The organism is Rhodococcus sp. PD04 (assembly GCF_035918275.1).
Classification (GTDB): domain Bacteria; phylum Actinomycetota; class Actinomycetes; order Mycobacteriales; family Mycobacteriaceae; genus Rhodococcus; species Rhodococcus rhodochrous.
Map to the genome: position 1 here is coordinate 345,705 of NZ_CP142143.1, position 56,714 is coordinate 402,418.

At 68.6% G+C, this 56,714-nt stretch carries 51 protein-coding genes, 1 tRNA gene and 1 other RNA gene (1 of these 53 only partly in view); 24 read left to right on the plus strand and 29 right to left on the minus strand.

What is annotated here, in order from left to right:
• Positions 1–259, plus strand: partial view of an ABC transporter substrate-binding protein gene (locus tag U9J23_RS01565; RefSeq protein ID WP_326601036.1) — the 3' portion only. 839 nt of this gene lie to the left of the window's left edge; 259 of the gene's 1,098 nt are visible here — the last part of the coding sequence; its start codon lies beyond the left edge, outside the window; the stop codon is at positions 257–259.
• 81 nt (positions 260–340) lie between these two features.
• On the opposite strand, the gene U9J23_RS01570 is transcribed toward U9J23_RS01565, so the two are convergent.
• Positions 341–1,222, minus strand: a complete 882-nt coding sequence (locus tag U9J23_RS01570; RefSeq protein ID WP_326601038.1) for a LysR family transcriptional regulator ArgP — start codon at positions 1,220–1,222, stop codon at positions 341–343.
• Between the two features lie 72 nt (positions 1,223–1,294).
• On the opposite strand from U9J23_RS01570, the gene U9J23_RS01575 reads away from it, so the two are divergent.
• Entirely contained in the window at positions 1,295–1,897 is a 603-nt protein-coding gene (locus U9J23_RS01575) for a LysE/ArgO family amino acid transporter (RefSeq protein ID WP_059383192.1), read from the plus strand.
• 5 nt (positions 1,898–1,902) lie between these two features.
• Here the strand turns inward: U9J23_RS01575 and U9J23_RS01580 are convergent, their stop codons facing one another.
• Together U9J23_RS01580 and U9J23_RS01585 are read right to left on the minus strand one after the other, a co-directional pair.
• Positions 1,903–2,769: a cation diffusion facilitator family transporter gene (locus tag U9J23_RS01580; protein ID WP_179161820.1), complete on the minus strand. Its 867-nt coding sequence runs from the start codon at positions 2,767–2,769 to the stop codon at positions 1,903–1,905.
• A 35-nt stretch (positions 2,770–2,804) separates the two neighbouring features.
• Positions 2,805–3,224: a pyridoxamine 5'-phosphate oxidase family protein gene (locus U9J23_RS01585; RefSeq protein ID WP_085469896.1), complete on the minus strand. Its 420-nt coding sequence runs from the start codon at positions 3,222–3,224 to the stop codon at positions 2,805–2,807.
• 148 nt (positions 3,225–3,372) lie between these two features.
• Between U9J23_RS01585 and U9J23_RS01590 the strand changes: the two genes are divergently transcribed.
• The 3 genes from U9J23_RS01590 (at position 3,373) to tgt (ending at position 8,771) form a co-directional block, all read left to right on the plus strand.
• Positions 3,373–6,114, plus strand: a complete 2,742-nt coding sequence (locus U9J23_RS01590) for a calcium-translocating P-type ATPase, PMCA-type (RefSeq protein ID WP_326601041.1) — start codon at positions 3,373–3,375, stop codon at positions 6,112–6,114.
• A 162-nt stretch (positions 6,115–6,276) separates the two neighbouring features.
• Positions 6,277–7,515 (plus strand): MFS transporter, encoded by a 1,239-nt coding sequence (locus tag U9J23_RS01595; protein ID WP_059383190.1) that lies wholly within the window; start codon positions 6,277–6,279, stop codon positions 7,513–7,515.
• The gene (tgt, locus tag U9J23_RS01600; RefSeq protein WP_174479644.1) at positions 7,512–8,771 is read left to right on the plus strand and encodes a tRNA guanosine(34) transglycosylase Tgt; all 1,260 of its coding nucleotides are present in this window, start codon (positions 7,512–7,514) and stop codon (positions 8,769–8,771) included. Before U9J23_RS01595 ends, tgt begins: the two co-directional genes overlap by 4 nt.
• Before the next feature lie 74 nt (positions 8,772–8,845).
• On the opposite strand, the gene U9J23_RS01605 is transcribed toward tgt, so the two are convergent.
• From U9J23_RS01605 to U9J23_RS01625, 5 genes are all read right to left on the minus strand, one after another.
• Complete coding sequence (locus U9J23_RS01605; protein WP_059383189.1) at positions 8,846–9,577, minus strand: queuosine precursor transporter; 732 nt, start codon at positions 9,575–9,577, stop codon at positions 8,846–8,848.
• A 125-nt stretch (positions 9,578–9,702) separates the two neighbouring features.
• Positions 9,703–10,473, minus strand: coding sequence for an RDD family protein (locus U9J23_RS01610; protein ID WP_085469868.1), 771 nt, complete (start codon positions 10,471–10,473; stop codon positions 9,703–9,705).
• 108 nt (positions 10,474–10,581) lie between these two features.
• Positions 10,582–11,526 carry a hypothetical protein gene (locus tag U9J23_RS01615; RefSeq protein WP_059383187.1) on the minus strand — a complete coding sequence of 315 codons (945 nt, stop codon included), beginning with the start codon at positions 11,524–11,526 and terminating at the stop codon, positions 10,582–10,584.
• An 86-nt stretch (positions 11,527–11,612) separates the two neighbouring features.
• Positions 11,613–12,545 carry a tRNA glutamyl-Q(34) synthetase GluQRS gene (gene gluQRS, locus U9J23_RS01620; RefSeq protein WP_085469867.1) on the minus strand — a complete coding sequence of 311 codons (933 nt, stop codon included), beginning with the start codon at positions 12,543–12,545 and terminating at the stop codon, positions 11,613–11,615.
• 9 nt (positions 12,546–12,554) lie between these two features.
• Complete coding sequence (locus U9J23_RS01625; protein ID WP_085469866.1) at positions 12,555–13,454, minus strand: LysR family transcriptional regulator; 900 nt, start codon at positions 13,452–13,454, stop codon at positions 12,555–12,557.
• Positions 13,455–13,577: 123 nt separating this feature from the next.
• On the opposite strand from U9J23_RS01625, the gene U9J23_RS01630 reads away from it, so the two are divergent.
• Both U9J23_RS01630 and U9J23_RS01635 read left to right on the plus strand, forming a co-directional pair.
• Positions 13,578–14,966 (plus strand): MFS transporter, encoded by a 1,389-nt coding sequence (locus U9J23_RS01630; RefSeq protein ID WP_106200751.1) that lies wholly within the window; start codon positions 13,578–13,580, stop codon positions 14,964–14,966.
• Positions 14,963–15,700 (plus strand): 3-hydroxybutyrate dehydrogenase, encoded by a 738-nt coding sequence (locus tag U9J23_RS01635; RefSeq protein WP_059383183.1) that lies wholly within the window; start codon positions 14,963–14,965, stop codon positions 15,698–15,700. Before U9J23_RS01630 ends, U9J23_RS01635 begins: the two co-directional genes overlap by 4 nt.
• Before the next feature lie 54 nt (positions 15,701–15,754).
• Here the strand turns inward: U9J23_RS01635 and U9J23_RS01640 are convergent, their stop codons facing one another.
• Both U9J23_RS01640 and U9J23_RS01645 read right to left on the minus strand, forming a co-directional pair.
• A complete protein-coding gene (locus U9J23_RS01640; protein ID WP_059383182.1) occupies positions 15,755–16,339 on the minus strand; it encodes a TetR/AcrR family transcriptional regulator in 585 nt (194 codons plus the stop codon).
• Positions 16,340–16,392: 53 nt separating this feature from the next.
• On the minus strand, positions 16,393–17,058 hold the full coding sequence (locus U9J23_RS01645; protein ID WP_059383181.1) for a YoaK family protein: 666 nt from the start codon (positions 17,056–17,058) through the stop codon (positions 16,393–16,395).
• Positions 17,059–17,197: 139 nt separating this feature from the next.
• Here U9J23_RS01645 and U9J23_RS01650 point away from each other — a divergent pair, with 139 nt between their 5' ends.
• Positions 17,198–18,268 (plus strand): GmrSD restriction endonuclease domain-containing protein, encoded by a 1,071-nt coding sequence (locus U9J23_RS01650; protein WP_326601048.1) that lies wholly within the window; start codon positions 17,198–17,200, stop codon positions 18,266–18,268.
• 91 nt (positions 18,269–18,359) lie between these two features.
• Here U9J23_RS01650 and U9J23_RS01655 read toward each other — a convergent pair whose 3' ends face one another.
• Together U9J23_RS01655 and U9J23_RS01660 are read right to left on the minus strand one after the other, a co-directional pair.
• Positions 18,360–18,623, minus strand: a complete 264-nt coding sequence (locus U9J23_RS01655) for a hypothetical protein (protein WP_059383179.1) — start codon at positions 18,621–18,623, stop codon at positions 18,360–18,362.
• 85 nt (positions 18,624–18,708) lie between these two features.
• Positions 18,709–18,796: transfer RNA gene (locus U9J23_RS01660), tRNA-Ser, on the minus strand.
• A gap of 117 nt (positions 18,797–18,913) precedes the next feature.
• Here U9J23_RS01660 and ffs point away from each other — a divergent pair.
• From ffs to U9J23_RS01685, 5 genes are all read left to right on the plus strand, one after another.
• Positions 18,914–19,008: signal recognition particle sRNA small type (gene ffs / locus U9J23_RS01665), an RNA gene on the plus strand.
• A gap of 47 nt (positions 19,009–19,055) precedes the next feature.
• Positions 19,056–20,348, plus strand: coding sequence for an aminotransferase class I/II-fold pyridoxal phosphate-dependent enzyme (locus U9J23_RS01670; protein WP_085469864.1), 1,293 nt, complete (start codon positions 19,056–19,058; stop codon positions 20,346–20,348).
• A gap of 390 nt (positions 20,349–20,738) precedes the next feature.
• On the plus strand, positions 20,739–22,088 hold the full coding sequence (locus tag U9J23_RS01675; protein WP_226950103.1) for a hypothetical protein: 1,350 nt from the start codon (positions 20,739–20,741) through the stop codon (positions 22,086–22,088).
• 22 nt (positions 22,089–22,110) lie between these two features.
• On the plus strand, positions 22,111–22,683 hold the full coding sequence (locus U9J23_RS01680; RefSeq protein ID WP_085469894.1) for an HhH-GPD-type base excision DNA repair protein: 573 nt from the start codon (positions 22,111–22,113) through the stop codon (positions 22,681–22,683).
• The gene (locus U9J23_RS01685) at positions 22,680–23,456 is read left to right on the plus strand and encodes a trypsin-like peptidase domain-containing protein (RefSeq protein ID WP_085469862.1); all 777 of its coding nucleotides are present in this window, start codon (positions 22,680–22,682) and stop codon (positions 23,454–23,456) included. Before U9J23_RS01680 ends, U9J23_RS01685 begins: the two co-directional genes overlap by 4 nt.
• 21 nt (positions 23,457–23,477) lie before the next feature.
• Here U9J23_RS01685 and U9J23_RS01690 read toward each other — a convergent pair whose 3' ends face one another.
• The 3 genes from U9J23_RS01690 to U9J23_RS01700 are packed head-to-tail and all read right to left on the minus strand — an operon-like array spanning position 23,478 to position 26,386.
• Positions 23,478–24,584 carry an LLM class flavin-dependent oxidoreductase gene (locus U9J23_RS01690; protein ID WP_160876124.1) on the minus strand — a complete coding sequence of 369 codons (1,107 nt, stop codon included), beginning with the start codon at positions 24,582–24,584 and terminating at the stop codon, positions 23,478–23,480.
• Positions 24,584–25,429, minus strand: coding sequence for a hydroxyethylthiazole kinase (gene thiM, locus U9J23_RS01695; RefSeq protein WP_059383149.1), 846 nt, complete (start codon positions 25,427–25,429; stop codon positions 24,584–24,586). The genes U9J23_RS01690 and thiM overlap by 1 nt, the downstream gene beginning before the upstream one ends.
• Positions 25,430–25,489: 60 nt before the next feature.
• Positions 25,490–26,386: a sulfurtransferase gene (locus U9J23_RS01700; protein WP_059383148.1), complete on the minus strand. Its 897-nt coding sequence runs from the start codon at positions 26,384–26,386 to the stop codon at positions 25,490–25,492.
• Positions 26,387–26,510: 124 nt separating this feature from the next.
• Here U9J23_RS01700 and U9J23_RS01705 point away from each other — a divergent pair, with 124 nt between their 5' ends.
• Positions 26,511–27,200 (plus strand): GntR family transcriptional regulator, encoded by a 690-nt coding sequence (locus U9J23_RS01705; RefSeq protein ID WP_016691017.1) that lies wholly within the window; start codon positions 26,511–26,513, stop codon positions 27,198–27,200.
• A gap of 4 nt (positions 27,201–27,204) precedes the next feature.
• Here U9J23_RS01705 and U9J23_RS01710 read toward each other — a convergent pair whose 3' ends face one another.
• The gene (locus U9J23_RS01710) at positions 27,205–27,852 is read right to left on the minus strand and encodes a PadR family transcriptional regulator (protein ID WP_059383147.1); all 648 of its coding nucleotides are present in this window, start codon (positions 27,850–27,852) and stop codon (positions 27,205–27,207) included.
• A 131-nt stretch (positions 27,853–27,983) separates the two neighbouring features.
• Between U9J23_RS01710 and U9J23_RS01715 the strand changes: the two genes are divergently transcribed.
• Entirely contained in the window at positions 27,984–30,236 is a 2,253-nt protein-coding gene (locus U9J23_RS01715; RefSeq protein ID WP_326601061.1) for a DNA polymerase III subunit gamma and tau, read from the plus strand.
• 71 nt (positions 30,237–30,307) lie between these two features.
• Entirely contained in the window at positions 30,308–30,886 is a 579-nt protein-coding gene (locus U9J23_RS01720) for a DUF2231 domain-containing protein (protein WP_059383146.1), read from the plus strand.
• Between the two features lie 99 nt (positions 30,887–30,985).
• Here the strand turns inward: U9J23_RS01720 and U9J23_RS01725 are convergent, their stop codons facing one another.
• From U9J23_RS01725 to U9J23_RS01760, 8 genes are all read right to left on the minus strand, one after another.
• Positions 30,986–31,417 carry a RidA family protein gene (locus U9J23_RS01725; protein ID WP_229579895.1) on the minus strand — a complete coding sequence of 144 codons (432 nt, stop codon included), beginning with the start codon at positions 31,415–31,417 and terminating at the stop codon, positions 30,986–30,988.
• Positions 31,407–33,005, minus strand: a complete 1,599-nt coding sequence (locus U9J23_RS01730) for a gamma-glutamyltransferase family protein (RefSeq protein ID WP_326601064.1) — start codon at positions 33,003–33,005, stop codon at positions 31,407–31,409. Before U9J23_RS01730 ends, U9J23_RS01725 begins: the two co-directional genes overlap by 11 nt.
• Positions 33,002–33,358: a Rieske (2Fe-2S) protein gene (locus U9J23_RS01735; RefSeq protein WP_006552493.1), complete on the minus strand. Its 357-nt coding sequence runs from the start codon at positions 33,356–33,358 to the stop codon at positions 33,002–33,004. Before U9J23_RS01735 ends, U9J23_RS01730 begins: the two co-directional genes overlap by 4 nt.
• A 39-nt stretch (positions 33,359–33,397) precedes the next feature.
• Complete coding sequence (locus U9J23_RS01740) at positions 33,398–34,852, minus strand: aldehyde dehydrogenase family protein (RefSeq protein ID WP_059383143.1); 1,455 nt, start codon at positions 34,850–34,852, stop codon at positions 33,398–33,400.
• Entirely contained in the window at positions 34,849–36,075 is a 1,227-nt protein-coding gene (locus tag U9J23_RS01745) for an NAD(P)/FAD-dependent oxidoreductase (RefSeq protein ID WP_085469855.1), read from the minus strand. The genes U9J23_RS01740 and U9J23_RS01745 overlap by 4 nt, the downstream gene beginning before the upstream one ends.
• Positions 36,072–36,473, minus strand: a complete 402-nt coding sequence (locus tag U9J23_RS01750; protein WP_370684066.1) for a Rieske (2Fe-2S) protein — start codon at positions 36,471–36,473, stop codon at positions 36,072–36,074. Before U9J23_RS01750 ends, U9J23_RS01745 begins: the two co-directional genes overlap by 4 nt.
• Positions 36,474–36,542: 69 nt before the next feature.
• Positions 36,543–37,262: a TenA family transcriptional regulator gene (locus tag U9J23_RS01755; protein ID WP_059383140.1), complete on the minus strand. Its 720-nt coding sequence runs from the start codon at positions 37,260–37,262 to the stop codon at positions 36,543–36,545.
• Positions 37,263–37,303: 41 nt separating this feature from the next.
• Positions 37,304–37,753, minus strand: coding sequence for a GlcG/HbpS family heme-binding protein (locus U9J23_RS01760; protein ID WP_006552488.1), 450 nt, complete (start codon positions 37,751–37,753; stop codon positions 37,304–37,306).
• A 327-nt stretch (positions 37,754–38,080) separates the two neighbouring features.
• On the opposite strand from U9J23_RS01760, the gene U9J23_RS01765 reads away from it, so the two are divergent.
• Positions 38,081–39,733: a PucR family transcriptional regulator gene (locus tag U9J23_RS01765; protein WP_059383139.1), complete on the plus strand. Its 1,653-nt coding sequence runs from the start codon at positions 38,081–38,083 to the stop codon at positions 39,731–39,733.
• Here the strand turns inward: U9J23_RS01765 and U9J23_RS01770 are convergent.
• Positions 39,720–41,192 (minus strand): MFS transporter, encoded by a 1,473-nt coding sequence (locus U9J23_RS01770; RefSeq protein WP_160876114.1) that lies wholly within the window; start codon positions 41,190–41,192, stop codon positions 39,720–39,722. The two genes, U9J23_RS01765 and U9J23_RS01770, sit on opposite strands and share 14 nt — an antisense overlap.
• A 327-nt stretch (positions 41,193–41,519) precedes the next feature.
• On the opposite strand from U9J23_RS01770, the gene U9J23_RS01775 reads away from it, so the two are divergent.
• Positions 41,520–43,097 carry a hypothetical protein gene (locus U9J23_RS01775; protein WP_059383138.1) on the plus strand — a complete coding sequence of 526 codons (1,578 nt, stop codon included), beginning with the start codon at positions 41,520–41,522 and terminating at the stop codon, positions 43,095–43,097.
• A gap of 40 nt (positions 43,098–43,137) precedes the next feature.
• Here U9J23_RS01775 and U9J23_RS01780 read toward each other — a convergent pair whose 3' ends face one another.
• Entirely contained in the window at positions 43,138–44,736 is a 1,599-nt protein-coding gene (locus tag U9J23_RS01780; protein ID WP_145707536.1) for an FUSC family protein, read from the minus strand.
• Between the two features lie 609 nt (positions 44,737–45,345).
• Here U9J23_RS01780 and U9J23_RS01785 point away from each other — a divergent pair.
• The 3 genes from U9J23_RS01785 (at position 45,346) to U9J23_RS01795 (ending at position 48,699) form a co-directional block, all read left to right on the plus strand.
• Complete coding sequence (locus U9J23_RS01785; protein WP_059383136.1) at positions 45,346–46,041, plus strand: hypothetical protein; 696 nt, start codon at positions 45,346–45,348, stop codon at positions 46,039–46,041.
• A gap of 70 nt (positions 46,042–46,111) precedes the next feature.
• The gene (locus tag U9J23_RS01790; RefSeq protein WP_229579894.1) at positions 46,112–48,052 is read left to right on the plus strand and encodes a sensor histidine kinase; all 1,941 of its coding nucleotides are present in this window, start codon (positions 46,112–46,114) and stop codon (positions 48,050–48,052) included.
• The gene (locus U9J23_RS01795; protein ID WP_272268925.1) at positions 48,049–48,699 is read left to right on the plus strand and encodes a response regulator; all 651 of its coding nucleotides are present in this window, start codon (positions 48,049–48,051) and stop codon (positions 48,697–48,699) included. Before U9J23_RS01790 ends, U9J23_RS01795 begins: the two co-directional genes overlap by 4 nt.
• 30 nt (positions 48,700–48,729) lie before the next feature.
• On the opposite strand, the gene U9J23_RS01800 is transcribed toward U9J23_RS01795, so the two are convergent.
• Positions 48,730–49,446 carry a GntR family transcriptional regulator gene (locus U9J23_RS01800; protein ID WP_106200741.1) on the minus strand — a complete coding sequence of 239 codons (717 nt, stop codon included), beginning with the start codon at positions 49,444–49,446 and terminating at the stop codon, positions 48,730–48,732.
• Positions 49,447–49,785: 339 nt separating this feature from the next.
• Between U9J23_RS01800 and U9J23_RS01805 the strand changes: the two genes are divergently transcribed.
• Positions 49,786–51,000 carry an acetyl-CoA C-acetyltransferase gene (locus U9J23_RS01805; protein ID WP_016695648.1) on the plus strand — a complete coding sequence of 405 codons (1,215 nt, stop codon included), beginning with the start codon at positions 49,786–49,788 and terminating at the stop codon, positions 50,998–51,000.
• A gap of 23 nt (positions 51,001–51,023) precedes the next feature.
• On the plus strand, positions 51,024–53,171 hold the full coding sequence (locus tag U9J23_RS01810) for a 3-hydroxyacyl-CoA dehydrogenase NAD-binding domain-containing protein (RefSeq protein ID WP_080968306.1): 2,148 nt from the start codon (positions 51,024–51,026) through the stop codon (positions 53,169–53,171).
• A gap of 92 nt (positions 53,172–53,263) precedes the next feature.
• Here the strand turns inward: U9J23_RS01810 and U9J23_RS01815 are convergent, their stop codons facing one another.
• Both U9J23_RS01815 and U9J23_RS01820 read right to left on the minus strand, forming a co-directional pair.
• The gene (locus U9J23_RS01815) at positions 53,264–54,571 is read right to left on the minus strand and encodes a class I SAM-dependent methyltransferase (RefSeq protein ID WP_085469848.1); all 1,308 of its coding nucleotides are present in this window, start codon (positions 54,569–54,571) and stop codon (positions 53,264–53,266) included.
• Positions 54,568–56,028 carry an FAD-binding oxidoreductase gene (locus U9J23_RS01820; RefSeq protein ID WP_059383131.1) on the minus strand — a complete coding sequence of 487 codons (1,461 nt, stop codon included), beginning with the start codon at positions 56,026–56,028 and terminating at the stop codon, positions 54,568–54,570. Before U9J23_RS01820 ends, U9J23_RS01815 begins: the two co-directional genes overlap by 4 nt.
• A gap of 148 nt (positions 56,029–56,176) precedes the next feature.
• On the opposite strand from U9J23_RS01820, the gene U9J23_RS01825 reads away from it, so the two are divergent.
• Positions 56,177–56,611, plus strand: a complete 435-nt coding sequence (locus tag U9J23_RS01825) for an SRPBCC family protein (RefSeq protein ID WP_059383209.1) — start codon at positions 56,177–56,179, stop codon at positions 56,609–56,611.
• The last annotated feature ends 103 nt before the right edge of the window (positions 56,612–56,714 follow it).

Below are 56,714 nucleotides of genomic sequence, written 5' to 3' on the forward strand. Positions count from 1 at the left end.
CTACTACCTGGGCAAGACCGCCGCCGCCAAGAACGCGGAAGCGGCCGAGGTGTTCATGAACTACAACTTCTCGCAGCGTGGCCAGGAGCTGTTCACCGAACTGGGCGACTACAGCGTGCGCCCCGACGTCGCACCGCCGACCGCGCTCGGCCGTGAACTCCCGCCGATCGACTCCGACAAGGTCTGGCGTATGCCGCTGACCGAGGTGGAGCGTCAGGCCGAGTACTCGCAGCACTGGGCAGAGGCGTTCAACTACTGATCCGCATCACCACCAGCGGGGCCCGAACCGGAGCGATCCGGTTCGGGCCCTGCTCGTTCCGGGAGATCGGGTGCCGGGAGATCAGTGCAGCACTTCGCGCGCGGTGCGACGGACCGCATCGGTCAGCGCGTCGAGCACGGGGGAGTCCAGCCGCCACCGCTGCCAGTACAGCGGCACGGCGATCGGGTCGTCCGGGGCCAGGCTCACGAGATCGGTCGTGTCGGTGACCATCGCATCGGGGAGCATGGCCCAGCCCAGCCCCAGCCTCGCGGCCTCGACGAACTCGAGGGCGCCCGGAACATAGTTGCGCGGCGGATCGAGCCGTCGCCGGGTCCGCTTGCGAACGAAGCGATCCTGCATGTCGTCCTTGCGGTCGAAGGTGAGCATCGGGGCCTCCCGCAGTTCGGTGGGGGCCATGCCCTCGGGGAACCAACGTTCGGCGAAGTCCACGCTCGCCATCGCGTGATAGCGCATGGCGCCGAGCTTCTCGGACGTGCAGCCCTGCACGGGTTCGGGGACGGAGGTGACCGCCGCCATGACGGTGCCGTCGCGCAACAGATCCGTGGAGTGGAACTCGTCCTCGCGGTGCAGTTCGAACAGTGCGCGATAGCGCACGGGCATCCGGGCCAAGGCGCGCAGCATCCAGGTGGACATCGAGTCGGCGTTGACGACGAGCGGGATCGTGGCGTAGCTCCCGGTGTCGGCGCCGAGGCCGAGTTCCTCGGAGGTGTCCTGTTCCAGGCGTGCGACCTGCCGAGCGAGTCGCATCACCACCTCGCCGGCCGCGGTCGCGCTGACGGGCCGGGTGCGTCGCAGCAGCACCTGACCGACGTGTTGCTCGAGCGACTTGATGCGCTGGCTCACCGCGGACGGTGTGACACGAAGAACAGCCGCCGCACCCTCGAAAGTGCCCTCGTCCAATACCGTTGCAAAAGTGCGAAGTTGAGCAAAGTCGAGATCCACATTAAGAAACTCTAATGCAGGTACAGCAAAATCAACTGTTCTTATCCGGATGGGATTCCTAGCGTCGATGCCATGTCACTCGTCGCCGCCGGATTCGTCACAGGTCTGTCCCTCATCGTCGCCATCGGTGCGCAGAACGCCTTCGTGCTGCGCATGGCCATCGCGCGACGATTCGTGCTGCCTGTGATCGCGATCTGCGTGATCTCCGACGCCGTGCTCATCACCGCCGGCATCGCCGGGATCGCGACGATCCTCGACCGTGCACCCGGCGCGATCGACGTGATCCGTTGGGCGGGTGCCGCTTTCCTCATCTGCTACGGACTGTTCGCGGCACGTCGCGCGTTGAAGCCGTCCGCGCTGTCCGCCGCGCCGGGCGGTGCCGTGACCATCGGCGCGGCCCTGCTGACCTGCCTGGCGCTGACCTGGCTCAACCCGCACACCTATCTCGACACCGTGCTCATGCTCGGTTCGGTGGCCAACCACTACGGCAATCCCGGCCGGTGGTGGTTCGGTGCCGGGGCGATCACCGCGAGCGTCGTGTGGTTCGCCGCCCTCGGATACGGCGCCCGCTACCTGCGCGCCTGGTTCGCCAAGCCGTCCTCGTGGCGCATCCTCGACGGCGGCGTCGCGGTCCTGATGCTCGGCCTCGGTGCCGGACTGGTCGCCTCGGCCTGATCACCTCATCTGCGTCCCGTGGGGGCGCGATCCGGCTCGAGGTGGCTGAACACCATGACTCCGGGCAGCGCCTCGGCGAGATCGGCCTCGATGCGGTCGAGCAGGTCGTGGCCGGCCCGCACCGTCCAGTCGCCCGGCACCCGCACGACGAGGTAGACGAAGCGTTGACGTCCTGATTCGCGGGTGCGTGGCGGCAGGATCGTCACCACCCCCGGTTCCCGATAGCGGTCGAGCACGGCGGTCACCGCCGTCACGTCCTCCTGGGGAAGAACCGCGTCGAGCATGCCGACGACCGCCTGCCGCACGAGCCCGAAACCGATCCGCAGGATGTTCAGGGCGACGAGGATCGCCACGATCGGGTCGAGCACGTCCCACCCGGACAGTGCGACCAGCGCGACGCCGACGAGCACGCCCGCCGACGTCCACACGTCCGTCAGCAGGTGTTTCCCGTCGGCGACCAGCGTGATCGACCGGTGTGCGCGGCCCTGCCGGATGAGCAGCAGACCGACCACGAGATTGAGTGCCGACGATGCGGCCGACAGCACGAGACCGAGTCCGACCTCGATCACCGGCTGCGGGGAGATCAGTCGTTCGACCGAGGTCCACAGGATCACCGTCGCGGCGGCGAAGACCATGGTGCCCTCGACCGCGGCGGAGAGGTACTCGGCCTTCCCGTGCCCGAAGTCGTGGTTCGCGTCGGCCGGTTTCGCGGCGAGTCGCAGCGCCGCGAGACCGACGAGCGCCGCGACGAGGTTGACCCCGGATTCGAGCGCGTCCGACAGCAGACCCACCGACCCGGTGATCCACGCCGCGGATGCCTTCAGCAGCATCGTTGCGAGCGCGGTCGCCACCGACAGCAGCATGAACCGCATCAACAGGCGGTGCTGCTGCGCAGAGGGCGTCACCGTCAGCGCTTGACGAGCTTCAGCCGCATCCCGGTGAGGTCGGTGGCCGTCAGCGCGACGTAGTCGTACTTCGGGGTGGGAACCCACGGCGACAGTCCGAGGGCGTCGATCCTCGCCGCGTCGTCGAAGCTCCGCAGGATCCGGGCGTGCCCGTGCAGCACGACGCTCCACGCGGAGTCCTCGCTGATCTCGTCCACCTCGAACGCGACCTGCGGATGCACCGCCAGCTCGGAGAGCTTGCTGCCCTCACCGCTGCGGAAGTACACCGTGCGGTCGTCGGTGACGTAGTTGACGGGATAGATCTCCGGTCGATCGCCGACGACGGTGACGAGGCGGCCCACCTTGCCCGTCGCGAGCAGGTCCCAGCACTGGTCCTCGTCGAGTGGGACGACAGGATCGTCGGTGTTCGGGTTGTCGCTCATCGCGTTCACTCCTCCGGTTCCGCTGCCGTATCCAGCACATCACGAACCGGCTTCCGGCGCAGTGGAACGCTCCGCCGGTTACGGTGAAACCGGCCGTCAGGACCGCATTCGCCCGATCCGCCGAGAACCGCCCGAACGAGGAGTGCCGATGTCCGCACAGGCTCCCGCGACCACCTCGAGTTGGCACACCCGCGCCGCGACCGACGTCGCCGAGGCGTTCGAGGTCGATCCGCAACGAGGACTGAGCGCGGACGAGGTCGAACGACGCCGCGGCGAGTACGGTCCGAACCTGCTCGACGAGGCGAAGAAGGTGCCGACCTGGCGGCGCGTGCTGTCGCTGCTCGCCGACAGGATGACCCTCGTTCTGGTCGTCGCGGCGGTGGTCAGCGCCACCGTCTCCCGCGAGTGGGAGACCCCCATCGTCATCTTCGCGGTCATCGCGCTCAACACCGTGCTGAACTACGTGCAGGAATCCCGGGCCGAGAGCAGCCTCGCGGCGCTGAAGAAGATGTCGGTGTCCACCAGCCGGGTGCTCCGCGACGGTCGCGGGACGGAGGTGCCCCGCGCCGAACTCGTCCCCGGAGACGTGGTGCTCCTCGAGGCCGGCGACACCGTCCCGGCCGACGGCCGGCTCGTCACTGCGGTCCGGCTGCAGGTCGCCGAGGCCGCCCTCACCGGTGAATCCCAGCCCGTCGACAAACGGGTCGACGTCGTCGACGATCCCGACGCGCCGCTCGGCGACCGCACCGACATGCTGTTCATGAACACCGAGGTCACCCGCGGCCGTGCCGCGATGATCGTCACCGGCACGGGCATGCGCACCGAGATGGGGGCGATCGCAACCCTTCTCGGATCTGCCGGTGTCGAACAGACGCCGCTGCAACGGCGCATCGGCCAGCTCGCCCAGACCCTGACGATCATCGCGATCGTGACGGTGACGCTGGTGTTCGTCCTCGGCCTGCTGCGGGGACAGACCTGGTCGGATCTTCTCGTCACCGCGGTATCGCTGGCGGTCGCCACCATCCCCGAAGGGCTCACGGCCGTCGTCGCCTTCACCCTCGCGATGGGCGCCTCACGCCTCGCGGCCCGCGGTGCGATCGTCAAACGACTCGCGGCGGTCGAGACGCTCGGCAGCACCACCCACATCTGCACCGACAAGACCGGCACCCTCACCCTCAACGAGATGACGGTGCAGCGACTGCTCGTCGCGGGCCGTGCCTTCCGCGTCACCGGAACCGGGTACGGAACCGACGGCAAGATCCTCGTCGGCGACGGCCTGCCCGCACCGGACTTCACGGACGCACTGCTCGGGATGGGACTGTGCAACGACGCGACCGTGCGCAACGGAGTGCTGGTCGGCGATCCCACCGAGGGCGCCCTCGTGGTGCTCGCCGAGAAGGGCGGCATCGACGTCGAGGGCGCGCGGGCCGCGCTGAACCGCATCGCGGAGGTGCCGTTCGACTCGGATTACAAGTACATGGCCACCTTCCACACCCTGCCGAACGGCGGATACCGCTGTTTCGTGAAGGGCGCACCGGGTGTGCTTCTCGACCGTGCCACGACGATCGCCGGCCCCGACGGTCCGATTCCGCTCGACGACGACGGTCGCGCGAGGATCCACCGGGCCGTGGAGGCGCTCGCGTCGGAAGGTCTGCGAACCCTCATGATCGCCGGTCGCGACCTCGACGCCGTTCCCCGCGGCGACACCGATGCCCTGCAGGAGAAGGTGGCCGACCTGACGATCCACGCGATCGTCGGCATCGTCGACCCGCCGCGGACCGAAGCCGAGGATGCGATCGCCGTCGCCCACGAGGCGGGCATCGCGGTGCACATGATCACCGGCGACCATCTGGTGACGGCCTCCGCGATCGCCGAGGAACTCGGAATCCGCGGGTCGGCTGCCTCCGGTGCCGATCTCGACAAACTCACCGACGACGAACTGCGCCGGAGAGCAAAGGAATTCGGTGTCCTCGCCCGCGTGGCGCCCGAACACAAGATCAGGTTCGTCGAAGCGCTGCAGGCCGACGGGCAGATCGTCGCGATGACGGGCGACGGCGTCAACGACGCTCCCGCGCTCGAACAGTCCGACATCGGTGTGGCCATGGGCATCACGGGAACCGACGTCTCCAAGGGCGCCGCGGACATGATCCTCACCGACGACAACTTCGCGACCATCGTCGCCGCCGTGGCCGAGGGACGCGGAATCTACGACAACATCGTCAAATTCGTGAAGTTCCAGCTCACCACGGCGTGGGGCTTCGTCCTGATCTTCCTGACGGCCGGTGTGCTCGGACTCGCGGGCGGGGCGCCCTTCAGCGCACTGCAGATCCTGTGGGTGAACATCATCATGGACGGACCGCCGGCGCTCGCCCTCGGTGTCGACCCGACCGCCCCCGACGCGATGAGGCGACGACCGCGGCCCGCGAACGAGGCCCTGCTCGAACGCTCCCGGGTCCAGCGCATCCTCGGCCTCGGCATCGTGATGACGGTGGGCACGATCGCGGTCCTGCACTTCGGGCCGGAACTGTTCCCCGACAGCGCATCCGACCCACTGTTCGCCACCACCCTCGCGTTCACGACATTCGTCTTCTACCAGGTGTTCAACCTGTTCAACGTGCGCTCGGATCTCGGATCGGTGTTCTCGGCGCAGACGTTCACCAACCACACCATCTGGATCGCGATCGGCGCCGTCGTCGTCCTGCAGATCTGCGTCGTCCAACTCGGCGCCCTGCAGGGAATCATGGACACCACCTCGCTCACCTCCGAACAGTGGCTGCTCGCGATCGCCGTCGGCTCGTCGGTGCTGTGGGTGGACGAGATCGGCAAGTTCGTCGCCAGGAGGATCGAGGCACGCAGGGCCGAGCGGGCGGATACGACCTTCCTCACCTGACGATCGAGAGATGGCGGAACTCACGTCGCCGCGGGGAGAAGTGCGAGGCCGGACTGCCCCAGAATGGAGGCTGCCCCCGCGTCGCTCCCCGAGCGCGCCCGCGTCCCGGCCCGCACGACCTCCGGCTCCGGGACCATCGACAGATCGAAGGTTTCCGCACCGATGACCACCACGGCTTCCGGCCGCCCACTCGACGATCCTGCCCACACCGACTCCGGACATCCCGCGCGCACGCTGGTGATGTGGGCGCTCGCCCTCGGCGGGTTCGGCATCGGAACCACCGAGTTCGTCGCGATGGGATTACTCCCCGAGATCGCGACGAGCATCGGGGTCTCCGAACCCACCGCGGGTCACGTCGTCTCCGCCTACGCGGCCGGTGTCGTCGTCGGTGCCCCGCTCATCGCGACGATCGCCGCCCGCGTGCCGCGCAAGACACTGCTGGTCGCGCTGATGGTCGCGTTCACCCTCGGGAACGCCGCCACGGTGCTGGCCCCGAACTACGGTCTGCTCGTCGTCTCCCGGTTCGTCGCCGGCCTGCCGCACGGCGCGTACTTCGGGGTCGCCGCACTGGTCGCGGCGCATCTCGCCGGACCCGGCCGCCGCGCGCGGGCGGTGTCGCTGGTGATGATGGGGCTGTCGGTGGCGAACGTCGTCGGGGTGCCCGCCGCCTCGTGGCTCGGCATGGCGCTGGGCTGGCGCGCGGCGTTCGTGCTGGTCGCGGCGATCGGAATCGCGACCGTTGTAGCCCTCACCGCCTGGGTGCCGACACTGTCGATACCGACGACCAGCGTGCGGGTCGAACTCGGGGCGCTGAAGAGCAGCACCGTCTGGCTCACGCTCGCCGTGGCCGTCATCGGCTTCGGTGGTGTGTTCGCGGTGTACACCTACATCAGCACCACGCTGACCGACGTCGCCGGAGTGTCGCGATCGCTCGTGCCGGTCGCGCTGATGCTCTTCGGTGTGGGCATGGTCGTCGGCAACGCGATCGGTGGTCGTGTCGCCGATCGCGGTGTGATCCCCGGCGTCTACGCGTCGATCACCTCGCTCGCGGTGCTGCTCGCGCTGTTCGTTGCCGCGGCCCACAACCCGTGGACCGCCTTCGTGATGGTCTTCGGCCTGGGTGTCGGATGCGCCGCCGTCGGTCCGGCACTGCAGGTGCGGTTGATGGATGTCGCCGAGGACGCCCAGACGCTCGCGGCATCGCTGCACCACGCCGCGTTCAACCTCGCCAACGCGTTCGGCGCGTGGATCGGCGGGGTGGTGATCGCGGCCGGTTTCGGTTACACCGCGCCCGCCGCGGTCGGCGTGCTGCTGGCGCTGGCCGGTGTCGCCGTGTTCGCGATCTCCGTCCGCCGCCGTGAGAAGGCCGCACATTCCCGACGTGATTGGATACGGAAGTGACCGATTCCAGCATTCCGACCCCGCCCGACCCCTTCTTCACGGTCGGAGCGCGTCTCGACAACGGACTCGGCCGCACGGGCACGATCCACACCCCGCACGGAGACATCCGCACCCCGGCCTTCGTCCCGGTGGGCACGAAGGCGACGGTCAAGGCCGTGCTGCCGGAGACGATGGCCGAACTCGGCTCGCAGGCGCTGCTCGCCAACGCCTACCACCTCTACCTGCAGCCCGGCTCCGACATCGTCGACGAGGCCGGCGGGCTCGGGAAGTTCATGAACTGGCCCGGCCCGACCTTCACCGACAGCGGCGGTTTCCAGGTCATGTCGCTCGGGGCCGGGTTCAAGAAGGTCATCGCGATGGAGTCCGTCGGCGTCCAGAACGACGACGTCATCGCCAAGGGCAAGGAACGGCTCGCCCACGTCGACGACGACGGGGTGACCTTCAAGTCGCATCTCGACGGGTCGCGGCACCGGTTCACCCCCGAGGTGTCGATGCGCATCCAGCACGAGCTCGGCGCCGACATCATGTTCGCCTTCGACGAGCTCACGACCCTCATGAACACCCGCGGTTACCAGGAACGCTCCCTCGAGCGCACCCAGGCGTGGGCGGTGCGGTGCATCGCCGAGCACGAGAAGCTCACCGCCGAACGTGCCCACCGCCCCTACCAGGCGTTGTTCGGGGTCGTGCAGGGCGCTCAGTACGAGGACCTGCGACGACAGGCCTGTCGGGGCCTCGAGTCCATCGTCGGCGAGACCGGACGCGGGTTCGACGGCTACGGCATCGGCGGTGCGCTCGAGAAGCACAATCTCGGCACGATCGTGCGGTGGTGCACCGAGGAGCTGCCCGAACACAAGCCGCGTCACCTGCTGGGCATCAGCGAACCCGACGACATCTTCGTCGCGGTCGAGCACGGCGTCGACACCTTCGACTGCGTCAATCCGTCGCGGGTCGCGCGCAACGCCGCGATCTACCACCCGGACGGCCGGTTCAACATCAACACGAGCCGCCACCGGCGCGACTTCACGCCGATCGACGAGAACTGCGACTGCTACACCTGCCGGAACTACACGCGCGCGTACATCCACCACCTGTTCAAGGCGAAGGAGATGCTCGCCTCGACGTTGTGCACGATCCACAACGAGCGGTTCACGGTGCGGCTCGTCGACGACATCCGGGCGAACATGGAGAACGGCACCCTCGCCGAGTTCAAGGCCGAGACGCTCGGCCGCTTCTACGCGAGCCGGCGTCAGGCCTGAGTCGTCCGGCGTGAGCCGTCACGCGGGTGTCGTCGGGCGTGAGCCGTCACGCGGGTGACGTCGGGCGTGAGCCGTCACGCGTAGGAGGGTTCGCGCTTCTTGACGTACGCGATCACGCGGTAGGTCACCGGGAGCACGACGATCTCCACCAGCGTCTTCCAGAGGAATCCGACAATCACGAAGTTGACGAAGTCGCCCCAGGTCGTGATGCCGATGACCCCGGCGGCGATCGAGCAGAAGATGAGGGTGTCAGCGAACTCGCCGACGACGGTCGACCCGATCAGCCGCGCCCACAGGTACTTCTCCCGGGTGCGTTCCTTGATGCGGACGAGCACGTACGAGTTGAGCAGCTGCCCGACCGCGTAGCCGGCGAGGCCGGCGATCAGCATCCGGGGCACCACACCGAGCACGTTCTCGAAGGACTCCTGACCTTCGTAGAAGTCGGCCGGGGGTAGCTGCTGCGTGATCCAGAAGCACAGCGCGGACAGCGCGACCGCCCCGAAACCGTAGAGAACGGCCCGGCGGGTGGCCGCGAAGCCGTACACCTCGCTAAGCACGTCGCCGAGGATGTACGCGAGGGGGAAGAGGAAGAATCCGCCGTCGGTGATGATCGGCAGGATCTGCAGCGGACCGACGGCGAACTCGGAGTCGGTGAAGAAGGCGATGCCCTTCGTCGCGGAGATGTTGGAGATCATCAGCACCGCGGTGAACAGCACGACGATCCCCGTGTACGGGCTGCGGCCCACGCGCGCGAATGCCGCGTGGTCGAAGAGGGCGGGGGAGGTGTTCGGTCCGTGCTCGGTCACTCGGACATCCAAGCATCACCACACGGCGATCACGAAGTTGCCGACGGTCTGTACGTGCGCGAACACCCCATATACGACGAACGGGTCCCGTCCTGACGAGAACGGGACCCGGAACGCGCGGGAGATCAGGACTTGCGTACCTGGGTGCCGCCGGCGAACTTGTCGTGGAAGCCCTGCTTGTTGCCGTCCTGCTCGATGGTGACCGCGATACCGATGTACGCGGCGAGCGACAGCAGACCGGCGAGGAAACCCAGCAGCGGGATGCCGGTGAGGATCTGCAGCGCGACGAAGGCGTTGCGCTTGGCGGCCTGCTCGATGGTGGGGTTACCACCGGCAGGGCCGGCGACCGACAGGCCGAGGAGCTTCTTGCCGATGGTCGCGCCCCGAGCGGACTCCATGTACGTCCAGTAGCCGAATGCGACGACACCGCTGACGACCGTCATGAAGAAGTCCACGAAGCCGCTTCCACCGCTCGCGATGATCATGATCGCGCTCAGGATCCCCATGGGGATACCGACGATGAGGCCGTCGATGATGCGGGCGCCGAGACGCGGGAGCAGCTCCCCCGGGGTGCCGGCACCGGAATTCGGATCCGGGCCGGGGAATCCCGGGCCGCCGAACCCACCGTCCTGCGGCGCCCCGTACTGGGGTGCACCGTACTGGGGTGCACCGTACTGAGGAGCGCCGAACTGGGGCGCACCGAATTGGGGCGTCCCGTTCTGCGGGGTTCCGTACTGAGGAGCGCCGTACTGGGGGTCACCGGTCTGGGGCGCGCCGTACTGCGGGAACTGCTGGGTGTAGTCGGGCGGGGTGGCGCCGTAGGACGGGGCGCCGCCGGGATGACCGCCCGTCGCCCGAGGATCCTGCTGAGGGGGTGGATAGCCACCAGTGGTCACTTATGTCTCCCTTGTCGCGATCGGCATGGCAACGCGCCACGGTACAGCGTGCCGTGGCGCATCGGTAGATGCCTCCGGATGCGACGGGAGGGTCCCGCCGGAGTTCTATCAGGCCGCTACGGGACCACCCGTGGTGACCCGGTAGGCGTACGTGACGGCGATGATCGACACCGGCACGGTGACCAGCAGGCCGATCAGGCACAGCAGGGCGCCGACGATGTTGATGCCGAACAGGGCGAGGGCGAGCAGGAACAAGGTTCCCGCATTCGATTTGACCGCATTGAAGCTCGACTTGATCGCGGTGACGGCGTCCTGATTGCGATCGATGACGAACTGCATCGTCCACCACGCGAAGAACGCGAACACCAGGCCCGGGATGATGCACAGCACGAGACCGATCGACGTGCCGATGCCCACGAGCAGACCTGCGAGGATGACCGCGCCGATCGGGCCGACCTGGAGGAACGTTCCGAAAGCGGGTCGCTGCCCATCGGTTTCGGCCAGTGCACCGCGCACGAAGGCGGCCTGGATCAGGTATCCGACGATCGCCGTGACGATGCTGCCGACGGCGTTCAGGAGGGTGAAGTCCGTCGCCTCACTGGTGAAGTCGAACCCGTTGAAGATGCCGCTGATCAGGCCCTGGATGACGAACGCGGCGAGCATGAAGACGATCCACACGCCGGCGTTGCCACTGAACTTCGACCAGCCGTAGGAGATCGCGTCGCCGACACTCAGCTGATTCGGGGGCGGACCACCGAAGTTCCCGGCACCGTATGCACCCGGCGGGGGCGGGTAGTCACCACCCGACGGGGGCGGCGGATAGTTCCCCGGCGGCGGGTAGGACCCACCCGGAGGCGGATAGTTGCCGCCCGAGGGCGGGGGATAGTTCCCCGGAGGCGGGTAGTTTCCGGGCGGCGGATAGTTCCCACCCGACGGGGGAGTGCCACCGCCCGACGGCGGCGGATAGTTCCCGCCCTGCGGGTAGTTTCCGGGTGGCGGATAACCACCCGGGTTCTTCGGATCCTGATTCGGGTCGTAACCACCGGTGGTCATGGCTGCCTCTCGTCTCCGGGATCGGACACTTCCGAGAGAGTACGGACATCACCTCGGGTCCGCATCCGCTATGTCCGCATCGTGTCCTATCGGATGCCGTCCTCGGACGGCGTGAACACCCACGGATCCCGGGGAAGACGCACGGGATTCCAGCGGTCCAGCAACAGCTCCGGCGACACGGGTTCGCCGGGGTCGGCGAGCCGCAGCGACACCGCGATCGTGCCCAGCACGTCGGCGGCCGTGTGTCCGAGCGCGAGCTGATCGGCCAGCGTCACCGCGCCGTCCCGCTTGGCGAGTCGCTTGCCCTCCGTGTTGAGCGCGAGCGGCACGTGCGCGTAGACGGGCTCCGACAGTCCGAGAAGGTGTGCGAGATAGGCCTGTCGGGGCGCGGAGGTGAGCAGGTCGTCGCCGCGCACCACCTGATCGATGCCCTGGTCGGCGTCGTCCACCACCACGGCGAGGTTGTACGCGGGAGTTCCGTCGTTGCGGCGCAACACGAGATCGTCGACGATGCCCGTGAAATCGCCGTGCAGCAGGTCGTGGACCGTGAACCACTCCTCGGTCGCCCGCAGCCGGATCGCAGGCGCGCGGCCGGAGGCCCGGCGCTCGGCCCGCTGCTCGTCGGTGAGGTTGCGGCAGGTACCCGGATAGGCGCCCGCGGGAGCATGAGGCGCGGAGGTGGCCTCGAGGATCTCGCGTCGGGTGCAGTAGCACTCGTAGGTCAGACCCGCCTGCTCGAGCCGCGCGATGGCCTCGTCGTACAGGCGCCGGCGGCGGGACTGGTGGACCACCCGGCCGTCCCAGTCGAGACCGATCGCCGCGAGATCCGCGAGCTGGCGTTGCTCCGCGCCGGGACGCACCCGGTCGAGATCCTCGACGCGGACCAGGAACCGGCGGTTCGTCGACCGCGCGAACAACCACGCCAGGACGGCGGTGCGCAGATTGCCGAGATGCAGGTCGCCGGAGGGACTCGGTGCGAAGCGACCCGCTCCTGCTTCGTCCTCGTCCGAAAATGACACCCGTGCACTCTATCGAGCGGCCCCCAGGAGCACTGCTCGCTGGGCGTGCACGACCTCCCGGATCGCCGCGACCGCGGCCGCGACCTCCGGCCGCCGCAGTGTCTCCGAACGCGCGACGAGCCAGTAGGCCAGGCGGGCCTCGACCTCACCGGGCAGGACACGGACGAGATCGGGGTGCCGGTCGGCCATGAAGCACGGCAGCAGGCCGAGACCTCCGGCGGCGCGGGTCGCCTCGACGTGCACGAACACGTTCGTCGAGCTGATCGAATCCTGCATGTCGGGGGCGATGCGCCGCGCGACGTCGAGATCGTCGACCTGCAGCATCGAATCGATGAAGTACACGAGGGTGTGCTCGCGCAGGTCGCGGACCGACGACGGGGAGCCGTGCGTGGCGAGATAGTCGCGCGAGGCGTACAGGCCCAGGTTGTAGTCGGCGAGGCGGTGCGCTTCGGCCCGATGCACCTGCGGGCGTCCGACGACCACCTCGATGTCCATGCCGGACCGTTGCTGCGAGGCGCGACGGGTGGTCGCGACGATCTCGACGGAGATACCCGGGTGGCGTTGCCGTACGAGAGCGCCGGCCGGGGCGGCGACGTAGGCGCTGAATCCGTCGGTGGCGGAGATGCGCACGACACCCTCGAGGCGACGCTCGCCCCGGGGGTTCCGGAGGCTGCCGACCGCAGCCTCGATGCGTTCGGCAGCCTCGAGCGCCTCCCGACCGAGGTCGGTCAGCTCCCATCCCGCCGCCGATCGCGTGAGCACGCGACCACCGAGGTTGCGCTCGAGCGCGGCGATCCGTCGGGAGATCGTGGTGTGGTTGACGCCCAGGTCGTCGGCGGCGCTGGTGAACCTGCCGCTGCGTCCGACGGCGAGCAGGACGAGGAGGTCATCGGCCGAGGGCACGCTCATATGTGCAGTTTTGCAGATCGCATCTGCGAATCGCGTCATTGTGGATGCATATGTGCGTATCGATACTCGGCATATGTGTTTGGAAGTGTTCCCCGTCACAGAGCGTCCCGGGAGGGTGCAACCATGAGCGTCGAACAGGCACGAACGGATGGGCCGGAGAGCTCCCCGTCGGCATTGCGCAGGGTCGTCGGTGCGTCCATGGCGGGCACCGTCGTCGAGTGGTACGAGTTCTTCCTCTACGGCACCGCCGCCACCCTCGTCTTCGCCAAGGTCTTCTTCCCCGACGGCGGCAACGAACTCGACGCGATCATCGCGGCGTTCGTCACCTACGCCGTGGGCTTCGTCGCCCGGCCGCTCGGCGGGATCGTCTTCGGTCACTTCGGTGACCGGTTCGGACGCAAGCAGCTGCTGCAGACCAGCATCATCATGGTCGGCGTCGCGACCTTCCTCATGGGCTGCCTGCCGACCTTCGGTGCCATCGGATACTGGGCGCCGGCACTGCTCGTGACGCTCCGGTTCGTCCAGGGCTTCGCGGTCGGCGGCGAGTGGGGCGGCGCGGTGCTGCTGGTCGCAGAACACAGCCCCAACCGCTCCCGCGGGTTCTGGTCGTCGTGGCCGCAGGCCGGCGTGCCGATGGGCAATCTTCTCGCGACGATCGTCCTGCTCGTCCTCACCACCACGCTGCCCGAGTCGGCTTTCCTGTCGTGGGGCTGGCGAGTCGCGTTCTGGCTCTCGGCCGTCATCGTGCTGATCGGCTACTACATCCGCACCAAGGTCACCGACGCCCCGATCTTCCTCGAGGCGCAGCAGGAGGCCGACAAGCTCAAGGAGACGTCGTTCAACGTCTTCGAGGTGCTCAAGCGCTACCCGCGCGGCGTGTTCACGGCCATGGGCCTGCGGTTCGCCGAGAACGTCATGTACTACCTCGTCGTCACCTTCTCGATCACCTATCTGAAGATCGTCGTCGGTGCCGACACCAGTCACATCCTGTGGTGGATGCTCGCCGCCCACGCCGTGCACTTCGCGGTCATCCCGATGGTCGGACGGCTGTCGGACACGCTGGGACGCCGCCCCGTCTACATGATCGGTGCCGTCACCGCCGGTGCCTGGGGCTTCCTCGCCTTCCCGATGATGGACACCGGCAACAGCGCGTGGATCGTCTCCGCGATCGTCATCGGACTCGTCTTCCACTCGTTCATGTACGCCGGGCAGCCCGCGATCATGGCAGAGATGTTCCCGACCCGCATGCGCTACTCGGGTGTCTCGCTCGGCTACCAGGTCACCTCGATCGTCGCCGGGTCGCTCGCCCCGATCATCGCCGCGAGCCTCCTCAGCCGCTTCGATTCGTCGGTCCCGATCTCCTTCTACCTGCTCGGCTCGTCGCTGATCACGATCGTCGCGGTGATCGTGGCACGTGAGACGAAGGGCATCTCGCTGCGCGACATCGACGCCGCGGACGCGGAAACGGTCGCCCAGGAGAAGGCCGCCGAGAACGCCGGGGTCTCCGCATGAGGGCCCGCACCGCACTCGTGACCGGTGGAGCCGGCGGGATCGGGGCGGCCTGCGCTCGCGCCCTCGCCGGTCAGGGAGTCCGAGTGACCGTCGCCGACGTCGACGAGGTCGCCGCGAAGACGCTCGCCCACGAGATCGGAGGAGAGGCGTGGGGCGTCGACCTGCTCGACACCGACGGCCTCGCCGGTCTCCGCCTCGACGTCGACATCCTCGTCAACAACGCCGGCATCCAGGTCGTGCGGCCGGTGGAGGACTTCGCCCTCGCCGACTTCCGCCGCATCCAGACGCTCATGGTCGAGGCGCCCTTCCTGCTCGTGAAGGCCGCGCTGCCCGGCATGTACGAGCGGGGCTTCGGCCGGATCGTGAACATCTCGTCGGTCCACGGGCTGCGGGCGTCGGCCTTCAAGGTCGGGTACGTCACCGCCAAGCACGGCCTCGAGGGGTTCTCCAAGGTCGTCGCGCTCGAGGGTGGTCCCCGCGGTGTGACGAGCAACTGCGTCAATCCGGGTTACGTCCGTACCCCGCTGGTGGAGAAGCAGATCTCGGAACAGGCCCGTGCACACGACATCCCGGAGGATCGCGTGCTCTCGGATGTGCTGCTCACCGATCAGGCGGTGCCCCGGCTGGTCGAGCCGGAGGAGGTGGCCTCGCTCGTGTCGTGGCTGGCCTCCGACGAGGCCGGGATGGTCACCGGCGCGTCGTACACGATGGACGGCGGCTGGTCGGCCCACTGACCGCGTGGCGGTCGGTCGCATTCCTGACCCGCGTCCCGGATTCCGGGGCGCGGGTCAGTGCGCGTCGGCGCCGTCGAGGACGAGCTGGACCTGGGCGTGCAGAGCGTGGGTCAGATACTCGCGCGGGTACAGATCGGGGCTGGCCGCCGCGTCGAGCGCGAGCCCGTTCGCGGCCGAGAGCAGCAGGGCGGCCCGGGTCTCCGGATCGGGTGTTCCCGCGCGGATCAATACGCGCGCTATGCCCGTCCGGATCGTGAACAGGGTGGCGGTGCGGACGGCGCTCAGGGTGGGGGAGGTGACCGCCCGCACGGCGAACGCCGACATCACGTGTACCTCGCTGCCGCGTTCCTCGTCGAGCGGGAGCAGCTGGCTGAGCGCGGAGAACAGGGTGCGCGCCGGATCGATGTCGGGATCGACGTTCGTCAGCCGGTTCAGCACCCGGTCCGAGAGGGTGCGGAACGAGTACGCGAGCATCTCGTCCTTGGTCGGGAAATGGTGCTGCACCGCCCCGATCGAGACCCCTGCCTCGTTGGCCACCTCCCGGACGCTCGCCGCGTCGAGACCGTTGCGTGCGGCCACGTCGAGCAGGGCCGCAGCGAGCCTTGTGGGGCTGGTGGTGACGTAGGGGCGCGTGCGCATGGGGAGCACCGTAGCCGAGCCCTCCACCGTACGAACGTACGGGGAGGTGGGAATCACACCCCGCCGGTGAGCTCGTGATCGGAGAGGAAACGGACCGAGACCGTCAGCGTGGCTGCGAACGCCGCCGCGATCCACAGAGCGTGCAATCCCAGCGCCCGATGGGCGAGCGCGCCGAGAACGGCACCCGTCACAAGGCCGCCCCACAGACCCAGATAGGGCAGCCAACTCCAGCGCGGACCGCCGAAGAACGCCGCCGCGATCCGCTGCCCGATCTTGACCAGTGCACCCGTCATGTAGGTCAGGGCGACGGTCGTCTCCCCGTGGCGCCGGAACACCGAGTTCTCCGTTCCCATGGCCAAGGTCATCGCGATCACGGAGACCGGCGTCCAGTCCACCAGGACGGCCGCAGCGGCGACCGTCAGCAACACCGTCACGGTTGCGAGGACCGCGATCTTGCGGGTCCGCCGGTCGCGGTCGGTCAGTTCCGCCACCACGCTGCCGAGGATCACCCCGAGCACGAACAGCGCGAGCACACCGCCGATGAGCGCCACCGTCTGCCACGCACCGTCGGCCGTGCCGACCGCGAAGCGCGTGGAGTTGCCGCTCATGAACGACACGAACACACCGCCCAGGGTGATGAACCCGAGGGCATCGATGAACCCTGCGAGAGAGGACAGCGCGATCGCGAGTCCCTGCAACTGCCTGCCGTAACCGACCACCAGACGATAGTAGGAACCGTTCCCTCCGGGATGCCGACCACGTCGGCTCCCGGATGCTTACGTGGTGTAACGACCGGGCGTCGTGGGCGCGATGGACAAGGGGAGCCGTCCGGCGCCGTCGTTCTCAGGAGTTCCCTCGATGTCCTTGCCCCGCCTGTCGTCCCGGCTGTCCCTGCTCGTCGTCGCGACGGTCGCGGGTCTGACCCTCACCGGTTGCGACTCGACGGCCCAGGACACCTCCGCCGCTCCGGCGGCGACCTCCGAACAGTCTCCGGCGCCGAGCTCCGAAACTCCCACGACGACATCGTCACCCACCGCGACGCGCCCCTCCTCGACGACCGCATCGAGTCCGGCGGCGTCGAAACCGGCAGCGTCGGCGGATTCGTCGGAGGCCCTGGCCCGGCTGGCGACCCTGCCCGTCAAGGGGCGCGCGCCCAAGACCGGGTACAGCCGCGACCTGTTCGGTCAGGCGTGGAGCGACGACGTGTCGGTGGAGTTCGGGGGCAACGGCTGCGACACCCGCAACGACATCCTGCGGCGCGACCTCGTCGACATCGTCTACCGGCCCGGTACCCGCGACTGCGTCGTCGCGTCGGGAACCCTGAACGACGTGTACACCGGCACGACGATCGCATTCACCCGCGGACAGGACACCTCGACCGCGGTGCAGATCGACCACGTCGTCGCGTTGTCGGACGCGTGGCAGAAGGGTGCGCAGCAGCTCGACGCGGGCACCCGTGCCGATTTCGCCAACGACCCGCGCAACCTCCAGGCCGTGGACGGGCCGACCAACCAGCAGAAGAGCGACGGTGACGCCGCGACCTGGCTGCCGCCGAACCGCGCGTACCGCTGCACGTACGTCGCGCGGCAGATCGAGGTCAAGGCGATCTACGGCCTGTGGGTGACGCAGGCCGAGCACGACGCGATGGTGCGGGTCCTCACCGAATGCGGAGGTGGAGCTCCCGCAGCTGCACCCGCTCCCGTACCCACCACGACGACGCGACCGGCCCCCGCGCCGGCTCCTGCTCCGGCACCCGCGCCCGCGCCCGCGCCTGCTCCCGAGCCGGCCCCACCTGCCCCTGCTCCGGCGAGCGTGTACTACGAGAACTGCGCGGCGGCCCGCGCTGCGGGAGCTGCACCCCTGTATGTGGGAGAGCCCGGCTACCGGCCGAAGATGGACGGTGACGGGGACGGCGTCGCCTGCGAGTAACGCACCACAGCGCCTGCGAGTAACGCACCACAGCGCCTGCGAGTAACGCACCGCAGCGCCTGCGAGTAACGCACCGCCGCGATCTCTCCGATCAGCTGAAGCGGTCGGTGAGATTGCGACGCATGCGGTGCAGATCGCGGAGCTGGGCGCCCAGTCGCTCGACCTCGGCGTCGAACCTGCGCGCTCGGTCCACGGCCCCCACCCGATGTTCGGCGAGGGCCTTCTGTTCGGTCTTCTCGATGGCTGCGGACACCTCGTCGATCTCCCGGTCCAGCATCTCAACCCAGACCGAAGCCTGCTCGTGGTCGGCGTTGCCGGCGAGCGGGAAATTGTCGTCCGCAGTCACGAGACGCATCGTGCCCGAGATCGGCCCGGTACGCGAACAGAGGACGGAGAAAAGCAGAAACCCCGTGGGACGCTGTGCGCCCCACGGGGTTCCGTGGCGGAGGATAGGGGATTTGAACCCCTGAGGGCGTTAACCCAACCCGCGTTCCAGGCGAGCGCCATAGGCCACTAGGCGAATCCTCCGTGGGGAAGCATACCGAATGGAGACCCCAACTTGCCAAACGAGCACGTCGCACCCTGATTCCGGGGGTGTTGCGGGGGCGGGTTCGCCGCCGGGGCGCTCGTTCCTCTACACTTGCCGATGGATCCCGCGCGGCGCGCATCCTGTGAACTCCCCCAGGGCCGGAAGGCAGCAAGGGTCAACGGGCTCTGCCGGGTGCGCGGGGTCCTCTTAATTTCCGCCGATGCCCGTGTCACCGTGCACGGTGAAAGGTCCCTCCGCATGCCTACGCAGACCCAGTACGGGTTGATGAGCCATGAGGAACTCGTTGCAGAGCACGAGCGCCAGTCCGCCAACTACGAACGGTTGAAGTCGGAGAAGCTGACGCTGGACCTGACCCGCGGCAAGCCCTCGCCCGAGCAGCTCGACCTCTCTGCGGAGTTGCTGTCGCTGCCGGGTGTCGACGACTTCCGCGACGGCAACGGCACCGACACCCGCAACTACGGCGGCCTCACCGGCCTGCCCGAGCTGCGCGCGATCTTCGCCGAGCTGTTGAACATCCCGGTCGAGAATCTGCTCGCCGGTAACAACGCGAGCCTCGAGATCATGCACGATCTCGTCGTCTGGTCGCTGCTGCACGGCACCGTCGACTCGCCGCGCCCGTGGTCGCAGGAGTCGGTCGTCAAGTTCCTGTGCCCGGCTCCCGGCTACGACCGGCACTTCGCGATCACCGAGTCGCTCGGCATCGAGATGATCCCCGTGCCGCTGCGCGAGGATGGCCCCGACGTGCGGTTCATCGCCGATCTCGTCGCGAACGACCCGCAGATCAAGGGCATGTGGGCCGTGCCGACCTACTCGAACCCCACCGGCGCGGTGTACTCCGAGGAGGTCGCCCGCGAGCTGGTGTCGATGCCGACGGCCGCTCCCGACTTCCGCATCTTCTGGGACAACGCCTACGCGGTGCACCCGCTCACCGAGCACCTCGCGCCCGCGATCGACATCCTCGGTCTGGCCGCGCAGGCCGGTCACCCGAACCGCGTGTTCGCGCTGGCGTCCACCTCGAAGATCACCTTCGCCGGCTCGGGCGTGAGCTTCTTCGGCAGCTCCACCGAGAACCTCACCTGGTACCAGAAGCACCTGGGAATCAAGACCATCGGTCCTGACAAGGTGAACCAGCTGCGTCACCTGCGGTTCTTCCGCGATGCCGAGGGCGTGCGCGCCCACATGGCGAAGCACCGCGAGATCCTCGCGCCGAAGTTCGCGCTGGTGCGCCGCATCCTCGAGGAGCGCCTCGGCGCGTCGAAGGTCGCGTCGTGGACCGAGCCCGAGGGCGGTTACTTCATCAGCCTCGACGTCGTCGAGGGCACGGCGGCCCGTGTCATCGCCCTGGCGAAGGAAGCGGGTATCGCGCTGACGGGTGCCGGCTCGGCGTTCCCGTACAAGAAGGACCCCGAGGACAAGAACATCCGTCTCGCGCCGAGCTTCCCTTCGCTCGGTGAGCTCGAGAAGGCCATGGACGGTGTCGCGACCTGCGTACTGCTGGCCGCGGCGGAGAAGGCGCTCGCCGACAAGTAGTGCGCGGGTAGGTCCACAACGCGAGAACGAGGCTCGCAACACAGGCAGTCACTGCCGGTGTTGCGAGCCTCGTTTCTTTGTTGCGTGCCTCTGTCCGCAGGAACTTGCACTCCGAGTGTGAGTTTGTTCCCAACCTGTGGATAAAGTTGTGCACAACACGTGGACGGGCGGTGGACAACTCGGATCACCCCTGGTCGGGGCGTTATCGATGCTCGCCGTCACAGCGACTTGCTTTCCCCTACCGACCTGACATACTCGCTGGTCAGGGTCGCCGCATACCGTGCGGCGGGTTCGGAAGTGGTGAGTGTGATGGAAAACCGCGCTCTCGTGAATTCCGGAGTCGGCGTATCGGCCGTCGGATCTGTCACGGGGTGTCTCGGTGTATTGAAGGTGTTCCTCCTGGCGCTCGACATCGAGGCGGCGCCCGAGACGCCACCGCGGGTCCCACCCGTCGAGAAGGTGGAGCCCTTCCTGCCGGCACGCATTGCAGATCAGCCCGATTCCGATCACGGTGTGCGACCGCCGTGCCTGCTCGCGTTCAGGCACGTCGTCGACCCGACACGACCGGAGGTCTCGTTCGGTGCATCGACCGGGTCGTTGCGCGACGCGCCGGACGTGACCCGGCCGTATGTGGGACACCCCGCGACATGCGTGTCGCTGTGGGACGTCCCCGGTCACGGCCTCGTCCTGGCGTCGGAGTCGCTGACGGACCACGGTTCCCCACTCGTCGACTGGCGCAGCGACCCGCTGCAGGACCGTGACGGTGCGGGCCTGCGCCAGGTGCTCGGCGAGTTCCTCGCGCCCTTCGACCTGACCGCCGACGCCTGCCTGAACGATGTGTTTCCCGGGCTGAACAGGCGGTTGTGTGCGCCGACGACCTATCGGCCCCTGCACGAACTCGTCGTCCACCGCCACCGAGGAGTCGGTGATCGGGAGGTCGTCGAGGGGATGGTCGTGGAAGTGGTCTCGAGCGGCGGCGAACGCGTCCGCTCGCTCGTCGACGGCCCGCGCATCGGGCCGGAGGCCCGCGCCGCGGCCCGGTCCTGGGGTGTGTTGTGGAAGTGGGACCGGGTCCCGCTGGTGGACCGGCCCGTGCAGCCAGGGGCAGCCATCGCGGTGCGGGAGGACTCCGGTGCGGTGCTGTTCGACCTCGAGGCCACCGCCCTCGGCAGCGACTACGTCGGGCACGGCACCCGCGAGATGATCTACGGGCTCATTCCGTGGGTGGCGGTGCGGGCTCGGGCTTCCGCCGACTACTGGACGACCGTGGAGCATCTGCGCCACCCCGACGGACTCGTCGGCGATCGGCTGGCCGCCGTCCTCGACGACATCGCGATCATGCAGGCCCGCCGGATGGAACGGTCCCTGCTGCGCAAGGAATCGGTCCACGACGACCGGTTCCACTCGTGGACGCAACCCACCCAGCTGCGAGCACTCATGGCGCGCCGGGTGGCCGACGAGATGGCCGAACTCGACGCGGAACTGTCCGAAGCCGTGGACGTCGTCGAGCACGCACTGTTGCGCAGTGCCGAGTTGCGCGGCGTGAGGCACACCCGCCTGGCCCAGGGATGGTCCGCGGCGGCCTCGGTCATCGCCGTCGTGGCGCTGTTCGCCGCACTCGCGGCCGTTCCGGCAACGTCACAACCGACGCTCTTCCCGCACTGGTTGCATGCTCTGACCACGTCGATCGCGCTCACGCTCGGCATCGTGATCGCGGTGGTCGTGTGGCGCCGCCCATGACGCGCAGGGCATGATCGTCTGCATGTCATCGACGCTGAACCTGGTCGGAGATCCCGACGCCGACGCACTGCTGGCCGAGAACCCGCTGGCGCTTCTCATCGGCATGCTGCTCGACCAGCAGGTGGCGATGGAGGTCGCGTTCGCGGGACCGAAGAAGCTCGCCGACCGTCTCGGCGGTCTCGACGTGTACCGCATCGCGTCGGCCGATCCCGACGAGTTCGTCGCAGTGTGTGCGCAGCAACCGGCCGTCCATCGGTTCCCCAAGTCGATGGGACAGCGGATCCAGGCGTTGTGCGCGGCGATCGTCGAGGACTACGACGGCGACGCCTCCGCACTGTGGACGTCCGGCGACCCGGACGGCAAGGAAGTGCTGCGGCGGCTGAAGAAGCTGCCGGGTTACGGCGACCAGAAGGCACGTATCTTCCTGGCGTTGCTCGGTAAGCAGATGGGTGTGCGGCCCGAGGGATGGCGTGAGGCCGCCGGCGATTACGGGCACGAGGATGCGCGCCGGTCGATCGCCGACGTCGTCGACGAGCAGTCGCTGCGCGAGGTACGCGAGTTCAAGAAGGCGATGAAGGCAGCGAAGAAGTCATGAGACGCGTCGCAGCGGTGTGCGGCGCCGCCGTCGTCTTCGCCGCGGGGACCGGGGGTGTGGCCTCGGCCGGCGGGGGAGACGACCGTGTCGTCCTCCGCCCCGGCGACGGGATCGTGTTCTCCGCGGAACCGACGCCGGGCTGGTGTTCGGTGGCGGCGGTCGGGCACGACGACGCGGGCCGTCTCGTCGCGATCACGGCGGGGCACTGCTACCAGACCGGATCGTCGCCCGTCTGGAAGGTCGACGAGCAACACCGAGGGCCGATCGGAACCGAAACGGACGTCGCGAGTAGGGGTTCGGTCGATCAGCTGGGATTCCCGACCGACGAGATCGCCGACTACGCGGTGGTCGTGCTCGACGAGACCCGCGTGCGGGGATCGAACACGTCGGTGCCCAACGACCGGGGGGAGCGCGTCGTGCTCGAATCGGTTGCGGTGGTCGGCGAGGGTGAACTGCCGGCCGGAACCCATTGCGCGGCAGGGCGGAGCACGTCGGTGGCCTGTGCGACCGGCGATGTGCGGGTGGACGGGAACCTGATGTCGTCGCCGCTGCTCATGCGCCCGGGCGACTCCGGGGGTCCGCTCGTGCGTGCCGAGACGGGTGAATGGATGGGACTGTCGGTGGGCTACCGGTTCCCGCAGACCGAGATCTCCGACGACCGGCAGGTTCCCGACACGAGGTTCGCCGCATACCAGCGGGCCGACCGGATCCTCGCCGAGATCGACGCGCGCGACGGGATCGGCTCGGGGTTCCGTCTCGTCGACACCCCTTGACCGATCCCGCCCGCGTTGCCGTCAGAGCGCGTCGAAACGCGGAATCAGGTGTTCCGCAACGTTCTTCGCTTCGTCGATGAGCGGCCATCCGGCGAGGATCAGCGAGGTGAGTCCGGTGGCGTCGCGCAGGGTCCGTACGTGACCGGTGATCTCGTCGGGGTCGCCGACGTAGTAGACGGCAGACGATCCCGTGGCGAAGATGTCGAGCGGTGACCACGCGGTGATGCCCGCGTAGAGGCCGTCGCCGAGATACAGGTCCTCGGGTTCGGGGAGCTTGCCTGCGTTGATGGTGTCGACCCAGCCCTGCCGTTGCGCGTCACGTGCGGTGAAGGTCTTCAGATCCTGCTTGCCGTGCGTGCGGCGGCGCACCGCCTTGTCGAGCACGTCCTGGATCTGCTCGATCCCGGCCTTCTCGAACAGCGATCGGAACCGCTCGAGGGCCTCGTCCCGGTTCGGGCGCACGATCACGCCGGACAGGGCACCGAAGTCGGTGTACTCGCGTCCCTCGACCGCAGCGGATTCGCGCGCGGCGGTGAACTTCTGCGTGACGAACGAGGTCTCGCGCAACATGATCAGGTAGGCGTCGAGCACCTTGCCGGCGTTCTGCAGGCCGGCGGGGGAGTCGCCCGTCCCCCACAACGGCACCGAGTGGTTCTCCGGGGCGTCGATGCGCAGCGGGGTGTTCGGGAAGTTCGACTCGGTGCCCTCGGCGTAGATGCGACGGAACTCCGCCCAGTACTTCTCGCCGAGTTCGTACCGGCGGTCGTGCTCGACGTTCATGTCGTACTTGGTGAGGATGTTCTCCCGGCCGTTGACCGAGTTGATCATCAGACGACCGCCGCTGAACGCGTCGAAGGTCAGGGCCTTCTCGGCGAGCAGGCGCGCAGGCGTCATGTTCGCGTAGATCGCGACGAGGAACTTCATGCGGCTGGTGTGCGCCGCAGCCCAGGTGGCCGAGATGAAGGGGTCGTTCGGCCAGGTCGCGACGAGCGCACCTTCGAAGCCGCCGTCGTCGATGGTCTTCGCGAGTTCGATCTGCCGCTGCCCGTCCACCGGGTACAACCCGCCCGGGCTCCAGGGGTAGTCGCCGTCGGCCTGGGTGAGATACCAGAAGGTCTTGATGGGCATTACTTCGTGTCCTTCGAGGGGAGTTCGAACGGTTCGACGCGGGCGCGGGCACGCAGCGTGTCGGCGTCCACGGCGAACAGGGCGTCGAGGTAGGCGACGGCGAAGGAGCCGGGGCCGGTGGAGTTCTCCTCGGCGATCTCGGACGCCACCGCGACGTGCGTGTGGGCCGCCGCGAGGCCGACGAGAGGGGTCTCCGCGACCGCGAGATAGGCCGCGACGAGCCCACCGAGGGAGCATCCGGTAGAGGTCACGCGCGGCAGCATGGCGCTGCCGCCGGCGATGCGCAGTCCGACGATCCCGCCGTCGCGGTCGCGGCCGACGAGGTAGTCGACGGGGCCGGAGGCCGACACGGCGTCCGCGCGGTCGAGCAGTGCGAGTGCGGCGGGGACGGCGGCAGCGGCCTCGTCGGCGCTGTCGACGCCGCGAGTGTCACCGCCGAGGCCCGCGAGCGCGATGATCTCGGAGGCGTTGCCGCGGATCGCGGTGGGACGGAACTTCAGCAGATCGGCGGCGAGCGAGGTGCGCCACGCGAGTCCGCCCACGCCGACGGGGTCGAGGACCCACGGGGTGCCGGCATCGTGCGCGGCCTCCGCTGCGAGGGCGAAGGCCACCGAGGTCTCGTCGAAGGGCGTACCGAGGTTGACGAGCACTCCACCGGCGATGCGCGCGAAATCGCCTGCCTCGTGCGCGTTGTCGATGTGCGCGTTGCTGGCGCCCGCGGCGAGCAGCACGTTGGTGAGGAAGTTGGCCGAGACGATGTTGGTCAGCGAGTGCACGAGCGGCGTCTGCGCACGCAGGGCGTCGAGGGTGACGGCGAGATCGTCGACGGTGGGGGTCGTGGTCACGGAAGATCCTGTCGGGAGATAGGGGAGGGGACGAAGCGGGTCAGGATCGCGGACATCGCATCATGCGTCGCCCTTCCCTTCTCCGAGTGTCCGCATGGGGAGTGCGGGGTCGGCCGTCCACTCCTCGAGGGATCCGTCGTAGACGGCGATGTCGTCGTGGCCCGTCCGAACCAGTGCGAGCGCCACCAGGCAGGCCGAGACGCCGCCACCGCAGTAGAGGATCAGGGGCCGGGCCGTATCGGCGAGGGCCTGCTCGGCCAGCTCGGCGATCCGATCGGTGCTCCGCAGGACGCCGTCGGCGAGCAGGCTCTTGGCCGGCAGGTTCCGGCTCCCGCTGATGTGCCCGCGGCGCGCGTAACGAGTGGTGGCGGTGCCTGCGAACTGCTCGGCGTCGAGCGCGCAGACGAGGGTGCCCGGTGCGTCCCCGGACACCACGGCGAGCACGTCGTCGCGGTCGCGCCACAGGCCGTGGTCGGGGAGTTCCGTCCGGGCTGTGGTGGCGCGGCGTTCGGCGGCGTCGCCGGTCTCGACGGGCAGGTCGAGCGCGGTCCAGCGGGCGAAGCCGCCGTCGAGGACGCGGGCGGAGATACCGATGTTGCGCAGCATCCACCACAGCCGGGACGCCCAGGTCATGCCGCCGTCGTCGTAGATCACGAGGTCGGCGTCCGGGGTCACCCCGAGTGCGGCCAGAGCCGCTGCCAGGTCGTCCGGCGCGGGGCGGGAGAAGTGCAGGTCGGTGTCCGGGGCGCTGAAACCGCCGAGCAGGTCGGCGTGCACGGATCCCGGGATGTGCGCGGCGCGCCAGGTCGCGTGGCCGGATTCCGGTCGGTAGTCGCCGTCGAAACGGGGCTTCGGGAAGGTGACCGTGGCGTGCAGGACCGTGTGGGCGCCGGGGTCGCTCGCGAGCTCTTCGGCGCTGATCAGCACCTGTTCGTCCCGGAAGGCCGCCTCGGTCACGTGTTGGGTCCTCTCGTAGTGTCCGAGAAGCGACGCTAAACGACGAATAACGTATACGCAAGTATGCGTACGTTGACGGTGGCATAATCGGCGCACGTAAACGGCATGCCTACGGAGGGTGTAGATGACCGAGCAGGACGCGACGGCCGAGCTGGAGAGCTCACTTCTCGTCGAACCGCCCACCGGGCGCGACGACCAGACCTCCAAGCAGTACCTGCGCCTGCGCTCGGACATCCTCGCCGGGAAGTTCCCACGCGGCGCCGCTCTGCACGAGACCCAGCTCAGCGAGACCTACGGGGCGTCCCGCACCCCCATCCGCGAGGCGCTCAACTGGCTCGCGCACGATGGTCTGCTCGAACGGGCGAGTCGCGGCTTCCGGGTGCGTTCGGGTACGCCCGAGGACGTCATCGAGATCTATGCGGCGCGCGTCGCGCTCGAATCCGAGGCGGCCGGCGCGGCAGCGATCCGGCACACCGATCTCGACATGGCCCGGCTCGAGCGACTGCACGATTCGTGCTGCTCCGCCACCGACGACGCCGCCGTGCGCATCGGGAACTTCCGGTTCCACGAGGCGCTGTGGCAGGCCGCGCACAACACGACGATCACGACGTTGCTCGTGCGACTGACCACCCAGCTGCGCATCTACGACTCCGGGCCGCCGTCCAACTACGGCGAACCCGATCTGCTCAACCGGGAGCACGCGCAGATCCTCGACGCGTTGCGGGCGCGGAACGAGTCCGCGGCCCGCGAGCACATGCGTGCTCATCTCGAGCGCAGCCGCGAGCAGCGCATCCGCCTCTTCGCCCGCGGCTGAGCCCTCACTCCCGATCGGACGTGTCGGCGTCGCCGGCGAGGATCCGGTACAGGGACTTCTTGGCCTCGGTGAGGACAGCGTGTGCCGCGGCGACCTCGGCATCGGAACCGCTCATGGCGACCGACCGCGTCGCGCCCTGCAGTTCGCGCAGTGCGAGTCGCAGGTCGGGGGCATCGGAATCGGGATCGTGACCGGCGAAGGGGTCGATGAGCTCGTTCCCCGGATCGTCGATGTACGCGCGGCCCGCGTCCGTCAGTGAGACGAGTTTGCGTCCGCCCTCCTTCTCGACCGTGACGAGTCCTTCGTCCTCGAGCTGGGAGATGGTCGGGTAGATCGCGCCGGGGCTGGGGCGCCAGGCGCCGCCCGTCCGTTCGGCGATCGCTTCCATGAGCTGGTAGCCGTGCATCGGTTCGGTGCCGAGCAGGCGCAGGACGGCCGCGCGGACGTCGCCTCGCTGCGCTCGGCCGCGTCGTCCTCCTCGCGGGCCACCGTGCCCTCGTCCGCCGCCACCGCGGTGTGGGTGGAAGCCGGGTTCGTCGTCGTGCGGGTGGTGTCCGCGACGGCGGGGTCCGTCGGCGCGGAACGGACCGCCGGGGAGATTTCGATCGTGCATGGCGCGGCGACGGCCGCGGGGATGTTCGTGGGTTCGCATCTGTGCGTCTCCTTCTTTGTCGATACGATCACGATAGATCTCGATATATCGTTAACGCAAGAGTGGTCTCGGCCACAGATGTGGACGGACCGACCTCCGTGCATGTCGGCAGCCGCCGGTACGCTCGGCGCGTGGCTCTGTACCGGAAGTATCGACCTGCGACCTTCGCAGAGGTGGTGGGGCAGGAGCACGTCACCGTGCCCCTCAGCACGGCGCTCGACACGGGCCGCATCAACCACGCCTACCTGTTCTCGGGTCCTCGTGGATGCGGCAAGACGTCCTCGGCGCGCATCCTCGCCCGCTCGCTCAACTGCGAGACCGGCCCCACGTCCGCGCCGTGCGGAACGTGCCGGTCGTGCGTGTCGCTCGGCCCGGGTGGGGGAGGCAACCTCGACGTCACCGAACTCGACGCCGCGAGCCACGGCGGTGTCGACGACACTCGTGAGCTGCGCGACCGAGCCTTCTACGCTCCGGCCGAGTCGCGCTACCGCATCTTCATCATCGACGAGGCGCACATGGTCACCACGCAGGGCTTCAACGCCCTGCTCAAGATCGTGGAGGAGCCGCCGGAGCACCTCATCTTCGTCTTCGCGACCACCGAGCCCGAGAAGGTGCTGCCCACCATCCGGTCGCGCACGCACCACTATCCCTTCCGGCTCCTCGCTCCCACGGCGATGCGGGGTCTGCTCGAGCAGATCTGCGGCCAGGAGAACGTGCCGGTCGAGGATGCGGTCTATCCGCTGGTCATCCGTGCCGGCGGTGGATCCCCCCGCGACTCGCTGTCGGTGATGGACCAGCTCCTCGCCGGTGCCGGCCCCGAGGGCGTCACCTACGAGCGCGCTCTGTCGCTGCTCGGCGTCACCGACGTCGCCCTCATCGACGAAGCCGTCGATTCGCTCGCGGCCGGCGACGGCGCGGCGCTGTTCGGCACCGTCGAGAAGGTCATGGACGCCGGGCACGACCCGCGTCGCTTCGCCGTCGACCTCCTCGAACGCCTCCGCGACCTGATCCTCATGAAGTCCGTCCCCGACGCCGCCGAGCGCGGACTCGTCGACGCACCCGGCGACGTCCTCGAGCGGATGCGCGACGAAGCGACCCGTCTCGGCCCCGCCACCCTCACCCGCTACGCCGAGATCGTGCACGCCGGGCTCGGCGAGATGCGCGGGGCGACGTCGCCGCGTCTGCTGGTCGAGGTGATGTGCGCGCGCATGCTCCTCCCTGCGGCGTCCGACACGGAAACCGCGGTCCTGCAAAGGCTCGAACGGCTCGAACAGGGCATCGTCGCGGCCCCGGCAGGAGGTGTCGCGCCGAAGCCGGTGTCGGCACCCGCCGCGCCTGCCGCGCCGCCCATCTCGCCCGACGAACCCGCGGCACGTTTCCAGCGCCCCTCCCAGCGCCGGGCAGTCGAGGCGCCGCCTGCCGACCCGCCCCGCGAGGCCACCCCGCCGCAACCGGAAGCCCCTGCCCAGCAGGCACCTGTTCATCAGGCACCCGCCCAGCAGGCGCCGGTGCAGCCCGAACCGGCCCAGCTGGCACCTGCCCCGACGCAGGCTCCCGCTGCGGCGCAACCTCCCGCCGTCCCGGAGGAGCCGCAGCCGCAGAGTGTGCCCGACGAGATTGTCGCGCAGGAGGTTCCGCCGGCTGTGCCCGAGGAGTCGGCTGCGCCCGAACCCGAACCCGAACCCGAACCAGAGCCCGCCCGCGCGGCAGGTGGTCCCGACGCAGCTCAGATGCGGGGCGTGTGGTCGGAGGTGCGCGCGAAGGTCCGCGAACGCAGCCGCACCGTCGAGGTGATGCTCTCGGGCGCCACCGTACGGTCGGTCGACGGCACCCGCGTCGTTCTCGTGCACGACTCCGCTCCGCTCGCGAAGCGACTCGCCGACGCGCGCAACGCCACGGTCATCGCCGATGCGCTGAAGGCGGTCTTCGGTGGGGAGTTCGAGGTCACCTGCGTCCACGGTTCCGCTGCTGCGGAGGCGCCTTCCAGAACCCCGGCGCCCGAGAAGAATTCGCGTCCGGCGGGTCAGCCGCGTTTCTCCCGGCCGAGCCAGGCGAAGAACGCCGCGGCACCCGCCCCCGTCGAAGCCCCCGCCGCGCCGCAGCGCCCGGCGGCCGCACAGTCGGCTGCTCCGACGTTCACACGTCCGTCCGTGGAGAGCGTCGACGATATCCCGCCGCCCGAAGCCCCCGACCTTCCCGACGATCCGGGCCCGGGCTACGACGCACCGCCGCCCGACCCGTCGCAGATGACGGAGGCGGACGTCGAGGAGATGTTCGCCGAGGCGGCCACGCCCGGCGACCCGTCGACGCGCCGCGATCCTGAAGAAGTCGCGATCGAGCTGCTCAAGGACGTGCTGGGAGCGAAACCGCTCGACGAGAAGTAGCCGTACCGAGTCCCAGGTCGCATCGACCGCGTCGGCGATTCGTCTCTGCTGCCGACGGGTATGGCCTCATCATGAACCTGCACGAACTCCTGCGCGCCGTCGAATCGTTCGACGCTGTGGATCGGCCCGCCGAGCGCATCGCGCAGCGCATACGGCGAGCCCTCGACGGTTCCGTCGTCGACGACCTGCTCCGAGGTTCCTGGCTCGGACACCCCGTCCATCCCCTTCTCGTCACCGTCCCGATCGGATCGTGGGTGTCCGCGGCGGCGTTGGACGCCCTACCCGGGCAGCGCGATGCGTCCCGGCGACTCGTCGCGATGGGACTGGCCGCGGCCGTTCCGACGATCGTCACCGGCTACGCCGACTTCTCCGCTCTGGAGGATGTCCCTCAGCGCAGGGTCGGCGCGGTGCATGCCGTGTCCAACGCGATCGGGGTGATCTCCATGGCGACGTCCTATCGCGCGCGACGAGCCCGTCGCGACCGGGCGGGGACGGTGTGGACTCTGATCGGTCTCGGCGCCGTCGGCGTCGGCGGTGCTCTCGGTGGTCATCTCTCCTACGCCCAGGGCGGGGGAGTGTATCGGTGGCAGCGACCGTCCGAGAGCGTCGATCTTGCAGCCGAGCTCGAGGACATCGGCGCGAAGCGCTGAACGTTCGTCGCCGAGGTTCACAACCCGCAGACGAGGCTCACAACCCCGATGGTCGACCACCGGGGTTGTGAGCCTCGTTTCTCGGTTGTGAACCTCCGTCTACCCGCACACGGCGGTGAGCGCGATCTCGAGGGGCGCCCCACCGGGCAGGGTGTGGACGCCGACTGCGGTGCGTGCCGGTAGTGCGTCCACACCGAGTTCGCGTTCGATCACGTCCGACGCGCCGTCCGCGACCACCGACAGGTCGACGAAGCCGGGCGCGCTCGCGATGTAGACGACCATCTCGACCGGCCGGAACGACGTGCCCTCCGGCACCGTTGCGCGGATCGCCGCCAACGCGTTGCCCACCGCGACGACTGCGGCGGCCCGGGCCTGTTCGACGGTGACCTCCGCGCCGACCCGTCCGGTGAGGATCAGTTCGCCGTCGCGACGCGGGGTCATGCCCGCCGTGCGGACGGTGTCGCCGGCCAGCACGGCCGGGACGTACCGGCCCTGCGGCCGAGGTGCAACAGCAGCAATGTCAGAGGACACCCAGCGCCACCCCCTCCTGTCGTGGATCGCTGCCGCCGGACAGCACTCCGCGGTCGTCGATCGAGATCACCTGCGCACTGCCCTCGGCGCCCAGAGGTTCGAGCACCTCCACCCGGTGACCGAGTTCGCGCAGTTCGTCGCACACGCCGTCGGCGACGTCGCCTTCGATCCGCAACGCGGTCGGTTCGCCGAGCACGTTGGCGTCCGATCCGGGGAAGACCGTGAAGCGCGGCGCCGAGACCGCCTCCTGGGGGTCGAGGCCGTGGTCGAGCAGGTGCGACAGCAGCTGCATGTTCCACTGCACCTGGCCGTCGCCGCCGGGGGTGTTGCCCACGTGCCGCAGTTCGCCCGCCGAGTCGGTGACGATCCACGCGTTGAGCGTGTGCAGGGGCTTGCGGCGCGGCGCCACCTCGTTCGGATGCCCATCGATCAGGTAGGCGCCCCGACCGAGCCGGTTGTTGAGCACGATGCCCGTACCGGGCACCGTGAGCTTCGCTCCGAAGGTGAACGCCAGCGAATGGATGAACGACACCGCCCGCCCCTCGGAGTCCACGGTGACGAACGACGTCGTGTCCCCGGCGGAGACCGAGAAGGCCTCGGCGAGTGCACGCTCCTCGATCCGTGCGCGACCGGCTGCGATGTTCGCGGGATCGAGCACCCGTGCGACCCCGTCGTTGTCCGACGAGCACCAGCGGAGCCTGTCCTCGAAGGCGACGGTGGCCGCGCGGGCCATCCGGTCGATCGACGCCGCGCCGAGCACAGGGTGGGTGCCGAGCGCGTCGTCGCACAGGGCGGCCTGGTGCAGGACCATCCATCCCGGCGTCGGGAGCGGGGTCTGGTGCACGACGTGCCCCGCATAGGTGCCGGTGAGAGCCGCCTCCGCGTCCACTGCCGCCCCGGCCTGCCATTCGTCGCCGCTGAACGGTGCTCCGCCCCCCTGCAGCGTAGCCACGCAGCGCTCGGCGAGCGTGCCGGTGTAGAACGAGCCCGGATCCTCGGCCAGCGCACGGATCGTGCGGGCCAGATCGGGCTGGGGAAGCACGTCGCCGAGGCGCGGGACGCGGTCGCCCGGTGTGTACACCGAGGCGAGTCCGGCGTCGCCGCGGATCGCACGCAGCGCGACCTGCACATCGGTTCGGGTCTTCGCCGAGCACGGCAGGCCGCTCTCGGCGATCCGGGCTGCCGGCGCCCACAGTTCGGGCAACGACCTGCTCGCTCCCCGGCGGTGCAGTGCGGCCAACGCGGCGGGTGCGCCGGGGACGGCGACGGCGAGCGCCCCGTCGAGCGGGATCGCGTCGAATCCTCGTTCCCGGTAGAAATCAGGGGTGCCGCCGTCCGGTCCGTAACCACTGCCGTTGACGGTCCACACCGACCCGTCGGGCTCGCGGACCACGGCGAACGCGTCGCCGCCGATGCCGCACTGCCCGGGCAGGGTCAGCCACGTGACCGCTGCCATCGCCAGGGCTGCGTCGACGGCGTTGCCACCGTCCTCGAGGACACGGACCCCGGCGAGGCTCGCGAGCGGATGACTGGACGCGACCATACCTCCGGTCGCGAGCGTCGCCGGTCGTGTCGCGCGCCGGGTCATGCCGACCGCATCCGACGTCGACGGGGTCCTTCCGGCGGCTCGGCGGGATCGATCCCGACGAAGATCTCCCCGTCGCGCTCCTCGCACGGATAGGTCTTGATGGGCTCGGTGGCCGGCGGGCAGATCGGCTCACCGGTCTCGAGGTCGAATGCGCTTCCGTGGCAAGAGCATCCGATGCCGTCCTGGACGAGCTTGCCGGACGACAGCAGGCAGTCGAGGTGTGAGCAGTAGTTGGAAGTCGCGTACGCCTTGCCGTCCAGTCGGGAGATGGCGAACTCGTAGTCCTCGGCGTAGAACCGGCGGACGATGCCTTCGGGCACCTGCCCGGATCGGGCCACTCGCTTGAACTCCATGGTCTTTCCTCCAGGCTTGTCGAGGGTTGGTGTCGCCGGTCAGGCGTCGGGGGACAGGTAGACGGTCTTCTCGGACTGGTAGAACTGCATGAGCGTGGGGCCGGCCTGTTCCTTGAAGGTCTGCGTGCTCGACTGCTTGTAGCCGCCGAACGGCGCGTTCATGGCCATTCCCGTGGTGGGCTGGTTGACCTTCACGAGTCCGGTACGCGACCCTGCGATGAATCGCTGTGCTGCGGAGAGACTCCGGGTGACGACGGAGGCGCTGAGCCCGAATGCGGTGTCGTTCGCCAGGGCGAGGGCCTCGTCGAAGGAACCGGCGCGCTGGAAGGCCAGGACCGGTCCGAAGATCTCGTCGGTGAGCAGGCGCATCCCCGGTACGGTGTCCGCGAAGACCGTGGGCCGCACGAAGAATCCGCCACGCAGCGCGTCGTCCTCGCATCGCACGCCGCCGCACACGAGCCGTGCGCCTTCGTCCGTGCCGATGGTGACGTACTCGAGGAACTTGTCGAGCTGACCGCGACTCGCGAGCGGGCCGACATCGACGGCGGCACCCGAACCGGGTCCCACCCGCAGGGCACGGGCGCGTTCGGCGACCTTCTCGAGCAGCTCGTCGTGGATCGCGTCGACCGCGACGACACGGCTGGTGCCGGTGCACGCCTGGCCCGACAGTCCGAAGGCGCCCTTGACGATCAGTGCGGCCGCCGCATCGAGATCGGCGTCGTCCAGGACGACGACGGGGTTCTTGCCGCCCATCTCCAGCTGTACGCGCCGGTCGGGGCCGACGCTGCGGTGGATGGCACGTCCGACCTCGGTGGACCCGGTGAAGGTGACCGCGGCGATCCGCTCGTCGCCGGAAACCGCCGCGCCGGCCTTGCCGTCGCCCTGGACGAGTGCGATCGCGCCGGCCGGCAGACCACCGGCGAGCAGGGCCTCGACGAGGCGCTGTCCCATCAGCGGGGTGATCTCGGACGGCTTGAACAGCACCGTGTTGCCGGCGGCGAGCGCGGGCCCGAGCTTGCGGGAGGGGATGTTGAGCGGGAAGTTCCACGGCGTGATCGCACCGACGATCCCGATCGGTTCACGCACGGTGTAGACGGTGGTGGAGCCCGGCCCCGGGAAGGTCGCACCGGTGGCGCGCAGCGCCTCACCTGCGTAGAAGCGCAGGTTCATGGGGGTGCGGCTCACCTCCATCGACGCCTCGGCGCGGGTCTTGCCCTCCTCGCGGATCAGTTCGTCGACGAGTTCGGCCGAGTGTGCGGCGAGATGGTCGGCGGCTGCCTCGAGGATCGCGGCGCGACGTTCGGGCGGGGTGGCGGCCCATTCGGGCGCGGCCTTGTCGAGCGCGTCGACGGCGTTGCGGACGTCGATGGCGTCGGAGTCCGGGAAGGTGCCGATCAGATCGGTCTCGTCGGCGGGGTTGCGGCGTTCGAAGACCGCGCCGGAGGCGGCCGGTACCCAGTTGCCGTCGATGTGGTTCAGTCCGGTGATCGTCATGCGGGTTCGACCTCCTCGTACATCTCCCACAGATCGGTGTCCTCGTCGGCGAGCAGCGCTGCGTCGACCCTGCGGCCGATGAGTTCGCGGGCCGCCATGATGTCCTCGCCGCGGTCCATCGCGAAGGCGGCGGTCAGAACGTCGCCGGCGAGGTAGAAGACCGAGAACTCCCCGCTGTCGGTGTCACCGCGGACGACGAGTTCGGTTGTTCCGGAAGCCGATCCGGCGAACTGGATGTTGGAGTCGTACTGATCGGACCAGAACCAGTGCGGGTCGTCGGAGAGCGACTGCCGCCCGACGATCGTGTCGGCGACCACCGCGGCCTGGCGGTTCGCGTTGTCGAAGTGTTCGACGCGCACGTGCCGGCCTTCGCGCGGGGAGAACCGCTTAGCGACATCGCCTGCCGCGTAGATGTTCTCGACCGAGGTGCGTCCGGTGGCGTCGACCACGATCCCACCGTCGACGGCGAGTCCGCTGGCCGCCGCGATGTCGGTGTTGGGGACGATGCCGATGCCGACGACCACGGCGTCGGCCTCGACGATCCCGCCGGTGGTGGTCTCGATCCGCACACCGCGATCGGAGGTGGTCACCGAGGCGACGCCCGTGCCGGTGCGCAGGTCGACACCGTTGCGGCGGTGCAGATCGGCGCAGTGCCGGCCGACCTGTTCGCCGAGGATGCCTCCGAGCAGGTGTTCGGCCTGTTCTAGGACCGTCACCGTGACGCCGAGAGATTGTGCGGTCGCGGCGATCTCGAGTCCGATGAAGCCGCCGCCGACGATCGCGAGACTCGAACCCGGGGTCAGGCGGGCTGCGAGGGCGGTCGCGTCGTCGAGGGTGCGCAGGTAGTGGACGAGATCGGGCCGGGATCCGGTGGTGGCGAGGGCGCGGGGGCGTCCGCCCGTGGCGAGGACGATCGCGTCGGCGGCGATCTCGCCGCCGTCGAACTCGACGGTGCGGGTCGCGGTGTCGATGCGCTGGACCGACACGCCCGTGCGGATGTCGATGTCGTTGGCGTCGAGCCATTTCCGGGTCAGAAGTGCCAGGGAGTCGACTCCTTCACGACCCGCGAGAAATTCCTTCGACAGAGGCGGACGCTGGTAGGGGGCGTGCTGCTCGTCGCCGAGCAGCACGATGCGTCCGTCGAAGCCGCGGCGACGCAGGGTGCGTGCGGCGACGGCGGCGACCTGGCCGGCGCCCACTGTGACTACGGTGCGAACGGTCATGCCGTGCACTCCTTTCCGGATGCGGCCGGTGCAGGACGCGGGGTGAGGTCGACGAGGACGGTCTCGTCGCGCACGAGGACGGGATAGACCGGCTGGCAGAGGTCCTGGTCCTCTTCGTATCCGGTCTCGAGATCGAAGCGCCACTGGTGGCCGGGGCAGATGACACGTCCGTGCAGGAGCGTGCCTTTCACGAGCGAACGGTCCTGATGGACGCACAGGTCGGCGAAGGCGTAGATGCGGTCGTTCGCATGGAACAGTGCGATCGCGAGGCCGTCGACCTCCACGCGGAGTTTGCGGCGGCGGGTCACCTCTTTCACCGTGGCGACGGCGACCCAGGTCGGGGACTCCGCGACGGCGTCGGTGCCGGCGGTCCCGCTGCCCATGATTTCGGTGGACATGCTTCTCCTTCGCTCGTGTGCGAGACCGGGAGCGGAAGTCGCGAGCGACTTCCGCTCCCGCGCATCGGATCAGGCGGACGCCAGCTCCAGATCGGGGGCGACGTACGTGTCGTACAGGCCCTTCGTGTACGAGTAGCGCATCTCCGCTCCCCAGCGGACGAGCTGCAGGCAGCGCTGCTGCAGCTGCGGGGTGTCGGCGCAGTCGAGAACGATCTGGTAGCCGCGCTCGCCGTGCACCACGTCCGAGGTGATGTGCAGGTCGAAGAACTCGATCTCGTCCTCGGTGAAGCCGTACACCTCGCGGAGCGGGACGATCTGCTTCTTGTAGATGCTCGGCACCTGCGATTCGAGGCCCACGACCAGGGCCGCGGTGGCGACGACGAAGTGTTCACGCTGGGACACCGCGTAGCACCACGCCTGCAGTCCGCGGGTGACCGCGTTCATGTTGTTCGGATCCTCGACGCGCTCCTTGGTGGTGCCGCACGCCTCGGCGAACTTGATGAGCAGGTCGGTGTGCCGGATGTCGGCCAGCTCCTCCTCGTACATGTTCTGGAGGGTGAAGTCCTTGGCGTCGGTGAAGTGATCGGGGGTGTTGGAGTAGATGTTCGCCAGGTAGTCGGCGAAGGGGCCGACGTAGTGGTAGTGGTTCTCGGCCCACCGGGCGAAGTGGTGCTTCTCGAGCTTGCCCTCGGCCCACGCCTTGCTGAACGATGCGTTCTTCGCCTCGCGTCCCTTGATGGCGTCTTCGAGTGCGGCGCGGAATTCGTCGCGTCCGAGCAGTTCGGTCATGATGATGCCTTTCGATGAGGAGGTCGTGCGGGGGGATGCGATCAGGCGTTGATCGCGGAGGTCAGGGCTTCGAATTCGGCGATCATGGCGGCACCGACCGCCTTGTCCTGCTCGCCGTTGCCGCCGCTGATGCCGACGGCGCCGACGATCTGTCCGTCGTAGACGAGGGGGAAGCCGCCGACGAAGATCGCGAACTTCCCGGGGAGCATGTGACTGATACCGAATGCTTCGTTGCCGGGGAGAGCGGGTCCGTTGGGACCCTCGTTGAACAGGTGGGTGGCGCGCTCGTGGCCGGCGGCGGTGAACGCCTTCGCCATGGCGATCTCGACGCCGGTGAGGCGAGCGCCGGGAAGCCGGTGCAGAGCAATGACGTTCGCGCTCTCGTCGCAGACACACAGGGTCTGCTTGACGCCGATCTCCTCGGCCTTCGCGCGGCCGGCGGCCAGCAGGGGGAGTGCGTCGTCGAGGGTGATGCGGTGGATTCGATGCATTGGTCTCCACTTTCGAAGTCGGGTCGGAGAGTCGGACGATTCCTGGTCCGCGTCGGGATCCGGGTGCGTCCCGCCGATGCCGCGTCGCTGAAGTGTCGGCGGGTGCCGGAGCGGTGGAGCGGTGTGTCCGGCGTGGCTCATTTCTAACAGGGCCGTGCGCCGATGGGGACGGTCAAGATCACCGTTGTTTTCGGGATTCGATGTACACAGTGCACATGTGTCTGGGACGCATGACTCTGGTAACTGGTGTAGAAAGTGCACACCGCCACGGTGTCGGCCGGCCACCCCCTCACGGCCCGCCGATGCTCCCGATGGAAGCAGGTCCCCATGGAATCGAGCCCGCGTCTGACAGTCCGAGGACTGCTCGACGAACCGCTCATGGAGGGCGCCCGGGTCGTGGATCGAGAGGCCGATCTCGACCGGGCGCTCACCTGGGTGCTGCCGTTCGGCGAGGTCGTCGGCCGATTCGACGATCTCACCGGTGTCGCCGTGTACATGCGGCCGGAAGCGCTCGCCGACAGCGCACACGCCCTGTCCGCGCTCGCGGCCCGCGACGCGGCGGCACTGGTCGTCGACGGTTCGGTGCCCGCCGGAGTGCCCTGGCCGCCGGGGCTGGTGGTGATCGAACTCGACCTGCCCGTCGGATTCGCGGCACTCAACCGGTTGCTCGCCGAGCGGTCGCTGATGCAGGAAGTCCACGTCATGCGCTATTCCGCGCACGTGCACTCGACGCTCGCCGGTCTGCTGCACCGAGGCGCGGGACTGAACCTGCTCGTCAAGGAGGTCTCGGCGCTCGCACAGCATCCGGCGATCGCGCTCGACGCGCGTGGTCAGGCCGTCGCCTTCCACGGAGTGGATGTTGCTCGGGCGGAAGAGATCTCGGAGGTCCTGCACAAGCAGCTGTCGACGGTGACGGCCGCGGATCGTCACGCGCACCACGACACCCGCGTGCTGGAGGAGGTCGTCGGAGGCGCGCCCTGGACGTGCACGGCGAGCACCATCCGGCTCGGCAAACGGTTCGAGGGCTGGGTGGTGGTGCTCGCCTCGGGGACGTCTCCCGGACCGCACGAGCTGGCCCAGCACGCGGTCGTCACCGAACAGGCGACGGCGATCATCGGTTCGGAGATGCTGCGTCAACGCAGCGTCGACGAGGCCGAGGAACGGGCCCGCGGCGATTTCGTGCAGGCGCTCGTGCACGGCAGTTTCACCAGCCAGCACGACATGCAGGCGCGCGCCGAGTACCACGACATCGATCTCACCTCGACGTTCGCGGTCTTCGTCGCACCCGGTTACGGGGAGAACCCGGCCGGTCCGGGCGGCGACGAATCCGGCGGACTGTTGCGGTTGGCCCGGTACGCGGCCAGCGTCCTACCCCATCCGTCGGTGCGTTCGTACGTCACGGTGATCGGCGACGTCCTGGTGGTGGTGCGATCACTCCGCTACCGCGACCCGCGCGACGTCGAACTCGAGATCGCCGAGTACGCCGACGCGGTGTCGCAGGATCTCTCCCGCCGGCGCGTGCGCCCGGTGCCCGTCGCCCACGGCGTTCCGGCCGTCGGCGCGGACCAGATCCGCGAGAGCTACCGGCAGGCCCGCGTGGCACTCGGAATCGGGCAGCGGCTCGGCATGTCGGGTTCGGTGGCGTACCGCGATCTGCGGGGTTACGGCGTGCTCGAGCTGGTCGCCGAGACCGATCGCAGCCGCAGGTTCGTCGGCGACGTCTTCGGGTCGCTCAAGCCCGGCACCGACCTGTACGACACCCTGTCGGCCTATCTCGCGGCCGGCGGGAACGTCAACGCGGCGGCACGGGAGCTGTCGGTCCACCGCAACACGATGCTGTCGAAGCTCGACCGGATCTCCCGCGCGATGGGGATGGACGTCCGGCTGCCGGAGAACCAGTTCACGGCCTGGCTCGCCGTCCGCCTCGAGCTTCTCGACCGGCTGCGCACCTCGGTCGAGAACGAGATCAACTACCGCTGAGAGCGGTCGACTCGGAACCGGTCGGTGCGTGATCCTCGGGGTCGGCTCCCAGGAACGACGCGGCGAACCCCGCGCACACGACCACGGCGCACACCGCGAAGAGCGGTCCCACCGTCCACGAACCGAGTGCGACGGTCACCCACGCCGCCCCGACCGCCGAACCGCCGAAACGGATCAGGTTGAACACCCCCAGACCCGTCCCGCGCTCGCCCGCCGGAGAGCGCGTCGAGCCGGCCGCCGCGGGGGTCTGCACGGCAGCGATGCCGGCACCGGTGATCGCGAGGACGGTCGCGACGAGCCACAGGCGCGGTTCGTCCGCCGAGAGGACGACGGCGAGCGCGATCTGACCGACGAGGAGCACCACCAGTCCCGCCCGCAATATCCGCCGTGCGCCGACGCGGTCGACGGTGCGGCCGACGACCGGTGCGAGGACCGCCATGACTGCGGGCAGTGCGAACAGGATCGCCCCGGCCGTGGCCGTCGACGCGCCCGTCGCGTGCAACCGCAGCGGCACCGCCAGCAGAGCGGCGCCCAGGCAGAACATCTGCGCGAAGGCGGCGGCCGCGCTCCGCGCGAATCTGCTCTCGACCAACAGTCGGACGTCGACGAACGGCACGTCTGCGCGTAGGCAGTGCACGACGAAACCGACCAGTACGACGATCGAGACCGCCAGGGCGATCCCCGCGACGGACGTGGGAACACCTGCTTGTCCGAACATGCTCAGTCCCAGCACGACTCCGGCGGAACCGAGGGTCAGTGCGATCGCACCGGGCACGTCGAGGGTCATCCGGCGGCCGGGGAAGATCGGGATCCAGCGCAACGTCCCGGCAAGACCGATCAGTGCAATCGGGATCATCGGGACGAATACCCATCGCCAACCCCAATGTTCCGCAACGAAACCGCCGAGGGTGGGGCCGATGGCCTGACCGAGTCCGTTCACGGTGGCCCACGCGCCGACCGCGCGTGCGCGTCGATGCGCGCCGAACAGCCACGCGATCAACCCCATGACAGCAGGCGCGAATGCAGCCGCCGCGACTCCGCCGAGGGCGCGCCAGACCACGAGGATCTCGAGGGTCGGCGCGGTCGCGGCTCCGGCAGCGCAGATCGCGGTGCCGAGCAGGGCACCGCAGTAGACGCGACGCCGACCGTATCGGTCACCGATGTACCCTGCAAGGGGCATTGCCGCAGCAAAAGTGAGAAGGAAGCCGACGGCCAGTAGTGCGCCGTCTTCGAGGCTTGCGTCGAAGTCGGAAAGTATCTGTGGCAGTGGGACATTGATGATGTTGTTGCTCAGTGTCCCGACGAGGGTTCCGGCGAGCAGAGCGGACAGTGCCAGGGGAGTACCCGTATCCGTCTCGGCTGCCGGCGCTGCCGGTGTATCGGTGCGAGTGGTCATCGAACTCTCCGGAACCTCGGGGAACTGCACGGCACGGTTCGTGCCGTCGAACCACTTTCGCACTGCGCTACGGTCGGATGCATCGTCATCGCGGGGTGGATGTGCACATCGGATCCGGAGGAACCGGTGCAGAGTGCACATTCGGCGACGTCGTGGGGGCGTCGGCGAGCGCGCGACACATGTTCGTAGCAATATTTCACATCCGAGCGCCGCGTCGTTACGAAATTGCAAAAGTGGAACACAGTGCACAGCTAGCGTGGCGGGCAATGTGCACCGTTCTCGTTGACCGAGCACGGGCCGTAGCGGAAAGTTCCCCCAATACATCGAGTTCCCCATTCACCGTCCACGAACACAGCCCGACTCGTTCCACCCCCTGTCGAAGGAATCGCCTTGGACGTACAACTCACCGCCGCGCACTGGGTCTACCTGGCCGGCATCCTCGTCATCCTGGCCACCATGGCCCTGCGGAAGAACATCGTCGTTCCTGCAGTCGTCGCAACCTTCCTGACCGCCCTGACGTTCTCCGGCAGCATCGTCACGGGACTGTCGGCCATCTTCAACGCGAGCCTCGTCGCGGCGAAGGAACTGTTCAATATCTTCCTCATCATCGCGATGGTCACGGCCATGCTCGGCGCGCTGCGCCAGCTCGGCGCCGACCGGATGATGGTCGCGCCGTTCCGGCGGGTCATGCGTGCGGGCACCAGCAGCTTCCTCGTCCTGGCCGCGGTCACCTACGTGATCTCCCTGTTCTTCTGGCCCACCCCGGCCGTGCCCCTCGTCGGCGCGGTGCTCATCCCCGTGGCGATCCGCGCGGGCATGTCCCCGTTGTCGGTGGGCATGGTCATCGCGATCTGCGGTCAGGGCATGGCGCTGTCCTCGGACTACATCATCAAGGTGGCGCCCGGCATCTCCGCATCGGCTGCCGGCGTCGAGGCCGACGCCGTGGCGGACAAGGCCATGGTCCTGTCCCTGATCGTCGGCGGCACGGCTCTGCTGATCACCTACCTCGTGCAGAAGCGGCACTGGCGTGCACCGTCCCCCGACCTCCTCGTCGAGTGGGAGGCCGAAGCCGACCGCGGCATCGGCGAGACCCGTGACGACTCCTCGGGCGACGGGGGCGGCTCCCGTCCTCCGCGTCGGCCGGAACCCGCCGGCGGCCCCAGCGGCGGTGGCGGAGAGCAGGCGGCGACGGCCACGGCGGTGCTCGTGGCGCCGTCCGATCCGATCGCCGACCCCGACACCGAAGCGGAGAAGGAGCGCCGCGGTACCGCGAAGGCGTTCGCGATGCTCGTGCCGCTCGCCTACCTCGCGTTCATCGTCTACCTGATGCTGGGCAAGTTCACCGAGGTCGTACCGCCGCTGCAGGGTGGTGACGCCGCCGCGATCGTGGGTGGGATCGCAGCGCTGATCCTGTTCGCCGCCGCAGCGTCGACCGACCGCGGAGGTTTCCTCGAGACCACCTCGGACCATCTCGTCGACGGCCTGGTCTTCGCCTTCAAGGCCATGGGCTGCGTCCTCCCGATCGCCGGCTTCTTCTTCATCGGCAATCCGGAGTTCGCGGGACCGATCCTCGGCATCTCCGCCGACGCCGCAGGCCCGGCGATCCTGTTCGACCTCGTGACCACGGTGCAGGCGCACCTTCCGCAGAACGCCTTCGTCACGTCCTTCGGCATCCTGCTCATCGGCCTCGTCGCCGGACTCGACGGGTCCGGATTCAGCGGACTGCCCCTCACCGGTGCGCTGTCGGGTGCTCTCGGCCCGGCCGTCGACGTCGACCCGTCGACGCTCGCGGCGATCGGTCAGATGGGCAACATCTGGGCCGGTGGCGGTGTCATCATCGCGTGGTCCTCGCTGGTCGCGGTGGCCGGTTTCGCCCGGGTGCCCGTGCTCGATCTCGCCCGCAAGTGCTTCCTGCCGGTGATGGCGGGTCTGATCCTCTCGACCGTCTTCGCAGTGCTGGTGTTCTGACGACGGCGCGTGTTCCGACGGAAACGACCGGGTCCCTGCTTCAGGGGCCCGGTCGTTCCGGCAGGGTCAGGATCCGGTAGCCGAGTTCGTGGAGACGGCGGTGCTCGGTCCAGCGCTCCCGGGTCCACGCCGGCTCGGTGTGTGCGGCGATGACGGCCGCGGTAGTGGAGGCGTGTAGGTCGAACTCGAGGTCGCGGCGCAGTTCGGGCAGCTCGCGCGCGTCCGACGACGCGGCGATCCTCGTGACGGCGTCGCGCACGCGGCCGTCGGCGAAGTCGAGGACGCGGCGGTGGGCCCGGGGGAGCACACCCCACAGCACCGCGAGCGCGACGAGGACTCCGACGACGGTCTCGAGGAAGCGGTCGCGCGCGACCGTCACCAGATCGCCGGGGGCGCCCAATCCGCCGAGGACGACGACGAGCGGGGTGATGAAGACCATCGCCAGGCCGTAGTTCCGCACCAGGAACATCTCGGTGCCCGCCATCACCGCGGCCAGCACCGCGACGAGGGCGATCCCACCCGGATGGAAGGGCGTCAGGCAGGCGACCAGGACGAGCCCGAGCACGGTGCCGAGGAAGCGGTGCGCCGCCCGGTAGGAACCGAGGATCCGATCCGGTCCCTGGTGCAGGATCATCGCGGCCGTGATGACCGCCCAGTCGGGGCGTCCGACACCCAGTGCGATGGCGATCGTCCCGGCGACCGGTCCCGCGACGAGCAGGCGCACGGCGATCGTCGCCGACCGGCTGCGCAGGTGCGCGGCACGCGCGAGGCGGTACCGCACGGAGGGACGTCGCAGCGGGGTCCGCAGCCGCAGGTCGTCCTCGGGAACCGCCTCGTCCCGCGGACGCTCGTCCAGTGTCTCCGCGCATCGGAGGTGCGCCGCGCACAGTGCTTGCTCCAGCGGATGCCCCGAGCCGACGAGCCCGGCGTCGTGCAGGCACTGCCACGCCGCGTGCAGATCGTGGACCGCGGCGCGGCGATTCCCGGGGGAGTTCTCCTCGAGGACCGCGTCGACGGCGGCGACCGCAGCGGCCACCGCGGTGCGTTCCGGAGTCCGTGGCCGGAACGGAGCACCGGACAGGGAGACCACGACGGCCGTCCCCGCTCCGATCGCCGTCCATGCCGAGACCGTCGGGACGGACACCCCCAGCGCGGGGAGAGCGGATGCGATCTCGAGGGACAACAACATCAGGAACGCGCCGGGCGCACCCATCCGCAGCGCGTCGACGACGAAGGCGCACCCCGCGACGGTCACCGTCATCGCCGCGACGACCACCAGGTACCACCACGCCGGCCCGCCTGCGGCCAGCTCGTGATGGACCACCGACCCTGCGAGGGCACCGATCGTCGCCAGCGTCACGAGCACCGTCCCGATGACGGCGACCGCTCGGGCACGGACACGATAGGGGCGCTGCTCGCCGTAGACGACGGCGAAGGCACCGAGTGTGGCGATGGCGGAGACGGCACCGAAGCCGAGGGCGACACCCACGAGACCGGGTACCGCGACGGTGGCGGCTGCGCGTGCGGCGCCGGGCCACCGGCGTCCCTGCCTGGGAACCGACAGTATCGCCGTCCGCAACGGGGCGGGCGTGGGCAGCGGCAGGTCGACGACCCGATGATCTCCGCTCGCTTCCGCCACGTCGTACCACCTTAGGAACCGGCGGGGCAGTGTCTCCCGTCGGCAGGCGCGCATGAGGCGCAGGTCACTGGGCTGATCCGCCACATTTCCCGACGGAATATCCGCCCCGGAATTCCGCGACGTTCGAATTGCGAACGTATCGAATTCGTCTGTTGAAAATGCATCGACTCGCATATTTCTCGTAAATGGGATAGAAGAGGGGAGCGCCTGTTTCGAAGTCGGGAGAAATTCGCCCGGCCCCGTGAAAGGACATTTCATGACACTCAATGTTGTGCTGTTGTTACTGGTACTGGCTGCGGCATTCGCATCCGTCGCCGCTCTTCATTCGGCGGACGAGCGCCGCACCCGAAATCCCTGAGTGAATTCGGAGTGACGCGGATCCGGCAGCCCACGGAAATATCCGCGTCGACATCCTCCGATCGGGGGGAGGTTGTGTGCGTTTTCGTCGGGAGAATCGCACACAACCTCCCCCTCGTTCGTCCTGCCCGGAGAGGGCGCGAGCGGTGGTCCCGGAAGGTCGGGACGGCCGTCCCTTCCACCCGGGACACCGGGCGCCGGATCGTTCCTTCCACGACGCGCAGGGCGTCGCACCGATCCGAAGGGACCCTTATGAACACTCTCGGCACCGAGACCGAACCCCTCGCGCCGATCGCCCCCGACCGTCGTGGCCCCGGTTCGCTCTGGGCGTGGACGGGTGCGGTTGCCGGACTCGCCGGCGTCGTGGGCATCCAGGCGAGCATGGCGATGAGCGCGGCGTACAACGAGCGTACCGCCGGCAACGCGGTGGCGATCATGACCGAGTTCGCCGGGCAGCGCACGGCCATGCTCGTCATGCACCTGACGTTGATGGTGTCGACGACGCTGCTGCTCGTCTTCGCCGCCGGACTGCAGCGTCGGCTGCGCGCGGGCACTCCGGAGTTCAGCCTCGTGCCGACGGTCGCGGCATTCGGTCTCGTGCTCACCTCGATCGCGACCCTCATGGGCACCGGGCTCGACACCGAGTTGCTGTTCGGCCTCGGCAACACCGATCGGATGGTGCCCGAGGTGGCGGTCTTCGCCTCGCACTGGATGGGCACCATCCCGTGGCTGTGGGTCGGTGCCGGAGTGAGCGGCATCGCGGTCGCGGTGGCCGCCCTGCGTCACCGCGCGGCACCCCGGTGGATCGGTTGGGCGAGCGTCGTTCTCGGTGGTCTGACCCTGCTCCTCGGCATCTCCCCGCTGCAGTACATGGCGGGCTTCACCGGCCCGGTGTGGGTGCTGGTGGCCGGAGTCGGATTCGCCCTCGCGGACCGGCGTGCACGTTAGTGCCACTGCGAGCAGCCCAGCGGCGTATACCGGCCGCATCGAGGACACAGTGGTGCATACTCACCGCACCATGAAGGGCACAGTCGGCACAGTCGCGACGAACGGATCGGCGGGTACCGGGGCTCCGGTACCCGCCGCCGTCGTGGCCGTCGCCTCCTGGTTGCTCGCCGTCGCGGCCGTCGTCGTGTTCGTCGCGGCCCGGCCCGCGCTCGATTCCGACCAGCTGTTCTTCCTCGTCGACGTGGTCGGAGCCGCCGTCTACGGGACGGTCGCCGGGGTGATCCTCGCCCGCCGGGTCCACGCCGTGCCGATCCTGCTGGCCGTCGCGTCGATCGGTGTCGGCGTGGCAGCGGTGTCCTACAGCTGGACACAGCTCGCCCTCGTCCGCCCCGAACTGCCCGTCGGATTCCTCGGGCCACTGCAGAACACCACCTGGATCCCCGGGACGCTCGCGTTGTTCCTCGTGGTTCCGTGGCTCGTCCGCGACCGCCCGGCAGATCCCGTGATACGAGCCGGGATCGGCCTCGGCATCCTGACGATCGCATGGTTCTTCTGGGCGCGCACATTCACCGACATCGCCGACATCCGGTTCGTCGGACCCGTTGTGGCGGTAGGCTTCCTGACTGCCGGGCACGTCGAGTGGCGGCGCCGCCACGCCCCCGACGGCGAACGGTCCGGGACGGGATGGCTCGCGCTCGGCAGTGCCCTGATGACGGCCTCGTACATCCCGCTGGCGGTCCCGGACGTGCCGTGGATGCTCACGCCGTTACTCCACCTCGCGACGCAGGCCTTCTATCCGGTCGCGATCCTCGCCGTCGTACTGCGCCAACGACTCTGGGGCATCGACCTCGCCGTCGGCCGTGCCGCGCTCGCCGGCAGTCTCACCGCCGTGCTCGTCACCTGCTATCTCGCGGTGACGGTCGCGGTGTCGTTGGTGCTCCCGAACGAATCGGTCTTCGCCCAGGCGGTCGCCGCCACCGCCGTCGCGCTGGCCGTGCAGCCGGTGCGGATGTGGCTCGGCCGGAAGGTGCACCGCCTCGTCTACGGCGACGGCGTCGACCCGGCACGCGCGGTCCGGATTCTCGGGCGGCACTTCGCCGGTGCCGATTCCCCCGACCTGCTGCTGGGCGAACTCGCCGCCGGCATCGGTACCGCACTGCGCCTCGAATCGGTCGAGGTGCGCCGAGGCGGCGACGTGATCGCACGCTGGGGGACCGCGACCGGACCCGTCGAGGAGGTGCCGGTCGGTTCCGGCGACGCCACCCTCGCCGTCACCGCACCCCCGGGCGAATCACTCGGGACACGCAGCCGGCGGGCGCTCACCGAACTCGCGACCGTCGTCGACGCCGGTCTCGTCGTCCTGCGGTCGGCCGAGGACCTCGAAGACGCACGTCGACGCCTCACCGAGGTGAGACTCGAGGAACGCCGCACCATCCGCCGCGAATTGCACGACGGCCTCGGCCCGTCGCTCGCCGGAGTGCGGCTCGGCCTGCAGGGCGCACGCAATCTCGTCACCACCGATCCGGACGCCGCGGCCGGACTCGTCGACGAACTGCTCCGCGAACTCGACCGGCAGGTCGACGGTGTGCGCGAACTGTCGCGCAGCCTGCTCCCCCCGGTCCTCGACGAACTCGGCCTCACCGCAGCACTCGACGAACTCGTGATCACCCACGCCCGCGCGGGATTCCGTGTCGACCTGCAGTCCGACCTCCCCGCCGGGATGTCCGGGCCGATCGCGTGGGCCGCCTACGGCATCGCCTCCGAGGCGATCATCAACGCGCGGAGGCATTCCGGTACCGACGAATGCACGGTGCGGGTCGCGGCGGAGGGTGACGTGCTGGTCCTCGACATCGTCGACGACGGACGAGGACTCGCGACCGACGCACGCGTCGGGGTGGGGACGCAGAGCATGCGGGAACGGGCCCGGGAGGTCGGTGGAACGGTGGGCATCGAGCCCGGTGACCTCCGCGGTGTCGTGGTGCGGGCACGGCTACCCTGGTCCGAATCATGAGCGACAACGGAGCGATACGCGTTGCGGTCGTCGACGACCATCCCGTCTTCCGCCTCGGTATGGCGGCACTGCTGGGCACCCTCGACGGGATCGACGTCGTGTGCCAGGCGAGCTCGGTGCGGGAGGCGCTCGAGGTCGTGACCGCCGACGTCGACGTCGTGCTCATGGACATCGAACTCGGCGACGGCTCGGGAATCGACGCGACCCGCAGCATCCTCCAGAAGGCACCGGGCACCCGGATCCTGATGGTCACCATGCACGAGGACAAGGACATCCTCGTCGCATCCATCCGCGCCGGGGCGTCGGGCTATCTCGTCAAGGGAGCCGATCCGTCGGGGGTCGAACGGGCGATCCGGGCCGTGGCCGACGGCGAGATGATCGTCGGTGCAGCGGTCGCGGCGAAAGCCCTTGCGGCGGTCGCGACCTCCCTCAACACGTCGGCGGCGTTCCCGGATCTCACCGAACGGGAGCGGGAGATCCTCGATCTCGTGGCCCGCGGACTCGACAACACCGCGATCTCCCGCCGGCTCGTGCTCAGTCAGAAGACGGTGCGCAACCACGTGTCGAACATCCTGGGCAAGATCGGTGCCGCCGACCGGGCGAGTGCGATCGTCCGGGCGCGGGAAGCCGGCCTCGGTATCGACTGACGCTGCGCTCGGTATCGACCGACGTGCTGCTCAGGGGGTGACGGTCGTGACGAACGACATCCGGTCGCCGCGGTAGAGCGACCTGCGCTCCTCGATCGGAGCGTCGTCCTCGTCGTACGAGATCCGCTCGAGCAGCAGCATGGGTGTGCGCGTGTCGGCGTCGAGCAGCGCCGCCTCGCGCGCATCCGGCAGCGTGGTCTCGATCCGCTCGACCGCCCGCGCGAACGTGATCCCGTAGGAACGGATCGCGGCGTACAGCGACGACGACGGATCCAGCGTTCGGCGCAGATCCGGAAAGCGGTGTGCGGGAAGGCGCGTGCGTTCGAGTCCGACGTGCACTCCGTCGGTGAGCAGGACACGTTCGAGTTCGAGGACGGGGTCGCCGGGTCCGAGGCCGAGACGGCAGGCCAGTTCGTCGTCGGCGGCGAGGTCGGTCCACGCGACGAGCACACGCCCGGCGTTACGCCCTTCGAGCAGGGCGGCCTCGGTGTAGGAACCGATGACGAGGGGTTGGACGATCTTCGGTCCGGCGACGACGGTGCTGCGGCCCCGTCGTTCGATGCGACCGTCGACGAGCAGTTCGCGCAGTGCCTGACGGACCGTTTCGCGGGCGACGTCGAACCGGGTGGCGAGATCGCGCTCGGAAGGGACCTGATCTCCCACGCTGAGCTGGTCGAGGAGGCACTCGACCTGGCGGCGCACGATCTGGTGCTTGAGCGTGCGCGCTTCGCGAACGACGGAGGCCACGTATCAAGCGTAGCCGGATTCCGGTCCACACCAACTGTTCACCACACCGGGCGCCGGAAGCCGGCAGCGCCCTGCGACGACGGACCCGTGGGCAGAGCCTGCCGCCGTGCCCGTTCCCGTCGGTGCGCTGGGGAAAGTGCTGTAAACGGGGCGGGATGGTGGGTGGCGATGCCTGTATGGGGCGGTGTCCGGACGTTCGGTTCGGTCACGGACACCGATCGCTTCGGTCCTTACCGCCGAGGGCCGTCCGCTTCTACCGTGGTGGAGGTTGGGCACGGCGGCCCTCTGCAGGGCCGTGGGTGCCATCGCTCCGCAAGCACGGGAAGGAACCTGCGCACTGTGACCACCGAGGCATTCATCTATGAAGCCATCCGAACACCACGCGGCCGAGGCAAGAAGACGGGCTCGCTGCATTCCGTCAAGCCGATCTCCCTGGTTACGGGCCTGATCGACGAGCTGCGTGTTCGCTTCCCCGACCTCGACGAGAACCGCATCTCCGACCTGATCCTCGGTGTCGTCGGCCCCGTCGGCGACCAGGGTGCCGACATCGCCCGCACCGCGGTCACCATCGCGAACCTGCCGGTCACCACGGGTGGCGTGCAGATCAACCGCTTCTGCGCGTCGGGCCTCGAGGCCGTCAACATGGCTGCGCAGAAGGTCCGCTCGGGCTGGGACGAGCTCGTCCTCGCCGGTGGCGTCGAGTCGATGTCCCGCGTGCCCATGGGCTCCGACGGTGGCGCGTGGATGCTCGATCCCGCCACCAACTACGACAGCTACCTGGTTCCCCAGGGCATCTCCGCCGACCTCATCGCGACCATCGAGGGCTTCACCCGCGAGGACGTCGACGCCTACGCACTGCGCTCGCAGCAGCTCGCGGCGGCAGCCTGGTCCGGCGGCTACTTCTCCAAGTCGGTCGTCCCGGTCAAGGACCAGAACGGCCTGACCATCCTCGACCAGGACGAGCACATGCGTCCGGACACGACCCTCGAGGGTCTGGCCAAGCTGCAGCCGTCGTTCGCGACCATCGGTGAGATGGGCGGCTTCGACGCCGTCGCGCAGCAGAAGTACCACTTCGTCGAGAAGATCAACCACGTCCACCACGGCGGCAACAGCTCGGGCATCGTCGACGGCGCGGCACTCGTGCTCGTCGGTTCCGAGCAGGCCGGCAAGGACCTCGGTCTGACCCCGCGTGCCCGCGTCGTCGCCACGGCCACCTCCGGTGCCGACTCGACGATCATGCTCACCGGCCCCACGCCGGCCGCGCACAAGGTTCTCGCCGCGGCGGGCCTGACGGTCGACGACATCGACCTGTTCGAGATCAACGAGGCCTTCGCCTCGGTCGTCCTGAAGTTCCAGAAGGATCTGAACATCCCGGACGAGAAGCTCAACGTCAACGGCGGCGCCATCGCGATGGGCCACCCGCTCGGCGCCACCGGCGCCATGATCACCGGCACCATGATCGACGAGCTCGAGCGCCGCGGAGCCAAGCGCGCCCTCGTCACCCTGTGCATCGGTGGCGGCATGGGTGTGGCCACCATCATCGAGCGCGTCTGACACCGGAAGGAATCTGAACAACAGTGAGCGACAACATGATTTCCTGGGAGAAGGACGCCGACGGCATCGTCGTGCTGACCCTCGACGACCCCAACCAGGGCGCCAACACGATGAACGAGCTGTACAAGGCGTCGATGAAGGCCACCGTCGACCGCCTGTACGAGGAGCAGGACTCCATCACCGGTGTGGTGATCACCTCCGCGAAGAAGACCTTCTTCGCCGGCGGCGACCTGCGCAACATCATCGAGATCGGCCCCGAGGACGCGCAGGCCGCGTTCGACGAGGTCCAGGGCATCAAGGCCGACCTGCGTCGCCTCGAGACCCTCGGTAAGCCCGTCGTCGCCGCTATCAACGGCGCGGCTCTCGGTGGCGGTCTCGAGATCGCCCTCGCGACGCACCACCGCATCGCCGCCGACGTCAAGGGTGTCCAGATCGGCCTGCCCGAGGCCAGCCTCGGCCTGCTCCCCGGTGGCGGTGGCATCACCCGCACCGTGCGCCTGCTCGGCATCCAGACCGCTCTGCTCTCGGTTCTGCTGCAGGGCAACAAGTACAACGCCGTCAAGGCCAAGGAGATCGGCCTGATCCACGACGTCGTGGGCAGCGTCGAGGAGCTCGTCCCGGCCGCGAAGGAATGGATCAAGGCCAACCCCGAGGGCGGCGTCCAGCCGTGGGATGTCAAGGGTTACAAGATCCCCGGTGGCACCCCGGCCAGCCCGGCCCTCGCCGCGAACCTCCCGGCCTTCCCCGCGAACCTGCGCAAGCAGATCAAGGGTGCCCCGATGCCGGCTCCGCGCGCCATCATGGCCGCTGCCGTCGAGGGCTCGCAGGTCGACTTCGACAACGCCTCGACCATCGAGTCGCGGTACTTCGTCGAGCTCGCCACCGGCCAGGTCGCGAAGAACATGATCCAGGCGTTCTTCTTCGACATGCAGTCCATCAACTCGGGCGCTTCGCGTCCGAAGGACGTGCCGAAGCGTGAGATCAAGAAGGTCGGCGTTCTCGGCGCCGGCATGATGGGCGCAGGCATCGCGTACGTCTCCGCCAAGGCCGGTTTCGACGTCGTCCTCAAGGACGTCACCCTCGAGGCCGCCGAGCGTGGCAAGAACTATTCGGAGAAGATCGAGGCCAAGGCCCTCTCGCGTGGCAAGACCACCGAGGAGAAGTCGAAGGCTCTGCTCGACCGCATCAAGCCGACGGCCGACGCCGCCGACTTCGCGGGTGTCGACTTCGTCATCGAGGCCGTCTTCGAGAACACCGAGCTCAAGCACAAGGTGTTCCAGGAGATCGAGGACATCGTCGATCCCGACGCGCTGCTCGGTTCGAACACCTCGACGCTGCCCATCACCGGTCTCGCGACCGGCGTCAAGCGTCCCGAGGACTTCATCGGTATCCACTTCTTCTCGCCGGTCGACAAGATGCCGCTGGTCGAGATCATCAAGGGTGAGAAGACCTCCGACGAGGCCCTGGCCCGCGTGTTCGACTACACGCTCGCGATCCGCAAGACCCCGATCGTCGTCAACGACAGCCGCGGCTTCTTCACCTCGCGCGTGATCGGCACGTTCGTCAACGAGGCCATCGCCATGCTCGGCGAAGGCATCGAGCCCGCGACCATCGAGCAGGCCGGTTCGCAGGCGGGCTACCCGGCTCCGCCGCTGCAGCTGACCGACGAGCTGAACATGAAGCTCATGCAGAAGATCGCGAAGGAGACCGAGGAGGCCGCCAAGCAGGGCGACACCAAGCTCGGCGCCTCGCGGCACCCCGCACTCGACGTCGTCGACTGGATGATCGAGCAGGGCCGTCCGGGCCGCCTCGAGAAGGCCGGCTTCTACGAGTACGACGAGAACGGCAAGCGTCAGGGCATCTGGCAGGGCGTGCGCGATCACTACAAGACCGAGGCGACGCTCGATGTGCCGCTGCAGGATCTGATCGACCGCATGCTCTTCGCCGAGGCGATCGAGACCCAGAAGTGCTTCGACGAGGGTGTTCTCGAGACCACCGCGGACGCCAACATCGGCTCGATCTTCGGCATCGGCTTCCCGGCCTGGACCGGTGGTGTCGCTCAGTACATCGTCGGCTACCCGGGTGGCAAGGAAGGTTTCGTCAAGCGCGCCGAGGAACTCGCCGCCAAGTACGGCGAGCGCTTCAACCCGCCGGCGTCGCTGCGCAGCTGACGCACACGACGGTTGTACGGAAGGACTCCCGACGCCACGGCGTCGGGAGCCCTTCCCGTTCGCGTTCTTCTGTTGTCGTGCCGGCCGGGCGACTAGGCGACCCACCAGGGCCGCAGCGGCGTCTGCGGCTTCTTGTCGTCGCCGAGCTTGACCGCGAGCACCTGGTGCAGCTGCACCACGTTGCGTTCGAAGCCGAGGCGGGAGCCGGCCATGTACAGACCCCACAGGCGGGCGGTGCCCTCACCGACCTCGGCGACGCAGGCCTCCCAGTGCTTCTCGAGGTACTCGCACCACCCCTTCAGCGTCAGGGCGTAGTGCTCGCGCAGGTTCTCCTCGTGCATCACCTCGAAGCCGATGTTCTGCGCCTCGGTGATGATGCGGCCCGAACCGGTGAGCTCCCCGTCGGGGAAGACGTACCGGTCGATGAAACCACCGGCCTTGGCGCGGGTGTTGTTGGTCGGCCGGGTGATGCAGTGGTTCAGCAGCAGACCGCCCACCCGCAGCTTGCTGTGGAGGAACCGGAAGTACGCCGGGTAGTTGGCGACACCGATGTGCTCGGTCAGGCCGATCGACGAGATGGCGTCGAACCCGCCCTCGGGCACGTCGCGGTAGTCGGAGTGCCGGACCTCTGCCAGCTCGCTCAGACCCTCCTCGGCGATGGCCTTCTGTGCCCACTCGGCCTGCTCCTTGGAGAGCGTCACGCCGAGGGCCTTCACGCCGCGACGAGCGGCGTAGCGCACCATTCCGCCCCAGCCGCAACCGATGTCGAGCAGACGGTCGCCCGGCTTCAGCCGCAGCTTCTCGAAGACCAGACGGTACTTGTTCTCCTGGGCGTCCTCGAGGCTCTGGTTCTCGGATTCGAAAACAGCGCAGGTGTACGTCATCGAAGGCCCGAGGACGTACTCGTAGAACTCGTTGGACACGTCGTAGTGATGGTGGATGACCTCGGCGTCGCGCGACTTCGAGTGGCGCAGACCCTCGGCGATGCGGCGCCAGCGCGGCAGGTGCTCCTGCGGCGGCGGTGCGATCGGCTTGAGCAGTTCGGTGCCGAGCGACCGGGCGATCTGCGCGAGAATCCGTGCCGGGGGGCGCTCGAAGTGCAGGTCGCCGAGCGAGGCGAGCAACTCGTAGGGGTTGCCGGGATGCACACCCTTGGCCTGGAGATCGCCCGAGATGTACGCCCGGGCCATGCCCAGATCGCCGGGGGCCGTGGCGATGTACGTCGCGCCCTTGGGCGATGCGAGATGCAGACCGTACGGGGAGTCCTCCGGCCCCGCGGCCGAACCGTCGTAGGCCGTGAAGCGCAGCGGCATGTCGCCGCCGGTCACGATCTCGACGATCTGGGCGAGCGCGAGTTTGTCCTCGGTGGACCGATCGTTCTCGGTCTTGAATATGGTCACTTTCTTTGCACCGCCTTCGAGAAGAGGTCCAGTAGACGGGACCGAGGGTCGTATTTCTGTTTGAGGGCGGGGTATTCACCACCGCCGTAATACAGTTTCTCGAACTCGTCCTTCGAGTAATAGGAGTCCGAGTAGAGCGATTTGTGCCCGTCGAGTTCGGCGACCTTCTTCTCGATCAACCGGTTGGCGGCGCCCTCCTCGGCGCCGGGCACGATGGGAACGGACGACCAGAACCCGACGTTCACATAGGCGCGCTTCGGCTCGAGCGGGTACAGCGGCCACGGACGCTGGGGGTCCGCGGTGCTCGGACGCCGGCCGTCCGGGGCCGACTCGATGTCGCGCAATTTCAAGGGGCACAACCAGATCGGCTCGATGGGGATTTCGTCGAGGAACCACTCGACGAACTCCCGCGTGCGTTCGAGCGGGACCTCGATGTCCTGCACGACGCGCTCGCGGGGCGGATTGCCCTTGCGCGCCTCGATCCGGTCGGCCACCGAGTACTTGTGGTCGAGCGCGATGAGCTTCCAGTAGAAACTGCTGCGCAGCAACTGCTTCGGCCACATCCGGCGGATCTTCGGGTTCTGGGCGCCGAAAGCCCGTGAGCACCAGAACCAGTCGGTGTCCCACCGCCACAGATAGTCGCGGATCGTGAGCCGATCCTCCTTGGGGCGGTTGACGGAGACGTGCTGGATCGACCGGTAGTAGATGTCCTGCCCGGTGTAATCGCTGACGGGACCCGGCTCGTCGGTCTGTGTGCCGAGCGTCAGGTAGCTCTCGGTCGCAGAGAAGACGACACCGTCGAGATAGTCGACCGGTGTGCCGTCCCAGGTTCGTTCGTCGACGATCCGCGCGAGGGCGGACTGCAGATCGGCGATCGTGTCGAAACGCAGGTGACGCAGTGCGACGAAACGCTTCACCGGTTCGAGTTCGATGCGCAGGCGCGTGGCGTACCCGAGCGAACCGTACGAGTTGGGGAAGCCGTGGAACAGATCGGCGTGCTCACCCTCGGGGCGGGCCGTGATGATCTCGCCGGACCCGGTGAGGATGTCCATCTCGAGCACGGACTCGTGGGGGAGGCCGTTGCGGAAGGAGGTCGACTCGATGCCGAGCCCGGTGACGGCGCCGCCGAGCGTGATGGTCTTCAGCTGCGGGACGACCAACGGCGCGAGGCCGTAGGGCAGCGTCGCGTCGACGAGGTCCTCGTAGGTGCACATGCCGGCGACGTCGGCGGTGCGTGCCTGAGGGTCGACGGAGATGACACCGCCGAGACCGGAGACGTCGAGCCTCGGCGCGTTCACCGCGGCGCGCGCTCGGAAGAGGTTCGACGTCTTCTTCGCGAGTCGCACGGGCGCGTCGGCCGGAATCGCGCTGTACGAGCGCAGCAGGCGGTCGACACCCTGACGGTGTACCGCCTCCCCGTACGGGACCTTCACACCTGACGATCTCGGCATCTGCATTCGACTCCTCGGAGCGGCGCATCAGTGGGCACGTCCACAATAGACCCGGCGGTCGCATCCGTCCCGGAACGCGCGAGGCAGGATGGATGTAGTCGTCACAGGCACATTCGAGCCCGCATCAGCACGGAAGAAGCAGAAGGAGTCGTTCATGGCACAGGTCAGTGCAAGCAGTTCGATCCAGTTGGCGGCAGCTCCCGAGGCGGTGCTCACCGCCCTGGCCGACTACGAGACCGTGCGTCCGCGCATCCTCACCGAGCACTACCGCGACTACCGCGTGATATCCGGCGGTCGCGGCGACGGCACCGTCGTGCACTGGATCCTCCAAGCCACGGAGAAGCGCCAGCGCGACGTGCAGGCCACCGTGTCGGTGAAGGGCAGTACCGTCACGGAGACGGATGCCAACTCCTCGCTCGTGACGACCTACAGTGTCGTGCCGAACGGGACGGGTTCGACGGTCGTGGTGCTCACGCAGTGGAAGGGCGCCGGAGGCGTCAAGGGCTTCTTCGAGAAGACGTTCGCGCCGCTCGGCCTGAAGAAGATCCAGCAGCAGATGCTCGAGAACCTGAAGAAGGAAGTCGACTGAGCCCGGTTCCGTCGACCTCGGCGTCTGTGCCGACCCCGATGCGCGGCGACTAGGCTGGCATCACAAACGTGCAGAAAGGACGTGCCGTGCAACCCGGTGGTGG

Coding starts and splice junctions, on each gene's coding strand:
- U9J23_RS01650 (WP_326601048.1), top strand. CDS start 17,198: ATGTCCTTGCCCCGCCTGTCGTCCCGGCTGTCCCTGCTCGTCGTCGCG.
- U9J23_RS01720 (WP_059383146.1), top strand. CDS start 30,308: ATGAACCTGCACGAACTCCTGCGCGCCGTCGAATCGTTCGACGCTGTG.
- U9J23_RS01735 (WP_006552493.1), bottom strand. CDS start 33,358: ATGGAGTTCAAGCGAGTGGCCCGATCCGGGCAGGTGCCCGAAGGCATC.
- U9J23_RS01575 (WP_059383192.1), top strand. CDS start 1,295: ATGTCACTCGTCGCCGCCGGATTCGTCACAGGTCTGTCCCTCATCGTC.
- U9J23_RS01710 (WP_059383147.1), bottom strand. CDS start 27,852: ATGCGAACCCACGAACATCCCCGCGGCCGTCGCCGCGCCATGCACGAT.
- U9J23_RS01680 (WP_085469894.1), top strand. CDS start 22,111: ATGTCATCGACGCTGAACCTGGTCGGAGATCCCGACGCCGACGCACTG.
- U9J23_RS01635 (WP_059383183.1), top strand. CDS start 14,963: ATGAGGGCCCGCACCGCACTCGTGACCGGTGGAGCCGGCGGGATCGGG.
- U9J23_RS01670 (WP_085469864.1), top strand. CDS start 19,056: ATGCCTACGCAGACCCAGTACGGGTTGATGAGCCATGAGGAACTCGTT.
- U9J23_RS01820 (WP_059383131.1), bottom strand. CDS start 56,028: ATGCAGATGCCGAGATCGTCAGGTGTGAAGGTCCCGTACGGGGAGGCG.
- U9J23_RS01690 (WP_160876124.1), bottom strand. CDS start 24,584: ATGCCCATCAAGACCTTCTGGTATCTCACCCAGGCCGACGGCGACTAC.
- U9J23_RS01685 (WP_085469862.1), top strand. CDS start 22,680: ATGAGACGCGTCGCAGCGGTGTGCGGCGCCGCCGTCGTCTTCGCCGCG.
- U9J23_RS01615 (WP_059383187.1), bottom strand. CDS start 11,526: ATGACCACCGGTGGTTACGACCCGAATCAGGATCCGAAGAACCCGGGT.
- U9J23_RS01630 (WP_106200751.1), top strand. CDS start 13,578: ATGAGCGTCGAACAGGCACGAACGGATGGGCCGGAGAGCTCCCCGTCG.
- U9J23_RS01625 (WP_085469866.1), bottom strand. CDS start 13,454: ATGAGCGTGCCCTCGGCCGATGACCTCCTCGTCCTGCTCGCCGTCGGA.
- U9J23_RS01580 (WP_179161820.1), bottom strand. CDS start 2,769: ATGCGGTTCATGCTGCTGTCGGTGGCGACCGCGCTCGCAACGATGCTG.
- U9J23_RS01765 (WP_059383139.1), top strand. CDS start 38,081: ATGGAATCGAGCCCGCGTCTGACAGTCCGAGGACTGCTCGACGAACCG.
- U9J23_RS01745 (WP_085469855.1), bottom strand. CDS start 36,075: ATGACCGTTCGCACCGTAGTCACAGTGGGCGCCGGCCAGGTCGCCGCC.
- U9J23_RS01790 (WP_229579894.1), top strand. CDS start 46,112: ATGAAGGGCACAGTCGGCACAGTCGCGACGAACGGATCGGCGGGTACC.
- U9J23_RS01590 (WP_326601041.1), top strand. CDS start 3,373: ATGTCCGCACAGGCTCCCGCGACCACCTCGAGTTGGCACACCCGCGCC.
- U9J23_RS01730 (WP_326601064.1), bottom strand. CDS start 33,005: ATGACCCGGCGCGCGACACGACCGGCGACGCTCGCGACCGGAGGTATG.
- U9J23_RS01595 (WP_059383190.1), top strand. CDS start 6,277: ATGACCACCACGGCTTCCGGCCGCCCACTCGACGATCCTGCCCACACC.
- U9J23_RS01640 (WP_059383182.1), bottom strand. CDS start 16,339: ATGCGCACGCGCCCCTACGTCACCACCAGCCCCACAAGGCTCGCTGCG.
- U9J23_RS01655 (WP_059383179.1), bottom strand. CDS start 18,623: ATGCGTCTCGTGACTGCGGACGACAATTTCCCGCTCGCCGGCAACGCC.
- U9J23_RS01755 (WP_059383140.1), bottom strand. CDS start 37,262: ATGACCGAACTGCTCGGACGCGACGAATTCCGCGCCGCACTCGAAGAC.
- U9J23_RS01785 (WP_059383136.1), top strand. CDS start 45,346: ATGAACACTCTCGGCACCGAGACCGAACCCCTCGCGCCGATCGCCCCC.
- U9J23_RS01760 (WP_006552488.1), bottom strand. CDS start 37,753: ATGCATCGAATCCACCGCATCACCCTCGACGACGCACTCCCCCTGCTG.
- U9J23_RS01750 (WP_370684066.1), bottom strand. CDS start 36,473: ATGTCCACCGAAATCATGGGCAGCGGGACCGCCGGCACCGACGCCGTC.
- U9J23_RS01705 (WP_016691017.1), top strand. CDS start 26,511: ATGACCGAGCAGGACGCGACGGCCGAGCTGGAGAGCTCACTTCTCGTC.
- U9J23_RS01585 (WP_085469896.1), bottom strand. CDS start 3,224: ATGAGCGACAACCCGAACACCGACGATCCTGTCGTCCCACTCGACGAG.
- U9J23_RS01825 (WP_059383209.1), top strand. CDS start 56,177: ATGGCACAGGTCAGTGCAAGCAGTTCGATCCAGTTGGCGGCAGCTCCC.
- U9J23_RS01795 (WP_272268925.1), top strand. CDS start 48,049: ATGAGCGACAACGGAGCGATACGCGTTGCGGTCGTCGACGACCATCCC.
- U9J23_RS01740 (WP_059383143.1), bottom strand. CDS start 34,852: ATGACGATCACCGGACTGAACCACATCGACGGCAACTGGGTACCGGCC.